This window comes from Paraburkholderia sp. HD33-4 (assembly GCF_021390635.1).
Lineage (GTDB): Bacteria > Pseudomonadota > Gammaproteobacteria > Burkholderiales > Burkholderiaceae > Paraburkholderia.
Map to the genome: position 1 here is coordinate 1,831,764 of NZ_JAJEJS010000001.1, position 56,684 is coordinate 1,888,447.

The 56,684-nt window shown below is 66.2% G+C and carries 51 protein-coding genes (2 of these 51 cut by a window edge); 32 read left to right on the forward strand and 19 right to left on the reverse strand.

Annotated features, from left to right (window positions below; genetic code table 11):
• From L0U84_RS08080 to L0U84_RS08095, 4 genes are all read left to right on the forward strand, one after another.
• On the forward strand, window positions 1-423 hold the 3' end of the coding sequence (locus L0U84_RS08080; protein ID WP_233849136.1) for an acyl-CoA dehydrogenase family protein. It extends 774 nt beyond the left edge of the window; the window shows 423 of its 1,197 coding nt (coding positions 775-1,197); its start codon lies off the left edge, out of view; it ends in the stop codon at window positions 421-423.
• 33 nt (window positions 424-456) lie between these two features.
• Complete coding sequence (locus L0U84_RS08085) at window positions 457-1,062, forward strand: SAM-dependent methyltransferase (protein ID WP_233849137.1); 606 nt, start codon at window positions 457-459, stop codon at window positions 1,060-1,062.
• Window positions 1,059-1,724, forward strand: coding sequence for a glycosyltransferase (locus L0U84_RS08090; RefSeq protein WP_233849138.1), 666 nt, complete (start codon window positions 1,059-1,061; stop codon window positions 1,722-1,724). The genes L0U84_RS08085 and L0U84_RS08090 overlap by 4 nt, the downstream gene beginning before the upstream one ends.
• A gap of 96 nt (window positions 1,725-1,820) precedes the next feature.
• The gene (locus L0U84_RS08095; protein ID WP_233849139.1) at window positions 1,821-2,315 is read left to right on the forward strand and encodes a DUF421 domain-containing protein; all 495 of its coding nucleotides are present in this window, start codon (window positions 1,821-1,823) and stop codon (window positions 2,313-2,315) included.
• 76 nt (window positions 2,316-2,391) lie between these two features.
• Here L0U84_RS08095 and L0U84_RS08100 read toward each other — a convergent pair whose 3' ends face one another.
• Window positions 2,392-3,795, reverse strand: coding sequence for an MFS transporter (locus L0U84_RS08100; RefSeq protein WP_233851973.1), 1,404 nt, complete (start codon window positions 3,793-3,795; stop codon window positions 2,392-2,394).
• Window positions 3,796-4,026: 231 nt separating this feature from the next.
• On the opposite strand from L0U84_RS08100, the gene L0U84_RS08105 reads away from it, so the two are divergent.
• The 5 genes from L0U84_RS08105 (at window position 4,027) to L0U84_RS08125 (ending at window position 12,049) form a co-directional block, all read left to right on the forward strand.
• Window positions 4,027-4,170: a hypothetical protein gene (locus L0U84_RS08105; RefSeq protein WP_168991635.1), complete on the forward strand. Its 144-nt coding sequence runs from the start codon at window positions 4,027-4,029 to the stop codon at window positions 4,168-4,170.
• Window positions 4,171-4,590: 420 nt separating this feature from the next.
• Window positions 4,591-7,296, forward strand: a complete 2,706-nt coding sequence (gene mprF, locus L0U84_RS08110) for a bifunctional lysylphosphatidylglycerol flippase/synthetase MprF (protein WP_267939529.1) — start codon at window positions 4,591-4,593, stop codon at window positions 7,294-7,296.
• The gene (locus L0U84_RS08115; RefSeq protein WP_233849140.1) at window positions 7,293-8,558 is read left to right on the forward strand and encodes a virulence factor family protein; all 1,266 of its coding nucleotides are present in this window, start codon (window positions 7,293-7,295) and stop codon (window positions 8,556-8,558) included. Before mprF ends, L0U84_RS08115 begins: the two co-directional genes overlap by 4 nt.
• Before the next feature lie 477 nt (window positions 8,559-9,035).
• On the forward strand, window positions 9,036-10,607 hold the full coding sequence (gene ilvA / locus L0U84_RS08120) for a threonine ammonia-lyase, biosynthetic (protein ID WP_233849141.1): 1,572 nt from the start codon (window positions 9,036-9,038) through the stop codon (window positions 10,605-10,607).
• Between the two features lie 254 nt (window positions 10,608-10,861).
• Window positions 10,862-12,049: a 4-hydroxybenzoate 3-monooxygenase gene (locus L0U84_RS08125; RefSeq protein WP_233849142.1), complete on the forward strand. Its 1,188-nt coding sequence runs from the start codon at window positions 10,862-10,864 to the stop codon at window positions 12,047-12,049.
• A gap of 23 nt (window positions 12,050-12,072) precedes the next feature.
• Here the strand turns inward: L0U84_RS08125 and L0U84_RS08130 are convergent, their stop codons facing one another.
• Entirely contained in the window at window positions 12,073-12,963 is an 891-nt protein-coding gene (locus tag L0U84_RS08130) for a helix-turn-helix domain-containing protein (RefSeq protein ID WP_233849144.1), read from the reverse strand.
• Window positions 12,964-13,142: 179 nt separating this feature from the next.
• Here L0U84_RS08130 and L0U84_RS08135 point away from each other — a divergent pair, with 179 nt between their 5' ends.
• From L0U84_RS08135 to L0U84_RS08155, 5 genes are all read left to right on the forward strand, one after another.
• Entirely contained in the window at window positions 13,143-14,024 is an 882-nt protein-coding gene (locus L0U84_RS08135; protein WP_442794028.1) for an SDR family NAD(P)-dependent oxidoreductase, read from the forward strand.
• Between the two features lie 10 nt (window positions 14,025-14,034).
• Window positions 14,035-15,822 carry an FAD-dependent oxidoreductase gene (locus L0U84_RS08140; protein WP_233849148.1) on the forward strand — a complete coding sequence of 596 codons (1,788 nt, stop codon included), beginning with the start codon at window positions 14,035-14,037 and terminating at the stop codon, window positions 15,820-15,822.
• Window positions 15,819-16,157: an NIPSNAP family protein gene (locus tag L0U84_RS08145; RefSeq protein ID WP_018417780.1), complete on the forward strand. Its 339-nt coding sequence runs from the start codon at window positions 15,819-15,821 to the stop codon at window positions 16,155-16,157. Before L0U84_RS08140 ends, L0U84_RS08145 begins: the two co-directional genes overlap by 4 nt.
• A gap of 25 nt (window positions 16,158-16,182) precedes the next feature.
• The gene (locus tag L0U84_RS08150; RefSeq protein ID WP_233849150.1) at window positions 16,183-16,947 is read left to right on the forward strand and encodes an SDR family NAD(P)-dependent oxidoreductase; all 765 of its coding nucleotides are present in this window, start codon (window positions 16,183-16,185) and stop codon (window positions 16,945-16,947) included.
• A 149-nt stretch (window positions 16,948-17,096) separates the two neighbouring features.
• On the forward strand, window positions 17,097-18,479 hold the full coding sequence (locus L0U84_RS08155) for an MFS transporter (RefSeq protein WP_233849152.1): 1,383 nt from the start codon (window positions 17,097-17,099) through the stop codon (window positions 18,477-18,479).
• Between the two features lie 57 nt (window positions 18,480-18,536).
• Here the strand turns inward: L0U84_RS08155 and L0U84_RS08160 are convergent, their stop codons facing one another.
• From L0U84_RS08160 to kduI, 5 genes are all read right to left on the reverse strand, one after another.
• On the reverse strand, window positions 18,537-18,785 hold the full coding sequence (locus L0U84_RS08160; protein WP_233849154.1) for a hypothetical protein: 249 nt from the start codon (window positions 18,783-18,785) through the stop codon (window positions 18,537-18,539).
• 76 nt (window positions 18,786-18,861) lie between these two features.
• Window positions 18,862-19,239, reverse strand: coding sequence for a hypothetical protein (locus L0U84_RS08165; protein WP_233849155.1), 378 nt, complete (start codon window positions 19,237-19,239; stop codon window positions 18,862-18,864).
• A 699-nt stretch (window positions 19,240-19,938) separates the two neighbouring features.
• Window positions 19,939-20,817, reverse strand: a complete 879-nt coding sequence (kdgR, locus tag L0U84_RS08170; protein ID WP_233851977.1) for a DNA-binding transcriptional regulator KdgR — start codon at window positions 20,815-20,817, stop codon at window positions 19,939-19,941.
• A gap of 161 nt (window positions 20,818-20,978) precedes the next feature.
• Window positions 20,979-21,749, reverse strand: a complete 771-nt coding sequence (gene kduD / locus L0U84_RS08175; RefSeq protein WP_233849156.1) for a 2-dehydro-3-deoxy-D-gluconate 5-dehydrogenase KduD — start codon at window positions 21,747-21,749, stop codon at window positions 20,979-20,981.
• A 6-nt stretch (window positions 21,750-21,755) separates the two neighbouring features.
• Window positions 21,756-22,592 carry a 5-dehydro-4-deoxy-D-glucuronate isomerase gene (gene kduI, locus L0U84_RS08180; protein WP_233849157.1) on the reverse strand — a complete coding sequence of 279 codons (837 nt, stop codon included), beginning with the start codon at window positions 22,590-22,592 and terminating at the stop codon, window positions 21,756-21,758.
• Between the two features lie 294 nt (window positions 22,593-22,886).
• Between kduI and kdgT the strand changes: the two genes are divergently transcribed.
• The gene (gene kdgT, locus L0U84_RS08185; protein WP_233849158.1) at window positions 22,887-23,909 is read left to right on the forward strand and encodes a 2-keto-3-deoxygluconate transporter; all 1,023 of its coding nucleotides are present in this window, start codon (window positions 22,887-22,889) and stop codon (window positions 23,907-23,909) included.
• A 31-nt stretch (window positions 23,910-23,940) separates the two neighbouring features.
• Here the strand turns inward: kdgT and L0U84_RS08190 are convergent, their stop codons facing one another.
• Complete coding sequence (locus L0U84_RS08190) at window positions 23,941-24,561, reverse strand: GNAT family N-acetyltransferase (protein ID WP_233849159.1); 621 nt, start codon at window positions 24,559-24,561, stop codon at window positions 23,941-23,943.
• A 121-nt stretch (window positions 24,562-24,682) separates the two neighbouring features.
• On the reverse strand, window positions 24,683-26,128 hold the full coding sequence (locus L0U84_RS08195; RefSeq protein ID WP_233849160.1) for an NAD-dependent succinate-semialdehyde dehydrogenase: 1,446 nt from the start codon (window positions 26,126-26,128) through the stop codon (window positions 24,683-24,685).
• A gap of 294 nt (window positions 26,129-26,422) precedes the next feature.
• On the opposite strand from L0U84_RS08195, the gene L0U84_RS08200 reads away from it, so the two are divergent.
• The 5 genes from L0U84_RS08200 (at window position 26,423) to L0U84_RS08220 (ending at window position 31,306) form a co-directional block, all read left to right on the forward strand.
• Complete coding sequence (locus L0U84_RS08200; protein ID WP_007181784.1) at window positions 26,423-26,626, forward strand: cold-shock protein; 204 nt, start codon at window positions 26,423-26,425, stop codon at window positions 26,624-26,626.
• Window positions 26,627-26,662: 36 nt separating this feature from the next.
• Complete coding sequence (locus tag L0U84_RS08205; protein WP_233849161.1) at window positions 26,663-27,073, forward strand: hypothetical protein; 411 nt, start codon at window positions 26,663-26,665, stop codon at window positions 27,071-27,073.
• Between the two features lie 411 nt (window positions 27,074-27,484).
• Window positions 27,485-28,906 carry a hopanoid biosynthesis associated radical SAM protein HpnJ gene (gene hpnJ / locus L0U84_RS08210; protein ID WP_233849163.1) on the forward strand — a complete coding sequence of 474 codons (1,422 nt, stop codon included), beginning with the start codon at window positions 27,485-27,487 and terminating at the stop codon, window positions 28,904-28,906.
• Entirely contained in the window at window positions 28,903-30,063 is a 1,161-nt protein-coding gene (hpnI, locus tag L0U84_RS08215; protein ID WP_233849165.1) for a bacteriohopanetetrol glucosamine biosynthesis glycosyltransferase HpnI, read from the forward strand. Before hpnJ ends, hpnI (L0U84_RS08215) begins: the two co-directional genes overlap by 4 nt.
• Window positions 30,064-30,244: 181 nt before the next feature.
• A complete protein-coding gene (locus tag L0U84_RS08220; protein WP_233849166.1) occupies window positions 30,245-31,306 on the forward strand; it encodes a lysylphosphatidylglycerol synthase domain-containing protein in 1,062 nt (353 codons plus the stop codon).
• A gap of 135 nt (window positions 31,307-31,441) precedes the next feature.
• On the opposite strand, the gene L0U84_RS08225 is transcribed toward L0U84_RS08220, so the two are convergent.
• Window positions 31,442-32,845, reverse strand: coding sequence for an ATP-binding protein (locus L0U84_RS08225; RefSeq protein ID WP_233849167.1), 1,404 nt, complete (start codon window positions 32,843-32,845; stop codon window positions 31,442-31,444).
• Window positions 32,842-33,501: a response regulator gene (locus tag L0U84_RS08230; RefSeq protein WP_233849168.1), complete on the reverse strand. Its 660-nt coding sequence runs from the start codon at window positions 33,499-33,501 to the stop codon at window positions 32,842-32,844. Before L0U84_RS08230 ends, L0U84_RS08225 begins: the two co-directional genes overlap by 4 nt.
• Window positions 33,502-33,885: 384 nt before the next feature.
• On the opposite strand from L0U84_RS08230, the gene L0U84_RS08235 reads away from it, so the two are divergent.
• The 3 genes from L0U84_RS08235 to hpnK are packed head-to-tail and all read left to right on the forward strand — an operon-like array spanning window position 33,886 to window position 36,351.
• The gene (locus L0U84_RS08235; RefSeq protein ID WP_233849169.1) at window positions 33,886-34,236 is read left to right on the forward strand and encodes a hypothetical protein; all 351 of its coding nucleotides are present in this window, start codon (window positions 33,886-33,888) and stop codon (window positions 34,234-34,236) included.
• A gap of 19 nt (window positions 34,237-34,255) precedes the next feature.
• The gene (gene hpnI / locus L0U84_RS08240) at window positions 34,256-35,521 is read left to right on the forward strand and encodes a bacteriohopanetetrol glucosamine biosynthesis glycosyltransferase HpnI (protein ID WP_233849170.1); all 1,266 of its coding nucleotides are present in this window, start codon (window positions 34,256-34,258) and stop codon (window positions 35,519-35,521) included.
• An 11-nt stretch (window positions 35,522-35,532) separates the two neighbouring features.
• Window positions 35,533-36,351: a hopanoid biosynthesis-associated protein HpnK gene (gene hpnK, locus L0U84_RS08245; protein ID WP_233849171.1), complete on the forward strand. Its 819-nt coding sequence runs from the start codon at window positions 35,533-35,535 to the stop codon at window positions 36,349-36,351.
• A 38-nt stretch (window positions 36,352-36,389) separates the two neighbouring features.
• Here hpnK and L0U84_RS08250 read toward each other — a convergent pair whose 3' ends face one another.
• From L0U84_RS08250 to L0U84_RS08260, 3 genes are read right to left on the reverse strand one after another with little or no spacing between them, the layout of a single operon-like run.
• The gene (locus L0U84_RS08250; RefSeq protein WP_233849172.1) at window positions 36,390-39,449 is read right to left on the reverse strand and encodes an efflux RND transporter permease subunit; all 3,060 of its coding nucleotides are present in this window, start codon (window positions 39,447-39,449) and stop codon (window positions 36,390-36,392) included.
• A complete protein-coding gene (locus tag L0U84_RS08255; protein ID WP_233849173.1) occupies window positions 39,446-40,576 on the reverse strand; it encodes an efflux RND transporter periplasmic adaptor subunit in 1,131 nt (376 codons plus the stop codon). Before L0U84_RS08255 ends, L0U84_RS08250 begins: the two co-directional genes overlap by 4 nt.
• Window positions 40,566-41,978: a TolC family protein gene (locus tag L0U84_RS08260; protein WP_233849174.1), complete on the reverse strand. Its 1,413-nt coding sequence runs from the start codon at window positions 41,976-41,978 to the stop codon at window positions 40,566-40,568. Before L0U84_RS08260 ends, L0U84_RS08255 begins: the two co-directional genes overlap by 11 nt.
• Before the next feature lie 219 nt (window positions 41,979-42,197).
• On the opposite strand from L0U84_RS08260, the gene L0U84_RS08265 reads away from it, so the two are divergent.
• The 3 genes from L0U84_RS08265 (at window position 42,198) to L0U84_RS08275 (ending at window position 45,227) form a co-directional block, all read left to right on the forward strand.
• Window positions 42,198-42,860 carry a response regulator gene (locus L0U84_RS08265; protein ID WP_018417800.1) on the forward strand — a complete coding sequence of 221 codons (663 nt, stop codon included), beginning with the start codon at window positions 42,198-42,200 and terminating at the stop codon, window positions 42,858-42,860.
• Window positions 42,857-44,221, forward strand: a complete 1,365-nt coding sequence (locus L0U84_RS08270) for a sensor histidine kinase (RefSeq protein ID WP_233849175.1) — start codon at window positions 42,857-42,859, stop codon at window positions 44,219-44,221. The genes L0U84_RS08265 and L0U84_RS08270 overlap by 4 nt, the downstream gene beginning before the upstream one ends.
• A 91-nt stretch (window positions 44,222-44,312) precedes the next feature.
• A complete protein-coding gene (locus L0U84_RS08275; protein ID WP_233849176.1) occupies window positions 44,313-45,227 on the forward strand; it encodes a ProQ/FinO family protein in 915 nt (304 codons plus the stop codon).
• Window positions 45,228-45,256: 29 nt separating this feature from the next.
• Here the strand turns inward: L0U84_RS08275 and L0U84_RS08280 are convergent, their stop codons facing one another.
• Complete coding sequence (locus L0U84_RS08280) at window positions 45,257-46,606, reverse strand: TAXI family TRAP transporter solute-binding subunit (RefSeq protein WP_233849177.1); 1,350 nt, start codon at window positions 46,604-46,606, stop codon at window positions 45,257-45,259.
• A 209-nt stretch (window positions 46,607-46,815) separates the two neighbouring features.
• Between L0U84_RS08280 and L0U84_RS08285 the strand changes: the two genes are divergently transcribed.
• The 3 genes from L0U84_RS08285 to L0U84_RS08295 all read left to right on the forward strand — a co-directional run bounded on the left by L0U84_RS08285 (window position 46,816) and on the right by L0U84_RS08295 (window position 48,718).
• Window positions 46,816-47,286, forward strand: a complete 471-nt coding sequence (locus tag L0U84_RS08285) for a DUF2946 domain-containing protein (protein WP_233849178.1) — start codon at window positions 46,816-46,818, stop codon at window positions 47,284-47,286.
• Between the two features lie 108 nt (window positions 47,287-47,394).
• On the forward strand, window positions 47,395-48,327 hold the full coding sequence (locus tag L0U84_RS08290) for a hypothetical protein (RefSeq protein ID WP_233849179.1): 933 nt from the start codon (window positions 47,395-47,397) through the stop codon (window positions 48,325-48,327).
• Between the two features lie 19 nt (window positions 48,328-48,346).
• Window positions 48,347-48,718 (forward strand): copper resistance CopC family protein, encoded by a 372-nt coding sequence (locus L0U84_RS08295; protein ID WP_233849180.1) that lies wholly within the window; start codon window positions 48,347-48,349, stop codon window positions 48,716-48,718.
• A gap of 117 nt (window positions 48,719-48,835) precedes the next feature.
• Here L0U84_RS08295 and L0U84_RS08300 read toward each other — a convergent pair whose 3' ends face one another.
• Both L0U84_RS08300 and L0U84_RS08305 read right to left on the reverse strand, forming a co-directional pair.
• Window positions 48,836-49,723: a LysR family transcriptional regulator gene (locus tag L0U84_RS08300; protein ID WP_129962490.1), complete on the reverse strand. Its 888-nt coding sequence runs from the start codon at window positions 49,721-49,723 to the stop codon at window positions 48,836-48,838.
• 129 nt (window positions 49,724-49,852) lie between these two features.
• Entirely contained in the window at window positions 49,853-50,737 is an 885-nt protein-coding gene (locus L0U84_RS08305) for a LysR family transcriptional regulator (RefSeq protein WP_233849181.1), read from the reverse strand.
• Between the two features lie 150 nt (window positions 50,738-50,887).
• Here L0U84_RS08305 and L0U84_RS08310 point away from each other — a divergent pair, with 150 nt between their 5' ends.
• Window positions 50,888-51,661 carry a sulfite exporter TauE/SafE family protein gene (locus L0U84_RS08310; protein WP_233849182.1) on the forward strand — a complete coding sequence of 258 codons (774 nt, stop codon included), beginning with the start codon at window positions 50,888-50,890 and terminating at the stop codon, window positions 51,659-51,661.
• Window positions 51,662-51,870: 209 nt separating this feature from the next.
• Here L0U84_RS08310 and L0U84_RS08315 read toward each other — a convergent pair whose 3' ends face one another.
• Window positions 51,871-53,262, reverse strand: coding sequence for an MFS transporter (locus tag L0U84_RS08315; RefSeq protein ID WP_233849183.1), 1,392 nt, complete (start codon window positions 53,260-53,262; stop codon window positions 51,871-51,873).
• Window positions 53,263-53,635: 373 nt separating this feature from the next.
• On the opposite strand from L0U84_RS08315, the gene L0U84_RS08320 reads away from it, so the two are divergent.
• Window positions 53,636-54,382: a glucose 1-dehydrogenase gene (locus L0U84_RS08320; protein ID WP_233849184.1), complete on the forward strand. Its 747-nt coding sequence runs from the start codon at window positions 53,636-53,638 to the stop codon at window positions 54,380-54,382.
• Between the two features lie 45 nt (window positions 54,383-54,427).
• Here the strand turns inward: L0U84_RS08320 and L0U84_RS08325 are convergent, their stop codons facing one another.
• The gene (locus L0U84_RS08325) at window positions 54,428-55,327 is read right to left on the reverse strand and encodes a LysR substrate-binding domain-containing protein (protein WP_233849185.1); all 900 of its coding nucleotides are present in this window, start codon (window positions 55,325-55,327) and stop codon (window positions 54,428-54,430) included.
• A 118-nt stretch (window positions 55,328-55,445) separates the two neighbouring features.
• On the opposite strand from L0U84_RS08325, the gene L0U84_RS08330 reads away from it, so the two are divergent.
• Window positions 55,446-56,684, forward strand: partial view of a 2-aminoethylphosphonate--pyruvate transaminase gene (locus L0U84_RS08330; protein WP_233849186.1) — the 5' portion only. Its footprint extends 15 nt past the window's final position; the window shows 1,239 of its 1,254 coding nt (coding positions 1-1,239); the start codon lies at window positions 55,446-55,448; its stop codon lies beyond the right edge, outside the window.

Below are 56,684 nucleotides of genomic sequence, written 5' to 3' on the forward strand. Positions count from 1 at the left end.
CAGATCGGCCGCACGCTGCGCGACGCGTGCGCCAGGCGCGCGGATGCGCATCGGCTGGCTCATCTCGGTGCGACCGATGTCGCCTTGCAGTCGGCCGCCGCGGTACTGCGCGAAACCGCTGCGTGGATCGACGCGCAGCCGTCTGCCGATGCGCAAACGCGCGTGTTGCGCGCGCGTCTGACGGTCGAAGAGTCCGCGAGCGCCGTGATCGATCACGCGACGCGCGCGCTTGGCGCGGGCCCGTTGTGCCGCGATGCGCGCTTTGCGCGGGCGCTCGCCGATCTGCCGGTGTTTCTGCGGCAAAGTCACGCGGAACGCGATCTTGCCACGCTCGGCGAACGGCTCGTCGCGTGCGTCGACCCGAGCGCCGTGCTTGCATCGCATCACGCGTCTTCGCTAACGCTGACGCCGTGGACGCTATGACGCTTTCTCCCCAGCCTTCGGAGGATCGCTGAGATGAGCTCGACGATGTTGTACTTCGATGACCTTTACCGGCACAGCGACGATCCATGGCGCTTGCGCGAAGGCTGGTACGAACGCCGCAAGCGTTCGTTGACGCTCGCGCTGCTGCCGCGGCCGCGCTATTGCAACGCGTTCGAACCGGGCTGCGCGAACGGCGAGTTGACAGTCGCGCTCGCGACGCGCTGCGACGCGCTGCTCGCCGCCGATCTGCATGCGCGCGCCGTCGAGCTCGCGAGCGAACGCGTGGCGGGCGCATCGAACGTGCGCGTCGAACAGCGCAGGGTGCCGCGCGAATGGCCGACGGAGCGCGGGCCGTTCGATCTGATCGTGATCAGCGAGTTCGCGTACTACCTCGACGCGGCCGAACTCGAAACGCTGGCCGCGCGCATCGCCGGGTCGCTGACGACGGACGGCACGCTGCTCGCCTGTCATTGGCGCCGCCCGTTCGCCGAAGCGAGCGAATCGGCCGATCATGCGCACGCGCTATTCGATGCGCGCTGTGGTCTCGCGCGTCTCGCGCATCACGACGAAGCCGACCTGCTGATCGACGTGTGGTCGCGCGACGCCCGTTCGGTCGCGCAGCGTGAGGGGCTTCTATGATCGGCGTGATCGTTCCGGCGCATAACGAAGAGGCGTTGATCGCGCGGTGCCTCGCGGCCTTGCTCGAAGCGTCGCGACACGAAGCGCTCGCCGGCGAGGAGGTGCGGATCGTCGTCGCGCTCGATGCATGCAGCGATTTCAGCGGCGCGATCGCGCGCGCTTACGGCGTGCAGACGCTCACGCTGAAGGCGCGCAACGTCGGGATCGCGCGGGCGCTCGGCGCGTCGCTGCTGCTCGCGCACGGTGCGCGCTGGCTCGCGTTTACCGATGCCGACAGCCGCGTGTCGCCGGATTGGCTGGCCGCGCAACTGGCGCTCGACGCCGATGCGGTGTGCGGCTCGATCGCCGTCGAGGATTGGAGCGCGCATCCGCACGGCGTGCGCGAACATTTTCGCAAGACCTATGTCGACGCCGACGGACATCGTCATGTGCACGGCGCGAATCTCGGCGTCTCCGCAAACGCCTATCGGCGCGCGGGCGGCTTTCCGCCGCTCAGGTGCAGCGAGGACGTCGCGCTCGTCGATCGTCTGATCGCGATTGGCGCGCGCATCGCGTGGAGTGCCGCGCCGCGCGTGACCACGAGCGCGCGCACCGCGGCCCGCGCGCGCGGCGGCTTCGGCGACACGCTGATGTCGTGGGCGACGGATGGCGCGCTGGCCTGATCGCCGGCGTTGTGTCGCGAGTCGCGGGCTCGTCTCGCTCGCAACTATCCGGACGCCAGAGCATTGCTACGGCAACACGCTGCGAGGAGGACGAACATGATGGACGCGTTTTTCGTTCTATTCGGCCAGGGCAGGGAACTCGACCCGTTGCAGATGGGGATGCGCTCGATCGCCGTGTTCGTGATCGCGCTCGCGCTGATCCGCGTATCGGGGCGACGTTCGTTCGGACAGCGCTCGCCGTTCGATTCGGTCGTGGTGATTCTGCTCGGTGCGACGCTGAGCCGCGCGATCGTCGGTGCTTCGCCGTTTATCGCGACCGTGGTCGCGTCGTTCGCGATCGTCGCGTGTCACCGGATGCTCGCGTGGGCGTTCATACGCTCGCGCCGCTTCGAGCTGCTGGTGGGCGGCACCGAGCGCGAGTTGTTCAGCGACGGCAAGTTCCACGCGAACGAAATGCACGCGGCGCTCGTCACGCGCACAGACATCGAGGAAAGCGTGCGGCAGAAAACCGGTTCGAGCTCGATGGACAATGTGGCGGCCGCGATTCTCGAACGCAATGGCGAAGTGAGCGTGATTCGCAAGCGCGCGTGAGCGTCTGACGCGGTGAAGGGTGGGGCGGCTGCGGGGGGATGCTCGAGCTGGGCTCAGTCCAGCTCATCCCGCCTCCTCAACCGCGCCCGCCTCGCGAAATCTCCGCGCCCGCGCCGCGCGGCAAACGCAGTGTGACCGGAATCGACGCGAACGAGCACAGCCCGACCACGAGAAACGCGGGCCAGAAATCCGACCACGTGATGCTCGGATGCCCGTGCAGCGCGCGCGAAATCTGCAGCACGATCCCGCCGACCGTCACGCCGAGACCGAGCGACATCTGCTGCACGACGCTGCCGAGGCTCGTCGCCCGGCCGACGTCGCGGCTCGCGATCTCCGCATAGGTCAGCGAATTGAGGCTCGTGAACTGCAACGCGGGGAAGAAGCCGCCGAGCAGCACGACGACCCAGATGATCCACGTCGGCGTGTGCGGGAAAAACAGCCCGCACGCGGCGATCGAAATGCCCGATAGCGCGGCGTTGAACACGAGCACCTGGCGAAAGCCGAAGCGGCGCAGCACCCTGGACGCGATCGTGCGCATGAACATGCCGCCGAACGCGGACGCACAGGTGATCAGCCCCGATTGGAACGCGCTCATGCCGTGACCTTCCTGCAGCAGCAGCGGCAGCAGGAACGGCAACGCGCCGAGACCGATGCGAAACAGCGACCCGCCAAGCACGCTCGCCTGGAAGGTCGGCACCTTGAGAAAGCGCAGATCGAGCAGCGGCAGCGCGACGCGCTGCGCGTACACGACGTAGATCGCGAGCAGCATCGCGCCGAGCGCGCACATGCCGAACGCGTCGGTATTCGAAATCAGTTCACCGCCGACCAGCGACAAACCGAGCAGCAGCAATACCGCGCCCGCCGCCGACAACAGGAAGCCGATCCAGTCGAGCGGCCCCGGGTCGGGCTCGCGCGTATTGGCGATATAACGATTGGTCAGATAGATGCCGAGAATGCCGATCGGCACGTTGATGAAGAAGATCAGCCGCCAGTGCAGATACGTGGTGATGAAGCCGCCGAGCAGCGGACCGGCGGCGGGGCCGAGCATCGCGGGCACGCTCAGGTAGTTCATCGCGCGGATGAAGTCGGCTTTCTCCACCACGCGAAAGATGATGATCCGCCCGACCGGCACCATCATCGCGCCGCCGACCCCCTGAATGAAGCGCGCAACCGTAAAGGTAGCGAGGGAGTTGGACGCGGCGCACAACAGCGAGCCCGCAATGAAGATGGCGATGGCCGTGCGGAACACCGTGCGAGCGCCGAACTTGTCGGCGAGCCAGCCGCATACCGGGATGAACACGCCGAGCCCGAGCACGTAACTCGTCACCGCGATCTTCAGCGTGACCGGATCGCGAGCGAAATCGCGTGCCATGGCCGGCAGCGCTGTGACGATCACGTTGGCATCGACGCTTTCCATGAACATCGCGCACGCGACGATCAGGGGCGCAATCAGAGCTTTCTGAGTCTGGGCGACGGTCATGACGGCGAGGCTGCGGCGAAGCGTCGCAGGCAAAGGGGTCATTATTGCACCTGTACGGTGCGGATTGTTAATACCTGCGCGACCGTTGCTGCCCTTTTAAGAATTTTCTGTATCCGATACGCGACGGTGGCGCGGCCACACCGCCAAAAAATATTAATTTTTGTTGCGCTGCGCCATGAGATGACTATAATCGGGTTATTGCTTAGGTATAAACCCTAATGAGGAGCCAACATGAACACCGCATCGAATGCCGTCCGTTCCATCCCCGCCGCCAACACGTTTTTCGGCAAGCTGCGCGCGCTGGCGCTGCATGCGCTGAACCTGCATCTGCAGAACTGCGCCGTGATCGCCGAAGCGTATCGTCGCCCGAACTAAGCGCGGCAGATCTTGCCGCTGGGCGGCGCAAGCCCCGGCTGCCGTTTCGATGCCCGCTCGAGTAGCGGGCATCGTGCTTTCTGGGCCCGTGAGGCGCGCGTGGGCTGCGTCGCGGCGGCGGCGCCTGGCGCATATGCGTCGCGCGCATCGACAGTGTGCCGATCAGCAGCGCCGTCAAGGCCCGCGCCCCCAGACAGACCTTCGCCGGCTGGCATTCTGGTCCGCCATCGCCATTTCCCTTCCGGTCCGGCACCTCACGCCGCGCGTGCTGCGCAGGCGATGCCGATGGCCGCGCCTCGCCTCTGCCCCTGATTACGGCACCCCCAGCCGCGATCTTGATGCCTCGCATCGCGCGAAGAAGTATTACAATCGCGCGCTTTTGACGCGCGCCGCGCAAGTGAACTGACAGCAAAATTGCTAATGGTGTCAACCTTTTGCACGTTTTGCCGTTATCTCTTTGTAATCGCCGCCACAGGCGATCCCGCGCGTGACGGCCCGTCGCCGCGACCGCTCCTCGCAAGGCCCGCATTGACCATTTTTCACCGACTTCAACACAGCTTCGAGCGCCCCCGCGCGCTGCTCGGCCGTGCATCGAAAGCGCTTTGCAGCAGGGGGCTTCTGTCGCCCCTGCTCGCGCTCGTCATTTGCGGGCTGCTGCTGGTCGTGCTGCAGCATTTGTCCGAGGCAGTGAATTACCGTTCGGTGATCCGCGAACTGCGCGGGCTGTCGGCGCGCGAGTGGATCGGTGCGCTCGGCGCGACTGCGCTCAGCTACGTCGCGCTGGTCGGGCGCGACGCGGTCGGCCTGCGCTATCTCGGCGCGAAGGTGCCGCGCGCGGCGCTTTGGGTCGGCGCGACTGCCGGTTCGGCGCTCGGCAATGCGACCGGTTTCGGCGCGCTGACGGGTGGGGCGGTGCGCGCGCGGGTGTACGGCGTCGCCAACATCACGCCCGCGCAGATCGGCCGCATGACGGTGTTCACCAGCGTGTCGCTCGCGCTCGCCCTCGTGTTGATGACCGCGCTCGGCATGGTCTGCATGGCCGCTCAGCTCGCGCCGATGCTGCATCTGTCGCCGGTCGCGCTGCGCTGGAGCGGCGCTGCGCTGCTCATCGCGCTGGCGCTCGCGGCCGCCGCGTGCCGCCGCGAAACCCGGCCTGTCCGCACGCGCTGGCAGTGGCTCTCATTCGATATCCCCGCGCGCCGCGATCTGCTCGCGCAGGTCGCGCTGGCGGTGCTCGACGTAGTCGCCGCGGGCCTCGCGCTGTGGGCCTTGCTGCCGCACGCGAACGTGAGCTTTGTCGGTTTCATCACCGTCTACGCGGCCGCGATGCTGCTCGGCCTGATTGGCCATACGCCTGGCGGCGTCGGCGTGTTCGAGGCGGCGATGGTATTCACGCTGAGCGGCAGCGTGCCGATGCATCAGATGGTCGCCGCGCTGCTCGCCTATCGCGCGATCTATTTCGGCGTGCCGCTGGTGGTCTCCGCGGCGCTGCTCGCGGGCTTCGAGGGGCGCGCGCTGAAGGACCGACTGTCGATGCTGCAGGCGGAGCGTGTGTCGGAACTCGCGCCGCTGTTTCTGAGCCTCGTTACCTTCGTGGTCGGCGGCATGCTGGTGATTTCGAGCGCGACGCCGGCGTTCTGGCAGCGCATTCATATACTGCGCGACCTGGTGCCGCTGTGGGTGCTCGAAAGCTCGCAGATGCTGTGCAGCGTGCTCGGCGTGCTGCTGCTGTTCGTCGCGCGCGGGCTGCTGCGGCGGCTCGATGCGGCGTGGTGGATGACGCTCGCGCTCGCGTTGCTGAGCCTCGCGCTGTCGCTGACCAAGGGTCTTGCGTTCGTCGAAGCCGGTGTGCTCGGCATGCTGATCGTGCTGCTGCTCGCGACGCGCAAGCGCTTCAACCGTCATTCGTCGCTGTTCGCCGAGCGTTTTACGGCCGGCTGGCTCGTATCGATCGCGATGGTGCTGATGCTCGCGACGTGGGTCATGCTGTTCGCTTTCCGTGACGTGCCGTACACGCGCGACCTGTGGTGGCAATTCGCGTTCGACGAGCGCGCGCCGCGTGCGCTGCGCGCGACGCTTGCCGCGAGCGTGTTCGCCGCGACCTTCTCGTTCTGGCAATTGCTGCGTCCGGCGCCGGGCCGCTTCGTGAAGCCGGCGCCCGAAGATCTGCACGACGCCGCGCGGATCGTGCGCGCCCAGGAGCGCAGCGATGCCGGTCTCGCGTTGATGGGCGACAAGAGCTTCCTGTTTTCGGAATCGCGCGAGGCGTTCCTGATGTACGCGAAATACGGCCGCACGTGGGCCGCGTTGCACGATCCGGTGGGGCCGCGCGAAGAGTGGGCGGGCCTCATCAAAAAGTTCGTCGCGCTCGCGCATGCGCACGGCGGTCGCGCCGCGTTCTACCAGGTACGCGCGAATGCGTTGCCGCTGTATCTCGACGCTGGCCTCACGTTGATGAAGCTCGGCGAGGAAGCGCACGTCGTGCTCGACGACTTCGATCTGAAGGGCTCGCACCGCGCGCATCTGCGCTATGCGCTCAAGCGCGGCGAGCGCGACGGCTACAGCGTCGAAGTGATCGATCAGGCGCAGGTGCCGGCGTCGCTCGAAACGCTGCGCGGCATTTCCGACGGCTGGCTCGACAGCCGCGACGCGCGCGAGAAGAGCTTCTCGGTCGCGGCTTTCCATGACGAATACCTTGCCGCGCAGTCCGTGATGCTGGTGCGCCAGAACGGCGAGCCCGTCGCGTTCGTGACTTTCATGACGACCGATATGAATACCGAGGCGACCGTCGGCGTCATGCGCCACGTCGAAAGCGCCTCGCCGTACGCGATGGAATATCTGTTCACGCAACTCGCGCTGCATCTTAAGCAGGCGGGCTTCCGCTCGCTCAGTCTCGGCATTGCGCCGCTCTCCGGCGTGCAACCGACCCCGCTCGCGTCGCGCTGGCATCGGCTGGCCGGCATCGTGTGGCGCTTCGGCGGCCGCTTCTATAACTTCCGCGGACTGCGTGCTTTCAAGAGCAAGTTCCAGCCGCACTGGGAGCCGCGCTATCTCGCGGCATCCGGTTCGGGCGTGTTCTTCACGCTCGCGGACCTGTCGCTGCTGGCAGGAGGCCGGCGTTCATGACATTGCATCCGTTGTTCCGGCTCGCCGTCGCGGCGAGCGTTCTGAGCTGCGGCGCGCTCGCGCACGCGGCCACCACCACCGTGCCGGGCGGCCGCTATGGCGACGTGCGCGTAACCGAGCCCGAGGGGCCGCTGCGCGGCTTCGTCGTGCTGTATTCGCAGGCAAGCGGCTGGAGCGCGGCCGATCAGCAGAGCGCCGATGCGCTCGCCAAAGCGGGCGCGATGACGGTCGGCGTCGATACCGCGCGCTACGCTGCCAACCTGGCCGCGAAAAAGGAAACCTGTCATCAGCTGGTGAGCGATGCCGAGGCGCTGAGCCATCAGCTCGAACGGCAATCGCAATCGAGCCGCTACTTCGCGCCGATCGTCGCGGGTACGGGGCAGGGTGCGACGCTCGCGATGCACGTGCTCGAGCAGGCGCCGTCCAATACGGTGGCGGGCGCGGTGTCGGTCGACGCCGATCACACGCTCGATGCGCGCTTCGAGCCGTGTCGGCCCGACCCGACCGTGATACGCGACAAGGTGCCGGGCTTCGTCGAAAAGGCGAGCACGGGGGATGCAGATCGCGCCCGTCTTGTTGCATTGTTGACGCCGCATCTGCAGCCGGTCTCGACCAGCGCCGACGACGTGTCCGACCTGCCGCTGATCGAGTTGCCGGCCGCGCATCCGAACGGCCTGATGGCGATCGTGATTTCCGGCGATGGCGGCTGGCGCGATCTCGACAAGACGATCGCGCTGGCGCTGCAGAAAGATGGCGTGTCGGTGATCGGCTGGGACAGCCTGCGTTATTTCTGGAGCGAGAAGCCGCCCGCGCAAACGAGCCACGATCTCGCGCGCGTGATGCAAACCTACAGTGAGCGCTGGCACGCGCAGCACGTCGCGTTGATCGGCTATTCGTTCGGCGCCGACGTGATGCCGTTCGCGTATAACCGGCTGCCGCAGGCGCAGCGCGATAAGGTGTCGCTGATTTCGCTGCTCGGCTTCGCGCCCGACGCCGATTTCCAGATCCGCGTCGGTGGCTGGCTCGGCATGCCCGCGAGCGACAAGGCGCTGAACGTGCGGCCCGAGTTGACGCATGTTCCGCCGTCGATCGTCCAATGCTTCTATGGCGCGAGCGAAACCGACACGCTGTGTCCGGCGCTCGACAAGACCGGTGTCGAAGTCATCCGCACCTCCGGCGATCATCACTTCGGCCGCGATTACAACGCGCTTGAGCAGCGCATTCTCACGGCATTCAAAAAGCAGAGCGGCGTGCGCGATTGATCGCGGCGTCGGTCGTATCGGCGGGGCGCGCTGGCTGGCGCGCCCCGTTTTTTTTCGGATCGTTCGCGCCGGAATACCGCAATTGATTCGCCATTTGGCATCAGCAGCGGTTAGGAAGGCTGACCAATATCCGCGCGGCAGTGCTCGACGCGCGACCGGGTGGTAACACCCGTGGCCGCGCGGAACGACTCGCGCTCCGCGGGGATTGACAAAGCCTGCCAAGTCGACGAAGATCGCCGACATGAACTGCCTCGACATCCGTATTGCGCTGATTATTAGCATCATTCATCGAATGGTGGGTTAGCGCGCGTCGACTTGCAGTGACACATAACCCGCCAAACGAGGCGGGTTTTTTTATGTCCGCTTTCAGGTTCATTCTCTACCTGCCTCCTGGCGAACATGTTGCGATGGCCATCGTTTGATGTCGATCGCCGTTGCTTCGTTGTTGCATCCAATGTTGCCACCCAGGAGCTTGCCGTGCTGTTAAACGAACTCGAACAGGCCGTCGCAGCGGCCGGGCGCGTCGCGCCGTCTCACGACTACCTGAAAAAGACCCTGACCGCGCGCGTCTACGACGTGGCGCGCGAGACCGAACTCGAACGCGCGCCGAACCTGTCGGCGCGCTTGCGCAATCCGGTCTATCTGAAGCGCGAGGACAACCAGCCGGTGTTCTCGTTCAAGCTGCGCGGCGCGTACAACAAGATGGCGCATATTCCCGCCGAGGCGCTCGGGCGCGGTGTGATCACCGCGTCGGCGGGTAACCATGCGCAGGGCGTGGCGTTGTCGGCGGCACGCATGGGCGTGAAGGCGATCATCGTCGTGCCGGTGACCACGCCGCAGCTCAAGGTCGACGCGATCCGCACGCACGGCGGGCCGACCGTCGAGGTCGTGCAGTTCGGCGAATCGTATAGCGATGCCTATGGTCACGCGGTCAAGCTGCAGGAAGAGCGCGGCCTGAGCTTCGTGCATCCGTTCGACGATCCGTACGTGATCGCGGGCCAGGGCACGGTAGCCATGGAAATCCTCAGCCAGCACCAGGGTCCGATTCACGCGATCTTCGTGCCGATCGGTGGCGGCGGTCTCGCGGCCGGTGTCGCCGCGTACGTGAAATCGGTGCGCCCGGAAATCAAGGTGATCGGCGTGCAGACCGACGATTCGTGCGCAATGGCGGCATCGTTGAAAGCGGGCGAGCGCGTGACGCTGAACGAAGTGGGCCTCTTCTCCGACGGCACCGCCGTCAAACTCGTCGGCGAAGAAACCTTCCGTCTGTGCAGCGAATATCTCGACGAAGTGCTGCTCGTGAACACCGACGCGCTGTGCGCCGCGATCAAGGACGTGTTCCAGGACACGCGCAGCGTGCTCGAACCGGCGGGCTCGCTCGCGGTGGCGGGTGCGAAGCAGTACGCCGAACGGGAAGGCATCGAGAACCAGACGCTGATCGCGATCACGTCGGGCGCGAACATGAACTTCGACCGCATGCGCTTCGTCGCCGAACGCGCCGAAGTGGGGGAAGCGCGCGAAGCGGTCTTCGCGGTGACGATCCCCGAGGAACGCGGCAGTTTCAAGCGCTTCTGCGAGCTGGTCGGCACGCGCAGCGTCACCGAATTCAACTACCGGATCGCCGACGCGAACTCGGCGCATATCTTCGTCGGCGTGCAGATCCGCAATCGCAGCGAATCGGCGCAGATCGCCGGCGCTTTCGAAGCGCACGGCTTCGCGACCGTCGACCTGACCTTCGACGAACTGTCGAAGCAGCACATCCGCTACATGGTCGGCGGCCGCTCGCCGCTCGCGCAAGATGAACGTCTGTTCCGCTTCGAGTTTCCCGAGCGTCCGGGCGCGCTGATGAAATTCCTGTCGTCGATGGCGCCGAACTGGAACATCAGCCTGTTCCACTATCGCAACCAGGGCGCGGACTACAGCTCGATTCTGGTCGGCATTCAGGTGCCCGAGAGCGATCACGCTGCGTTCGAGCGCTTCATCGAAACGCTCGGCTACCCGTGCTGGGAAGAGACGAAAAATCCTGTCTACCGGCTTTTTCTTGGCTAGTTAGACCTCGGTCAGCGGATCGGGGTTTACCTGAGGGAGGACCACGCCGCCAAAACGAGCCGGACGTCGTCCAAATCGCCGGTAAGCACCGCCAGCATTGCGTTTTCGGCCGACGCAACCGCACTGCACCCGCTCCCGCCCACTACCTTTTATCGCGTAGCGCGATACGGCCTATCCGCCATATCGCGTTGCGGGATAGCTGTCGCGATCGTCAAACTGAGCGCAAATCTCATCACCGCATTCAGGAGACATACATGCGCACCCAAGTCGGCATCATCGGTGCAGGGCCCGCTGGCCTGCTTCTTTCCCATCTGCTTCATCTGCGTGGTATCGACTCGGTCGTGCTCGAAACGCGCACGCGCGACCAGATCGAATCGACGATTCGCGCCGGCGTGCTCGAGCAGGGCACGATGGACCTGCTGACGCAGACCGGTCTCGGCGAACGCATGAAAGCCGAAGGCGCGCTGCATCATGGTTTCGAACTCGCGTTCGAAGGCAAGCGCCGCCGCATCGATCTGACGGGCCTCACCGGTCACGCGATCACGGTCTACGCCCAGCACGAAGTGATCAAGGATCTCGTCGCGGCGCGCGTCGCCGCGAGCGCCGAGTTGCGTTTCGGCGTATCGGATACGTCGGTGCACGGCATCGATACCGACAAGCCGTCGATCCGCTATCGCCACGAAGGAGCGGACCACGAACTGCAATGCGACTTCGTGATCGGCTGCGACGGCTCGCAAGGCGTGTCGCGTCAGGCGATTCCGCAGGCGCTGCGCAAGGACTTCGAGCGCGTCTATCCGTTTGGCTGGTTCGGCATTCTGTGCGAAGGCCCGCCGTCGTCGGACGAACTGATCTACGCACGCCACGAGCGCGGCTTTGCGCTGATCAGCACGCGCTCGCCGAACGTGCAGCGCATGTATTTCCAGTGCGATCCGAAGGACTCGGTCGAGAACTGGTCCGACGATCGCATCTGGGCCGAGCTGCATGCGCGCGCCGATTCGGACGAAGGTCACAAGATCGTCGACGGCAAGATCTTCCAGAAGAATATCGTCGGCATGCGCAGCTTCGTGTCGACCACGATGCAGCACGGCCGCCTGTTCCTCGCTGGCGACGCCGCGCATATCGTGCCGCCGACCGGCGCGAAGGGCATGAACCTCGCGGTCGCCGACGTGAACGTGCTCAGCAAGGCGCTCGACGCGTTCTACAAGGAAAACCGCACCGATCTGCTCGACCGGTACAGCGAAACCGCACTCAAGCGCATCTGGCGCGCCGAGCACTTCTCGTACTGGATGACCAGCATGCTGCATCGTATCGAAGGCGCTTCGGCGTTCGAACAGCAGCTGCAGGTTGCCGAGCTCGAGTACGTGACGACGTCGCGCACGGCTGCAACGGTGCTGGCGGAGAACTACGTCGGTGTGGCCGGCGCGCAGATGCAAGGTCTGTAAATCACGCGAGACAATCGGGACCGCTAATTGATCGACAGGTCCCGATGCGCGGCCGCCTGGAAGTCCTTGGGCGTGACGCCGGTCTGCTTGCGGAAATAGCGGCTGAAATAAGCCGCATCTTCGAAACCGAGCGCATGCGCGATCTGTTTGATGCTCGAACCCGAGTACACCAGATCGCGCTGCGCCTCGCGTATCAACTGGTCGTTGACGAGCGACAACGGCGAATGGCCAAGCTCCTCACGACAGATGCGGCCCAGTTGCGCCGCGGTCACCCCTAGTTTTTCCGCGTAAAAATCGATTGGATGATGCTCGCGCACGTGCGCGGCGATCAGTTCGCGTAGCCGTTTGATCTGCGCGGCGCGCCGGTCATTGACGGAAGCGCCGGTGCTCGACGCGGCATCGGTCAGACGCGCGACCTGCACAAAAAGTGCAATCATCAACGACATGCCCGCGGCGATATGGCCGCGTGCGCTGCCGCGAAATTCCTGCTCCAGCAACCCGAACAGCGGCATCAACGTGCGCTCGCCTATGGCGGCCCGCACGGGAATCAGCGCGGGGCGCTGCAGCACCGGCACGAGGCCCGGCGACACCGCTTTCGAAATCGACTCCAGTGCGCGTTGCGCGGCGGTAATCACGAGCCCGTCGATTTCCGGCGAAAACACGAAACCATGCACCGTTTGCGCCGGAATCAGGATCAGGCATGGCGCCTCGATCGTGAGCTTTTCGCTTTCGATCAGCACGTGGCCCGAACCGCTGCGGATATAGAGGATCTGCAGCAACGCATCGTGGCGGTGCGCGGAGATATGCCAGTCGTTAGGACGGCTGCGCTCGGCGATCCATTCGAAATTGAACGCGTCGTACCACGGCGGCCGCGCGGACTCTCCATACAGATCGTAGTTAGGGATATTCCTCATGCGGTTTTGTCTCCTATGTTCGAATTGTCCTGCGATGCGCTGCCTTTGTCCAATTTCGTCGCGAACCGCGTGGCTATACTTTTTTCCATCGGAGGCGCGGTCGAATGACGCAGTTGGGTGAAGACAGCCAACCTGAGTTCGCCGCGATCGTGAACATGGAGATTGGGATGACTAAGCAAATGAATCATCAGGAAGATCGACGCGACATAAACGGAAACTCGCGACACTGGCTCGGGCTCGAAGGCAGCATCTGTGTCGTGAGCGGCGCGGCGGGCGGCATCGGCAGTGCGATTGCTCAGGTGTTGGGCGCTGCTGGCGCACGCGTGGCTCTGCTCGATCGCGATGAGCAGAAGTGCCGTGACGTCGCGCGAGCGCTGAATGCAAGCGGTGTCGAAGCGCTGGCGCTCGGCTGCGATATCGGCGACATCGATAGCGTGCGCGGCGCGGTGTCGGAGGTCGAAGCGCGCCTGGGCGTCGCCGATGTGCTCGTGAACAACGCGGGCCTGTTGCGACCGGGCGGCATCGAAGAGATTGGACTCGATGCGTGGAACGCGATGCTGCGCGTGAACCTGACCGGCTACATGCTGTGCTCGCAGCAATTCGGTCAGGGCATGTTGAAGCGCGGCGCTGGCGCGATCGTGCATGTCGCGTCGGTGGCCGCGCATCATCCGCAGACCTATAGCGGCGCCTACAGCGCGGGCAAGGCCGGCGTCACGATGCTGTCCAAGCAGATCGCGGCGGAGTGGGGCCCGCGCGGCATCCGCAGCAATACCGTGTGCCCAGGCATGATCCGCACGCCGCTGTCGGCGGCGTTCTACGAGCACGGCGATATCGAACGCCGGCGCAGCGCGATGACGGCGAGCCGGCGGATCGGCGAGCCGAACGATATCGCCGATGTCGTCGCGTTTCTCGCGAGCGAACGCGCCGCGTATGTGAACGGCACCGAAGTCGTCGTCGATGGCGGCCTCGAAAGCATGCTGATGGACCTCGTGCCGCGTCCCGGCTTCGAAGCCAACCAGGCCACGCAGGCCGCCGAAGCGGGCCGTCAGGTCCGCGCGTAAGGAGACCATCATGACCAACGCAACACGCGGCGCGGCGCTCACCTGCGACGTGCTCGTCATCGGTTCGGGCGCGGGCGGGCTGTCGACCGCGATCACCGCGCGCAAGCACGGCCTCGATGTCGTCGTGATCGAAAAGGAGCCGTTCTTCGGCGGCACGACCGCATTCTCGGGCGGCGTGCTGTGGATTCCGGGCAACCGTCACGCCAGCAGCAACGGCGTCAGCGATACGCGCGAAGCGGCACTGACCTACATGCGCAACGAAACCGGCGCGTGCTTCGATGCCGCCGCCGTCGACGCGTTTCTCGACACTGGCCCGGAGATGCTCGACTTCTTCGAGCGCGAGACCACCGTCAAATTCGTCCCGACGCTGTATCCCGACTATCACCCGGATGTGAAAGGAGGTGTCGACATCGGCCGCTCGGTCGTCGCCGCGCCGTTCGATGCGCGCGCGCTGGGCAAGGACATCACGAGGCTGCGGCCGCCGCTGAAGACGATCACGTTCATCGGCATGATGTTCAACTCGTCGAACGCGGATCTGAAGCATTTCTTCAACGCGACGCGCTCGCTCACGTCCGCGCTGTACGTCGCGAAGCGGCTCGCGAGCCATCTGAAGGATCTTGCGCTATACCGGCGCGGCGTGCAGATCACGAGCGGTAACGCGCTCGCCGCGCGGCTCGCGAAGTCCGCGCTCGATCTCGGCATTCCGATCCATACGAACACGGCCGCGCGTGAGCTGAGCGTGACGAACGGCAGCGTGACCGGTGCGCTCGTCGCGGGACCGGAAGGCGAGATGCGCATCGTCGCACGACGCGGCGTCGTGCTCGCATGCGGTGGCTTTTCGCATGACGTTGCGCGGATCGCACGCGCGTATCCGCATGTGCGGCGCGGCGGCGAACACGTGTCGCCGGTGCCGCGCGGCAATACCGGCGACGGCGTCGGCATGGCCGAACGTCTCGGCGCGCAGGTGGCGATCCGTTATCCGCAGCCCGCCGCCTGGATGCCGGTGTCGCGCGTGCCGATGAGCGACGGCAGCGTCGGCGTGTTTCCGCATCTGGTGGATCGCTACAAGCCCGGCGTGATCGGCGTGACGCGCGCGGGCAAGCGCTTCACCAACGAAGCGAATTCGTATCACGACGTGGGGGCCGCGATGATCGAAGCCTGCGCGAACGAACGCGAGACCGCGATGTGGCTGATCTGCGATCACGCGACGATCCGCAAATACGGGCTCGGTTATGCGAAGCCGGCGCCCGTGCCGCTCGGCCCGCTTCTGCGCAACGGCTATCTGCAGAAGGGCCGCACGCTCGCTGAACTCGCGCGCAACGCGGGTCTCGACGGCGCGGCGCTCGAAGCGACCGTGAAGCGCTACAACGCCGACGCGGTGCGTGGCGAAGATCGCGAGTTCGGCCGCGGCACGACGTCGTTCAACCGCTATCTGGCGGACCCGGAACACAAGCCGAACCCGTGCGTCGCGCCGATCGGCGACGGTCCGTACTACGCGCTGAAGGTCGTGATGGGCGATCTCGGCACCTTCGACGGCATCACGACGAACGTCACCGGCGAAGTGCTCGACGCGAAAGGCACGCCGATCGCGGGGCTGTTCGCGGTCGGCAACGATCGCGCGAGCGTGATGGGCGGCAACTATCCGGGTGCGGGCATCACGCTCGGGCCGATCATGACGTTCGGCTATCTCACCGGTCGTCATCTCGCGGGCGTGAGCGTGAAGCGCGCAAATACCGCAACCAACCCGAATCACGCGGACACCCGCGCATCCGAAACCGTATTGAGGACCGGCACATGAGCCAGGGCAAACCTTTCGTCGATCATCGCATCTACACGATCCGTCCGCGCGGCATGGCGGAGTTCATCGACGTCTTCGACCGGCTCGCGATGCCGATTCAGCTCAAGTATCTGGGCGCGCCCGTCGGCTTTTATATGAGCGATATCGGCGCGCTGAACCAGGTCGTGCATCTGTGGGGCTACGAGAGCATCGGCGACTACGATCAGCGCCGCACCGCGCGCGATGCCGATCCCGAGTGGCCCGCGTATCTGCAGGCGTCGGCGCATCTGATCGTCGCGCAGGAGAGCCGCATCATCAGGCGCGTCGACTTCAGGACGCTGACGATGCTGCGCTAGCCGCGGATTCGACGAGGAGACGGGCATGAACGAACGGATAGCACGCGTTGCCATCGTGACCGGTGGCGCAAATGGTATCGGCTGGGCTTGCGCGCAACGTTTCGCGCGCGACGGCTACCACGTGGTCATCGCCGATCTGAACGCGCGACGGGCGCGCGAACGCGCGCACGAACTCGGTGCCGCGCACCTGGGCATCGGCGCGGACGTTGCCGTCGAAGCCGACGTGCGCGCGTTGATCGACGCATGCGTCGAACGCTATGGAAGGCTCGACGTGCTGGTCAACAACGCAGGCAATGGCGATCAGCCGTACCCGAGCATCGAGCAGAACGTCGAGGCGTTCGACCGGCTGCTCGGCATTCACCTGCGCGGCACGTTCGTCGGGTGTCGGGAAGCCGGCCGCGTGATGCTTGCGAAGCGCAGCGGCGCAATCGTCAACCTCGGCTCGATTGCGGGGCTTGCGGGCATTCCGGCGCGCAATGCATACGGCGCGGCCAAGGCCGGGATCGTCGCGATGACGCGTTCACTCGCCTGCGAATGGGCGCGCGACGGCATTCGCGTGAACGCGGTCGCCCCCGGCTACGTCGCGACCGAGCTCGTCGAAACGCTCGAACGCAACGGCCAGATGAACGTGCGTTCGATCGAGAAGCGCACCCCGATGGGGCGCCTTGCGCGGCCCGAAGAAATCGCCAACGCGATCGGCTTTCTCGCGTCGGACGCGGCCAGCTATATCACCGGCACGGTGCTGAGCGTCGATGGCGGCTGGCACGCCTACGGCGCGGCAGGCGACTAAGCATGCATCGCTTCGCGCTGGGAGACGGCCAAAAACGCGGCCGCAAGCACGGCCGCACGACCGTGCGTTGAATCGCAATTCGAACAATAAGAAAACACCTCGTCATTTCAAGGAGACATCGCAATGAACCAGCTGACAGGAGCACGCACATGAGCCGCTCCGAACGCAATGTAGACGTGCAGGCTTTTATCGACGGCGAGCGCTTCTCGCCGTTTCAGTGGACGATTCTGGTGCTGTGCTTTCTGGTCGTCGCGGCCGATGGTTTCGACACCGCCGCGGTCGGCTTCATCGCGCCGTCGCTCGTGCAGCAGTGGGGCATCGCGCGCAGCGCGCTCGGCCCGGTGATGAGCGCGGCGCTGGTGGGACTCGGCATCGGCGCGCTCGCGGCCGGCCCCTGCGCGGACCGGGTCGGACGCAAGACGGTGCTGGTGCTGTCGGTGTTCTTCTTCGGGTTGTGGAGCCTCGCGTCGGCCCGCGCGAGCTCGATCGAATCGCTGACCCTGCTGCGCTTTTTCACCGGCCTCGGTCTCGGCGCGGCGATGCCCAACGCGGTCACGCTGATGTCCGAGTACGCACCCGCGAGGATTCGCGCGGTGGCGGTCAATGCGATGTTCTGCGGCTTTTCAGGCGGGCTCGCGATCGGCGGCCTTGCGTCAGCGTGGCTGATTCCGCACTTCGGCTGGCCGAGCGTGCTGGTCGCGGGCGGCGCCGGTCCGCTCGTGCTGAGCGTGCTGCTGATCCTGCTGCTGCCGGAATCGGCGCAATTCCTCGCGGTGCGCAAGCGGGCCGACCAACGGATCGCGCGAATCCTGCAACGCATCGCGCCTCGCGAGCGCTTCGACGGATGCCGTTTCGTCGCGCTCGACGCGCGCCGCGAGACGGGCGACGCACGCTCGCAATGGGCGCTCGCGATCATCCTGTCGGCGCGCTACCGCTTCGGCACACTGATGCTGTGGCTCGCCTATTTCATGGGACTGCTGATTTATTATCTGCTGACCAACTGGCTGCCTACGCTGTTCAAGGACACCGGCTTTTCCGGCGAGAAGGCCGCGTTGATGACCTCGCTGTTTCCGCTCGGCGGCATCCTCGGCAATCTGTGTGTCGGCTGGGTGATGGATCGTTTCGCCGGGCATCGCGTGATCGCGCTCACCTATGTTCTGGTCGGTGCGCTCGTGTTGCTGGTGGGGCGGGGCGTGGGCCACCAGGTCTGGCTCGGCACGCTGATCTTTCTGACCGGCACGGTCGCGACCAGTGCGGTCACGTCGATGTCGGCGCTGGCGGCGAGCTTTTACCCGACCCGGGCGCGCGCGACCGGCGTGGCGTGGATGCTGGGAATCGGCCGTGTTGGCGGCGTGGCGGGCGCGCTCGTCGGTGCGGCGTTGATGGGGCTTGGCTGGCAGTTCGGCTCGGTGTTCAGCCTGCTCGCGGTGCCGGCCGTGATCGCGGCGGGCGGGGTGGTGCTGATGATGCGGCGCGTGCCGCTCGATCACACATCCGCCGATGAAAACGTCGGCGCCATAGCGATCGAATGAGCGATCGAATGAGCGCGGTGTCGGGCGTGCCGCTACGCCCGAAATGCGCGCGAGCGCTCAGGACGTGCGCAGCAACGCCATTTCGTTGTGCAGCAGCGCGAGCAATTCGTCGTCGGTTGGCCGCGTGCCCCAGTGGCGCGCGCCGGCCACCGACGCGATCGCCATCCACGAATGCGGTGGAAACCATTCGCGCACGAGCGTGCCGTCCTGGCGCAGGCACAGCTGGCCGGTCAGCTCGCTGTATTCGGCGCAGATGTACGTGCCGTCGATCTGCGCCGTTACTCGTCTCGGCTCATTGCGTAGCATGTCGTCGCTCCTGATAAAGGGGGTGGCGAGAATGCAAGCGCGACACGGTGGCGCGATGAACGCCACCTGCTGTCCATCAGTCGTCGTGCCCGCGGTCGTCATGATGATGACCGTGCCAGCCGTTGTCGTGCCAATCGCCGTGCGGGCCGCGTGCATCACGCCATTCATCGTGATGACGTTCCCAATCGCGACGGTCCCAATAGCGACGACCGTCGTAATAGCGCTCGCCGTACCAGCCCGGCGCGATGACGACCGCGGGTGGCGGAGGCGCATACACGGGCGCGGGCTGCACATAGACGGGCGGCGGAGCCTCGACCACGGCCGGCGCGACCGCGAAGCCCGGCACGCCGATGTTCACGCCGACATCGACGTGCGCGAAAGCGGCCGTCGATGCGACGATCGCGAGACCGGCGACGACGCTCGACGATACCCAGCGGTTGCGTGAAAGACTCATGATTATTCTCTGTGTGGATGTCTGTGATGGAGGGGCGAGCCGGACGCGCACCTACTGCGCGTGATGGCCCGATCAATAGCGTTCGTAGTAGTGGTCGTGATGCGGATGATCGTCGGGGACCACGATGCAACCGCTCAACGCGCCGCCGAGCGTGGCGGCAAGAATGACCAATGCGAGGATTTTTTTCATGATGTTGCTCCCTGAATTCCGTGATGCCGGCGCCTGTCGTGCGACGCATTTCATGTGAACCGCTTTCGTTTGAACCGAACTCTACTGAGCGGCGCGATTTCCGGTGTGTTTGTGTGTAACAGGACGTGTCGATTCGGGCTCGCGTCCATGCGGCCTGGCGAGTGCGATAAACAAATAGGGCAGGCGCCGCGGGTTAGGGGGCGAATGGCGGGGCGATCGTCAGGTGTGCGGGCAAACCCTTGAAGGCGCTATGAAAAAAACGGCATTCGAAGGCAGACGATGCAGGGATATGAGGCCACGCTTCGGCGCCTCGATTGCTGAAAAAAGAAGCGAATCGAATTTTGGCTTATGTATCCGGCGCGGATACATTCGGTTGCAGACTGGGGAAGAGGCGCGGTAGTGCGCGCGTGCGAGCGTGATGGTAAGACGCCACATCGGTAGCGTCATCAGCTTGTCTTAAGCTTCGGTGGGGTAGGTAACGACGCATTGCGCGCGCAGCGCGTGCACGACTTACTGCGCGGCCGCCGGCTCCGGGGCGGTCGCTTCGCGATAGCCGAGCCGCGTGGAAATCGCGAGTCCGGCCTCCTTGAGCAGCGCAACGTAATGCTGCTTGGTGTCCGCACCGCAGCGCATCGTCGGAAACGAAATCGACAGACCGGCGATCGCGCGGCCGAAGCGGTCGAACACGGGCACCGCGATGCATCGCAGGCCTTCTTCCTGTTCCTCGTTGTCCTCGCCGTAGCCCTGCTCGCGTACGTGCGGCAGGATGCTCAGCACCGCTTCGGCGCAGGTCAGCGTTTTTTGCGTCGATTTGCGGAATTCGATGTGCGACAGCACGTCACGCGCGTCGGCCGGGTCCATCCACGCGAGCAGCACCTTGCCGATCGCCGTGCTGTGCAGCGGATTGCGCCGGCCGATCCGCGACTGCATGCGCAGCCCGTAATCGGCGTCGATCTTGTGGATGTAGATGATCGCGTCGTCGTCAAACGCGCCCAGGTGTACCGCTTCGCGCGTCATCTGGCCGATGCGGCGCATGTCGATGTCGGCCTCGCGCACCAGATCGACGCTTTCGAGCGCTTTCGCGCCGAGCTCGAACAGACGGATCGTCAGCCGATAGCGCTCGGTTTCGACTTCCTGGGTCACGTAGCCGAGCGCCTTCAGTGTTTGAATCACACGATGCACGGTCGTCTTCGACATGCCGAGCCGCTGCGACAGCTCGCTGATGCCGATCTGTCCGGTGTCGCCGATCGCGCCGAGAATCGCGAACACGCGCCCGATCGACGACGCCGATTCGCCTCGCTCACCGCCGTCCGCATCGAGCGGCGCTGCGTCGGCGGGTTCCTTGCGAGCTTTGCCGCGCGCCCTATCGAGCGTCTTGTCCTGCGCCATGTTCCTGGGTGTTCCCGTTGCCGCCATGTCCGTGATTTCCTGTCTGTGCCAAGCCGCGCCGCTACCTCTTTGAGCCGATGCTCACCGGCGCGAGAGCATAGCGCGTCGCGCTCGCTCGTGGCGAGCTTGTGCCGCTCCTCGTGCCGGTCCTCGTGCCGGTCCTAGCGCGCGAGCCAGCCGCCATCCACCGCCAGTGTATGCCCGTGCACGTAGTCCGATGCCGATGAGGCGAGAAAAACCACAGGCCCCGCGAGATCGTCGGGCACGCCCCAGCGGCCGGCCGGAATGCGGCCGAGGATCTCTTCGTTGCGCTGCGCGTCGTCGCGCAGCGCGGCGGTGTTCGCGGTCGCCATATAGCCGGGCGCGATCGCGTTCACGTTGATACGCCGCGCCGCCCATTCGTTGGCGAGCAGTCGCGTGAGACCGAGCACGCCGCTTTTCGACGCGGTGTACGACGCCACGCGAATGCCGCCCTGGAACGACAGCATCGACGCGACGTTGATGATCTTGCCGCCGCTTTGCTGCCGCACGAACTGACGCGCCGCGGCCTGTGACAGGAAGAACAGGCTCTTCAGGTTCACGTCCATGACCGCGTCCCAGTCGTCTTCGCCGAACTCGAGCGCGTCTTCGCGACGGATGATGCCCGCGTTGTTGACCAGCACGTCGATGCGGCCGAACGCTTCGACCGCCGCGCGCACGATGTCGTCGACCGATGCGCTCGACGCGAGATCGGCGCGCACGTCGGCGAAGCGGCGTCCGAGCGCCTCGACGCGCGCGGCGGTCGTGCCGGCGTCCGCCCGACTGACGCCGACGATGTCGCAGCCGGCCGCGGCGAGCGCGACCGCCATGCCGGCGCCGAGTCCGGTGTTGCTGCCGGTCACGATGGCGACCTTGCCGGTCAGATCGAAAGTGTTCACTGTGCTCAGGCTCATGGTCGCTCAGCGCAGCTCGCGGACCGCGAGATGGTCCATGTCGCCGAACACCTGGTTCTCCCCGACCATGCCCCAGATGAACGTGTACGCGCGCGTGCCGACGCCCGAATGAATCGACCAGCTCGGCGAGATCACCGCCTGCTCGTTACGCACGACGATATGCCGCGTTTCGTGCGGCTCGCCCATCATGTGAAAGACGGCGGCGTCGTCGGCGACGTTGAAGTAGAAATACACCTCCATGCGGCGCTCGTGCGTGTGGCAGGGCATCGTGTTCCACAGGCTGCCGGGTTCGAGCTTCGTCATGCCCATCGACAGCTGGCAGGTCGGCAGCACGTCGGGCACGATGAACTTGTAGATGGTGCGGCGGTTGCTCGTGGCCGGATAGCCGAGCGTTTCGGGCGAGGCCTGGTCGAGCGAGATCGTGCGGGTCGGATAGGTCGTGTGCGCGGGGGCGCAGTTCAGATAGAACTTCGCCGGCTGGCTGGCGTCGACGCTGCCGAACGCGACCGCCTGCGCACCCTTGCCGATATAGATCGCCTCTTCGCGGCGCACCGTGTAACGCGTGCCGTCGACGCCGACCCAGCCGTCGCCGCCAATATTGATCGCGCCGAGTTCGCGCCGCTCGAGCAGATAGTTGACGCCGATCGCACGGCCGAGCGAGCCCGGCACCTCGACCGCGCGCTCGACCGGCCACACCCCACCGACAATGATCCGGTCGATATGGCTATACGTGAGCTTCAACGCATCGCGCTCGAAGATCTGCTCGACCAGAAATTCGCGGCGCAAGCCGGTGGTGTCGAGCGTCTTCGCGTATTCGCTGTTGATGGCCTGTCTCACGTCCATTGATCGTTCTCCTGTCGGTATGCGGGGCGCGGCGCCGCGCTGCCTTGTGTCCGAGACTGTAACGCAGAATCACGATTTCGGAACACTGGTCCGAAAAATTTGCGACGCGCGATCGCGGCCGGCAACGCGTAGCGCGAACGAGCGGGTAAACGATAGTCAGCTTTTAGAAATAAAACGGAACGACGTTCCTTTCACGATGCTATATTGCGCCGGACAGGGAGAGCCCGGCGTAGAACGGGACACCAACGCGGGTCATTGGCCCGTCAACGGGACGTCACCGTCCATGGAGGAGGCATGAAGATCAAGAAGGCCATCGACCGCATTCCCGGCGGTCTGATGCTGGTGCCGTTGCTGCTCGGCGCCTGTGTGCATACGTTCGCGCCGGGCGCGGGCAAATACTTCGGCTCGTTCACCAACGGCCTGATTACCGGCACCGTGCCGATCCTCGCGGTGTGGTTCTTCTGCATGGGCGCGACGATCGATCTGCGGGCAACCGGCACCGTGCTGCGCAAGTCGGGCACGCTGCTCGCCACCAAGATGCTGGTCGCGTGGATCGTCACGCTGATCGCCGCGCGCTTCATTCCGATCGACGGCATCAAGACCGGGCTGTTCGCGGGTCTGTCGCTGCTCGCGATCACCACGTCGATGGACATGACCAACGGCGGTCTCTACGCGGCCGTGATGCAACAGTACGGCACGAAGGAAGAGGCGGGCGCGTTCGTGCTGATGTCGGTCGAATCGGGGCCGCTGATCAGCATGATCATTCTGGGCGCGACGGGTGTCGCGTTCTTCGAGCCGCGGCTGTTCGCCGGCGCGGTGCTGCCGTTTCTGATCGGCTTTGCGCTCGGCAACTTCGATAGCGAGCTGCGCGAGCTGTTCGGCCGCTGCGTGCATCCGCTGATTCCGTTTTTCGGCTTTGCGCTTGGCAACGGCATCGATCTGAACGTGATCGTCACGAGCGGACTGCCGGGCATCGTGCTGGGGCTTGGCGTGATCGTCGTGACCGGTATCCCGCTGATCCTTGCCGATCGCTGGATCGCCGGCGGCAATGGCGCGGCGGGGCTCGCGGCGTCGTCGACGGCGGGGGCCGCGGTCGCGAATCCGGCGATCATCGCCGACATGATTCCGAGCTTCAAACCGCTGGTGCCGGCCGCGACCGCGATGGTCGCCACCGCCTGCCTCGTGACCGCGATTCTGGTGCCGATCCTCACGGCGCTGTGGGTGCGCCGGCATCAGGCGCGCGACGTTCTGCACGAGGAGTTCGCGGCGGCGACGCAACCGGCGCCGCTCAATGAGCAGCGCGATGCGCATGTTTGAATGAGTCGGTAGCGGGACGCTGGCGCGCCGCTCAGCGCGCCAGCTTCGTTTCGAGCATCGCTTTCACCGCCGGCCATTCGTCGTCGATGATGCTAAAGCGCACCGAGTTGCGCTTGCGCCCATCGGGCATGATCCGCTCGTGCCGCACGATGCCTTCCTGCTGCGCGCCGATGCGCAGGATCGCCGCGCGCGATTTGTCGTTGAGCTCGTCGGTCGTGAATTGCACGCGCACGCAGCCCATCACGTCGAACGCGTGGCGCAGCAGCAGATACTTCGCCTCGGTATTCACGACCGAGCGCTGCGCCGAGGCGGCGAGCCACGTATGGCCGATTTCGAGCTTGCGGTTCGCACGATCGATTTTCCAGAACCGCGTGCTGCCGACGATCCGGCCAGCGCCGTGATTCCCATCATCCGCGTCGCGCCGCACGATCACGAACGGCATCACCTTGCCGGCCGCGCGGCCGGCCAGCGCGGTGGCGATATAGGCATCGATCGTCGCCGGGCCCGGCACGACGGTGAGCTTCATGTTCCACAACTGCCCGTCGGCGGCGGCGTCGACGAGCGCCTGCGCGTGGTTCTCACGCAGCGGCCGCAACTCGACGAACGTGCCGCTCAGCGTGGGTTGCATCGATTCGGTTGAAATCTCGTTCATGGCAATAAAAAAGGTCCGCGAGCGGAAGACTCGCGGACCTGGCAAATGGGTTGACCCGCGCTCTGGAACGACGCGAGCGGCAAACTCGCGGCGCGGCTCCAGCAGCGCGTGACTAGCGTGATTAAACCGACATCACCGTGACCGCCTTGGTGACGAGGTAGGCTTCCATCGCCTCCGGACCGCCTTCCGAGCCGTAGCCGGAATCCTTGACGCCGCCGAACGGCATTTCCGGCGTCGGTGTGGCGGGCTGGTTGATCCACAGCATGCCGACTTCCATGCGCTGCGACAGCAGATGCACGTTGGCGAACGACTTCGTATACGCGTAGCCGGCGAGGCCGAACGGCAGACGGTTCGCTTCGGCGATCGCTTCTTCGAGCTTGTCGAAGCCGCGGATCGCGGCGACCGGGCCGAACGGCTCGTTGTTGAACACGTCGGCTTCGAGCGGCACGTCGGTCAGCACGGTGGCCGCGAAGAAGTTGCCTTCGGTACCGACGCGCTCGCCGCCCGTCGCGACCGTTGCGCCGGTCTTGCGGGCGTCTTCCACGACCTTGGCCATCGCGCTCAGACGGCGCGCGTTGGCGAGCGGCCCGAGCGTCGTGCCTTCGGCGAGACCGTCGCCGAGCTTCAGGCTTTCAGCGTGCTTCACGAGCGCCGTGGCGAATTCTTCGCGGATGCTGTTGTGCACGAGGAAACGCGTCGGCGAGATGCAGACCTGACCCGCGTTGCGGAACTTCGCGGCGCCGGCTGCCTTGACCGCGAGCGCGACGTCGGCGTCTTCCGCGACGATCACCGGGGCGTGGCCGCCGAGTTCCATGGTGGCGCGCTTCATGTGAGACCCGGCCAGCGCGGCGAGCTGCTTGCCGACCGGCGTCGAGCCGGTGAACGTGACCTTGCGGATCACCGGATGCGGGATCAGGTAGCTCGAGATCTCAGCCGGATCGCCGAACACGAGGCCAACCGTGCCGGCCGGCACGCCGGCTTCGACGAAGGCCTGCAGCAGGGCCGCCGGCGACGCCGGGGTTTCTTCCGGCGCCTTGACGAGGAACGAGCAGCCGCAGGCGAGCGCCGCCGACAGCTTGCGCACCACCTGGTTGACTGGGAAGTTCCACGGCGTGAACGCCGCGACCGGGCCGATCGGCTCCTTCAGCACCTGCGACTGCGCGGCGAGGTTGCGCGACGGCACGATGCGGCCGTACACGCGGCGGCCTTCGTCCGCGAACCATTCGATGATGTCCGCGGCCGCCAGCACTTCGACGCGCGCCTCGGCGAACGGCTTGCCCTGTTCCTGCGTCATCAGGCGGGCGATGTCGGCGGCACGCTCGCGCACGAGGGCACCAGCCTTGCGCATGATGGTGGCGCGCTCGTGAGCCGGCACCTTGCGCCAGGCTTCGAAGCCGCGCTGCGCGGCTTCGAGCGCGCGGTCCAGATCGGCGATGCCGGCATGCGCGACCTTGCCGATCGCCTGGCCGGTCGCGGGGTTGATCACGTCGAGGGTCTTGCCGCTGACGGCGTCGCACCATTCGCCGTTGATCAGAAGACGGGTATCGGTATAGCTCGAGATGGCCATGCTGGGTTCCTGTGAGAGGGAAAACAACTGGCCGCGCGGCGCGTGCGGCACGAGGCGACACACCTGCGCGGCCATGAATGAAATTGCCGATACTATTTATCTTATCTGATTGGGGGAAATCGCACCGGGTGCAGGCCGCAAGCGCCCGGTCGCGGCATGCGGCTTGCTGGGGCTTGGCACCGGAGCGACTTTGCGGGTCGCACGGGCGCGCCGCGTCCGCGCTACACTAAAAGCCCGCGGAACGCAGCGCTTCATCCATCAACGGCTGCTACAGCGAATCACGAGGACATCGACATGCCAACCGGAACAGTGAAATGGTTCAACGACGCGAAGGGCTTCGGCTTCATCACCCCCGATGACGGCGGCGAAGATCTGTTCGCCCATTTTTCGGAGATTCGATCCGAAGGTTTCAAGTCGTTGCAGGAAAACCAGAAAGTCAGCTTCGAAATCAAGCAGGGGCCGAAAGGCAAACAGGCGGCCGACATCAAGCCCGTGTGACGCCTGCAGGGCGGCTCATCCGCATGCGAGGTATCTATGGATAAGGACGCCGCCTATGCGGAGATCGAGCGCAATGGCGGCGCCGCCTATGCGAAAAATTTCGCCGCGCGCTATCCCGACGAACCGCTGACGCCGTTCTGTCATCGCTATCTGTTCGAACAGACTCAGCGCGATGAAGCGGAGCACGAGGCGGCCGCGGCCACGCGCGACGACGAGCGCGGTTTCGCGCTGAGGTCGCTCGCGCGCATGGAGGCGTCCTCGCATATCGCGCAGGCGGCGGCGAGCGCGTCGCGCGACGCGGCTACGGCCGCCCACATCTCGTCGCGCGCGGCGCGCCGCTCGGCCTTCTGGACCATGATCGCCGCGCTCGCGTCTGCGCTCGGAGTAGTGGTAAACGCGGCCCTCAATCTCGGCTGGCTCGAATGGGCGAGACATATCGCGCAATAAGCGCGCGCAATAAGCGGCGCGAAAGGCTGAGCGTGTGTGAAACGCGCGTGAAAGGTGGCGTGAGAAGAAGGTGTCCGCGGGGCTTCCGCGGAGCGCGCCGGCACGTCGCGCGAGAACCTGTCTATTTACCACACCGATACGACATCAATGCGACACGACTATACGACTGGGTCGATCGCAATAAATCGTTCCATAAGAGCATGCCGTTCGCGGCCTGAACGCAGTATTATTCTTCAGGTTTCCTTCAGCTTTGCTCCGTACTATTTGCGCCACTGCCCGTGGCCTTTCCGGACCGCGGCCGCCGCTACGTGCATGTCGAGCGCAGGCTTTCTCGATCTGCATTCGGGCAATGGAACAGATAGATTCCCGACTGAAAACCGAAAGCGCCTATAAAGGCTTGCTGGAGCATCCATGAAAACCCTGTTCTTGCAGGCGCCGTCGTACGACGGCTTCGATGGTGGCGCGGGTTCGCGCTATCAGGCCAAGCGTGAAGTTCGCTCGTTCTGGTATCCGACGTGGCTCGCACAACCCGCCTCACTCGTTCCCGATAGCCGCGTGCTCGACGCCACGGCAGACGGGCTGTCCGTCGAAGCCGCGCTCGACATCGCCACGCAATACGAGCTGGTGGTGATTCACACCAGCACGCCATCCTTCCCGACCGACGCGCTGTTCGCCCAGGACCTCAAGAAGCGCAAGCCGTCGCTGCTGATCGGCATGGTCGGCGCGAAGGTCGCGGTCGATCCGCACAATTCTCTGACCGCGACCGAGGCGATCGACTTCGTCTGTCGCGAGGAATTCGATTACACCTGCAAGGAAATCGCCGAAGGCAAGCCGTTCGCGCAGATCCTGGGCTTGAGCTATCGCGCGCCCGACGGCTCGATCGAGCACAACGAAGCGCGCCCGATCCTCGAGAACATGGACGAACTGCCATTCGTCGCACCGATCTACAAGCGCGATCTGACGATCAAGAACTACTTCAACGGCTACCTGAAGCATCCGTACGTCTCGCTGTACACCGGCCGCGGCTGCCGCTCGAAGTGCACGTTCTGCCTGTGGCCGCAAACGGTCGGCGGCCATCGCTATCGGGTGCGTTCGGTCGAGAACGTGCTCGAGGAAGTCAAGTGGATCCGCGACAACATGCCTGAAGTCAAGGAGATCATGTTCGACGACGACACGTTCACCGACTTCAAGCCGCGCGCCGAAGAAATCGCGCGAGGCATGGGCAAGCTGGGCGTCACGTGGTCGTGCAACGCGAAGGCCAACGTGCCTTACTCGACGCTGAAGATCATGAAGGACAACGGCCTGCGCCTGCTGCTGGTCGGCTACGAATCCGGCGACGACCAGATCCTGCTGAACGTCAAGAAGGGCCTGCGCACGGACATCGCGCGGCGCTTCGCGCAGGACTGCCGCACGCTCGGCATCAAGGTGCATGGCACCTTCATTCTTGGCCTGCCGGGCGAGACGCCGGAAACGATCCAGAAGACCATCGAGTACGCGAAGGAAATCAATCCGCTCACCATCCAGGTGTCGCTCGCCGCGCCGTACCCGGGCACCACGCTCTATAACCAGGCGGTCGAAAACGGCTGGCTCGCGGAGAACAAGGTGATCAATCTCGTCAGCAAGGAAGGCGTGCAGCTGGCGGCGATCGGCTATCCGCATCTGTCGCGTGACGAGATGTACCACCAGCTCGAAAACTTCTATAAGCGCTTCTATTTCCGGCCGTCGAAGATCTGGGAGATTCTGCGCGAAATGCTGACGAGCTGGGACATGATGAAACGGCGCCTGCGCGAAGGCGTCGAATTTTTCCGCTTCCTGCGCGCGCACGAGGCGTGAGCGCCGCGCACCTCGTCGCCGTCACGCTCGCTTATGCGTGCGCGGCGGCGGCCGTTGTCGGCATCGGCTACACCGTGCTCGCGAGCGCGCTGATCGGGCGCTTCTTCGCGGGGGCGGTGGCCGAACCCTCCAGCTTTCCCTCCATTACGGTTATCAAGCCGTTGCATGGCAACGAGTGGGCGTTGCTCGACAATCTGTCGAGCTTCTGCGCACAAGACTATCCAGGGCCCGTGCAATTCGTGTTCGGCGTGCACGACTCCGCCGACCCCGCGCTGCGAACCGTCGACGAGCTGCGGCGTCTGCATCCGCAGGCGGACATCACCGTGGTCGCCGATGCGCGTCTGTACGGCCCGAACCGCAAGATCAGCAACATCCTCAACATGCTGCCGCAGGCGCGCCACGACGTGCTCGTGTTCGCCGACAGCGACGTATGGGTCGGTCCCGACTATCTGCGCAACGTGATCGGCGAGTTGGAGAAGCCGGGTGTCGGGCTCGTCACCTGCGCGTATCGCGGGCAGCCCGATCCGGGCTTCTGGCCGCGGCTGTCGGCGATCGCGACCAACTACCAGTTCCTGCCGGGCGTCGTCACCGGTCTCGCGCTCGGGCTCGCGCGGCCGTGCTTCGGCCAGACCATCGCGATGCGGCGCGACACCTATGAGCGGATCGGCGGCTTCAAGCCGTTCGTGCAGCATCTGGCCGAGGATTACGAGATCGGCGCGGCGGTGCGCGCGGTGGGCGAGCAGGTCGCGATTCCGCCGTTCGCGATCGCGCATGCGTGTGTCGAAGCGAGCGCGGCGCAACTCGTGACGCACGAGCTGCGCTGGAGCCGCACGATTCGCCGCATCGATCCGCTCGGACACTTCGGCACGGCGCTCGTGCATCCGTTGCCGTTCGCGCTGCTCGCGCTCGCTTGCTCGGGCGGCGCGCCGTGGGCGTGGGGGCTCGCGGCAGCGGCGCTGCTCGCGCGTCTCGGGTTGAAGTGGCGCGCGGATCGCGCGCTGCGCCAGCGCTGCCGCGATCTGTGGCTGCTGCCGTTATGGGATATCGTATCGTTTGCGATTTTCGTCGCGAGCTTCCGCTCGTCGCGGGTGATCTGGCGGGGCTTCAGCTTCAAGGTCGACGGCGATGGGCTGCTGTCGGCGGCGCAGGACGAATGACGAACGAACGGCGGATTGGGCAGGCAATGATCGAAGAAGTATTGAGCGGGCGTAATGGGAGCGCCCTGGAGACGCACGGCGGCACCCCGGTGGCCCGGGCGGCGGTGCGCACGGCGACGCATGCCGTGGCACGCCGAGTGCGGCGCATCACGAATACCAGGGTCGTATGCGAGGTGCCCGCATGATGAAGCATCTGGGCCGCGCGGCTGCGCTCGCCGGCTTGCTCATCTCGTTGTGGCTCGTGTGGCGCGAGGATCCGCGCGCGGTGCTGAGCGCCTTGCGCGTGGCCGGCGGGGGCCTCGTGCTGGCCGCGTTCGCGCACGTGCTGCCCATGATCGCCAACGCCTGCGACTGGCGCTCGCTGATTCGCGGCGCGAACCGCCCCAGCTTCGGCAGGATGATGCATCTGGTGTGGGTGCGCGAATCGGTCAACTGCATGCTGCCGGTCGCGCGGATCGGCGGTGAACTCGTGTCGTTCCGCATGTTCAAGCGCTGGGGCGTCAGGTCGTCGACGGCGGTGGCCAGCACCATCGTCGACATGCAGCTGACCGTGATCAGCCAACTGATGTTCACGATGGTTGGCATTGGTTTTCTGTTCGCCAATGCGCAATCGGGCGCGCTGCGCCTCGCCGGGCAGCTCGCGTGGGGCGTGGTCGCCTTGACGCCGGTGCTGCTGCTGTTCGGGCTCATGCAACATGCGAATCCATTCGAGCGCATCACGCGCGTGGCGAACCGTGTGACGAGCGGCAAGCTCACCGCACTGGTCGGCCAGTCCGCGCAGATCGATCAGTCGATCAAGGTGATCTGGCGCCGCCGCGCGGTCGTGCTGCGCTATCTGTTCTTCTGGCAGCCGCTGCAATGCGTGCTGACCTCGCTCGAAATCTGGCTAGCACTGTATTTCCTCGGCGCGCGCGTGACGCTCGTCGAGGCGGTCGTGATCGAATCGCTGATCCAGGCGGTCAGCAGCGCCGCGTTCTTCGTGCCGGGCGGTCTTGGCGTGCAGGAGGGCGCCTTCGTGCTGATCGGCGGCGCGCTGGGGCTCGACCCCGCCACCTGTCTCGCGCTCGCGGCCGCGCGGCGCATTCGCGATCTGCTGATGTTCGTGCCGGGCCTGATCGCGTGGCAGCTTTTCGAGGCGTCCGGCAGCGCGCGGCCCCATGCCACGCCGCACGGCGTGCGCGCCGGACTGGCCGAGCAGCGTTCGGGCGTAGCTCACGCGAACCGGCGCGGCGAGCGGCGCTGAGCGTTCGGGGCAGGTGGTTTCCCACTCGCCGCTTCCCGCTCGCCGCTTCCCGCTCGCTCTTTCCACGGAAGAATTCCCAAAGCGCGACGCGTCTTCGACGCGCTCGCCGCACGCCTTTAGCGTCTCCACGCGCCTTCAGCGCGTCGCACGATAAGCCGGAAACGACACCCGCACCGCAAGCCCCTGGTTGCCGATCCCGGCGCCCAGTTGCAGACTCGCGCCGAAATGCTCGGCGATCCGCGCCACGATCGACAAACCCAGCCCGCTGCCGGTCGCCTGATTGCCGGTCGCGCGGAAAAAGCGGCTCGTGAGCCGCGCGAGGTCGTCCGGCGCGACACCGGGGCCGTCGTCGCGCACGGTCAACTGCACACGCTCGTCGTCGTGGCGCACCGCGACTTCGATATTGCCGCCCGTGCGTCCGTACTTGATCGCGTTGTCGAGCAGGTTGTCGAACAGGATGCCGATCAGCACCGGCTCCGCATCGATTTCGGCGAGCATGTCGCCGACCAGCATCACGTTGATGTGCTTCTGCTGCGCATTGCGCCGGTTCGCGAGCAGCGCATCTTTCGCGATCGCCGCCGGCCTCAGCGGCTCGGTGGGCAGCTTCTCCTGCACGTCGAGCCGCGCGAGCAGCAGCAACTGCTCGGCGAGCCGCGCGCTGCGATCGACGCCTTGCACCACGCGCTCCATCGCGAGCCGCTGCAGCGCGACGTCGGGTTCGGCGAGCGCGACCTGCGCCTGTACCTTGATCGCGGCGAGCGGCGTCTTCAGTTCGTGCGCGGCATCGGCGGTGAAGGCGCGCTCGAGTTCGAGCGCATGGTGCAGCCGCGCGAGCACCTGGTTGATCGCATCGACGAGGGGGCGCACCTCGAGCGGCGCGCGGCCGATGTCGACCGGCTCCAGGCGGTTGATGTCGCGCGAGCGGATTGCGGCCGACAGCACCTTCAGCGGCGCGAGACTCCAGCCGATGCTGAACCACACGAGCAGCGCGAGCACCGGCAGCGCGATTAGCGTGGGCCGCGCGATGCGGCTCGCGACACCGCTCACCAGGTCGCTGCGGGTGTTGGCCGGCTCGAACACGCGCACGCTGTGACCGAGCGGGGTTTCGCGCAACGTGAACGAGTGATAGAGCTGGCCGCCGAGCGTGACGTCCTGCGTGCCGCTCGCGGGCGGCAGCGGCAAATCCCACACGCCCAGCGCGTGCAGTTGCGGGCTGCCCGCCAGGATGACGCCGTTGGCCGCGCGTACCTGGAAGAGGGCGTCGCGCGGCAGCGCGTCGTCGTCGTCGAGGTCGCTCGCGCCGGGCTCGCCGCCTTTCTCTTCTTCGCGCACGTCGATGCGCGCATTGGCGAGCGTCATCAGATTGGTCGAATCGAGCAGCGCGAGCATCTGCGCGAGCTCGGCGAGACGCGCGATTTCCCATTCGGCGACTTCGTGGGTCGCCTGCCGGTAGCTCGACATGAGCGCGCTGCCCCATACGATCACGATGCTCGCGAGCACGAGCAGCACGAGGCGCCGCCGAATCGACGGGCCGATCATTCTTTCTCCATCACATAGCCGATGTTGCGAACGGTCTTGATCAGGCTTGGGCCGAGCTTCTTGCGCAGGTTCGACACGTGCACCTCGATCGCATTGCTTTCGATTTCTTCCTGCCAGCCGTAGAGGCTTTCTTCGAGCCGCGAGCGCGACTGGGGAATGCCGAGATTCGTCAACAGTTGCATCAGAATCGCCCATTCGCGCGAGGTAAGCGGCACCCGCGCGTCGTCGATATGCACCGTTTGCGCGGCCGGATTCACTGTCAGATTCTGGTAACGAATCAGATTGATACTGCGACCTTGTGCGCGCCGCAACAGCGCGCGGCACCGCGCGACCAGCTCGGTGAGATCGAACGGCTTGCCGAGATAATCGTCGGCGCCGGCTTCGAGACCACCGACCCGATCGACGACGGTGCCTTTCGCGGTCAACACCAGCACCGGCACGTCATTGCCGGCGTCGCGCACGCGTTTTAGCAGCTCCGTGCCGCTCACGCGCGGCAGGCCGAGGTCGAGTACCACCAATGCATATTGAGTCGTGTCGAGCGCAAGGCTGGCCTTGTGGCCGTCGCGTGCCCAGTCGACCGTGAAGCCGGCCTGACGCAGGCCCGCTTCGACACCGCAGCCGATGAGCTCGTCGTCTTCTACGAGGAGTAAGCGCATGAGGCATTTCTTCCATTGTGGGGTTTTATTGCATAACGTCCTGCAGTTTTATGCAAGCGACATTGATGCAAATCTACGAACAATCTGCCGCGTTCCGAAGTGTAACCACGCCGTTCGTTAGCCGCTTTATGCCATGCGTCTGCTTAAGGTTTCCTTCAGCTTGAATCGATACCATCGACGCGCTATAAAATGGTCGTCGCAGATCGTGATGCGTGTGCGAGTCCATGTTGCCGTCAGACCTTCGCAACCTGATCGTAAGGACTTCGATGGACTGACGCGCGAGGCATTCTTTATGCTGGTCGATGGCGTCAATGGACGGTATCGACGAGTCCCGCCCATTTCCCAGCATCCGGTCAGGCCGCAAGGCCGCGCACGAGTCAGGTTATGAAGCGAGTCACCATCGACATGCTACGAGCCCATTTGCTGGTCGCGTCTCTGACGGCGGCAGGCACTGAAGCGCTGCTGTGCACCGCGCTGCCGGTACTGCCGGTCTCTGACGCATTTTTCACCGCAGTATCGTTCAGGCTATTCGCGCTCGCGCTGATTATCGGCGGTTTGGTGATCGCGCGCGAATTTGCCGGGGTTGCGGTCGAGGGTGCGGTGCGGCGAGACTACGCGATTCGCGCTGCTGGCGGCGCATGGCCTGCCGTGATCGCGGCGAACTGTCCGCGCCGGTGGCTCGTCGTGCTCCATCTGCGCCTCACGGGCCAACCGTTCGTGCTGGCCGGGCACTGACGGACACGGACGGCACACAATGGCGGCGCACGCGTTGATTGCATTCCAGTGGCTCCTGTTAGCCGGTTGCATTAGCGCTTCGATCTACACGGTAGCCGCCGCGCTCGCCATGCCGTTTTTCACGGCGCGGCATAAATCGAACCATCACGGCGGCAGGGCCGTCAATCGCGCGCTCGGCCGTTCGCTGCTGGATTCGCTCAATCTCCCAGCCGAGCCGTTCGCGCAGGTCGGTGTCAGCGTGCTCAAACCGCTGTGCGGGGCCGAGCCGCGCCTCTACGAAAATCTGCGAACCTTCTGCGAGCAGCGGCATCAGCATTTTCAGCTGGTGCTGGGCGTGTCGTCGCCGCACGATCCCGCCATCGCGGTGGTGCGCCGTTTGCAGGCCGCCTATCCAAAGTGCGACATCGAGCTCGCCATCGACACGCGCGTGCACGGCAGCAATCTGAAAGTCAGCAACCTGATCAACATGGCCACGCGCGCGCGCCACGACGTGATCGTGATCGCCGACAGCGACATCGCGGTCGACTCCGACTATCTCGACAGCGTCGCCGCGCCGCTCGCGGACCCGCACGTCGGCGTGGTCACGTGCCTGTACGTCGCGCGCGGCGTCGGCGGCTTCTGGCCGCGCGTCGGTGCGCTGTTCATCAACGAGTGGTTCGCGCCCTCGGTGCGGGTCGCCCATGCAATGGGCTCGCGGCGCTTCGGTTTCGGCGCGACGCTCGCGTTGCGGCGCGCGACGCTCGAGCGCATCGGCGGCTTCGAAGCGCTGAAAAACTGCCTCGCCGACGACTACTGGCTCGCCGAGCACGTGCGCGCGCTCGGTCTGCAAACGGTGCTGTCGCGCGTGATGGTCGCCACCGACGTGATCGAGCCGACCTTCGCGGCACTGTGGCAGCGCGAAACGCGCTGGCTGCGCACGATCCGCTCGGTCAATCCGCCGGGTTTCGTGTCGCTGCTGATCACGTTCCCCACACCGTGGCTGTTGACGAGCGCGTGGCTGACCGTGTCGCTCGCGACGTGTGCTCATGCGCCGGTCGCGGCGGTGGTCGCGAGCGCGTCGGCCACCGCGCTCTGTATCGGCGCACGCCTGCTGCTGCATCTGCGCGCGGCGCGCCGCGCGCGCACGTTCTGGCGCGATCTGCCGCTCGTGCCGTTGCGCGATACGTTGCTCGCGCTTCAGTGGCTCGTCAGCGCGTTCGGTTCGCACGTCGTGTGGCGCGGCGAGCGGATGCAGCTCGGCACGCCGCCCGCCGAGCGCGGCGGTCGGCTGGACAGCCTCACGTGATGGAGAGCGCGATGGCGGCCCAGCCGCGCGGACTGATCATCACGGCCGACGATTTCGGCCTGCATCAGCGCGTCAATTTCGCGGTAGAGCGCGCGCATCGCAACGGGGTGCTGCGCGCCGCGAGCCTGATGGTCGGCGCGCCGGCCGCCAAAGACGCGGTCGCGCGCGCGCGCACGCTGCCGGATCTGCGCGTGGGCCTGCATCTGGTGCTGGCCGACGGCGCCGCGCTGGCGCCCCGCGAGCAGGTGGCCGCGCTGCTCGACGAGAATGGCCGCTTCGGCAGCAACATGGTGTGCGACGGCGTGCGTTTCTTCTTTCTGCCGCACGTGCGCCGTCAGCTTGCGCTCGAAATTCGCACGCAGTTCGAAGCCTTCGCCGCGACCGGCCTCACGCTCGACCACGTGAACACGCACAAGCATTTTCATCTGCATCCGACCGTGCTCGGCCTGATCCTCGACATCGGCCGCGACTACGGCATGAAGGCGATGCGTCTGCCGTTCGAAGCGAATGCGCCGCTGTGGCTGCGGCCGTGGATCTCGCACGTAAAGACGCGGCTCGGGCGCGCGGGGATCGCGCACAACGACTACGTGGTCGGCATCGCGGCGAGCGGGCGCATGGACGAGGCGACCTGGCTCGCCGCGCTCGCCAATCTGCCGCACGGCGTCGGCGAAATCTACTGTCATCCGGCGCTGGCCGGCGACACGCTGAGCGACGGTATGCACGATTACCGGCATGCCGACGAGCTGCAGGCGCTGCTGTCGCCAAGAGTGGCCGCCGCGATCCGCGCGCTCGACGCGCGGATCGGTGGGTTCGCCGATGTGCTGGCGTAGCGCGATGCTTCGCGAAACGCGCAAGGCTTAGGCCGCGCTCACACCGGCCGTTTTTTCATCAACAGCTTCAGCAACGCCGGCAGCAGCAACAGCACGAGCGGCAACTGCACGATCAGCCCCGAAATGATCGCGATCGCGAGCGGTTGCTGCATCGCCGAGCCTTGCCCCAGCGCGAACGCGAGCGGCAACAGCGCGAGGATCGCGGCGATCGTCGTCATCGCGATCGGCCGCAGACGGTTGCGGCCCGCGGCCTGCAACGCGTCGTCGAAGGGCATCTCGTCATCGCGCACCAACGCCTGCAATTCCGACACATAGAAGATCGCGACTTCCGTCACGATGCCGATGATCATCGTCATACCCATCATCGCGGAGATGTTCAGCTCGATGCCGGTGATCCACAGGCCGATGAACACCGCGCCGGCCGCGAGCAGCGGCATTGCCAGCACCGCGAGCGCGACGCGCAGGCGTTCGTACAGGAACAGCAGCAGGCCGAAGACGAGCGCGATCGCCGCGCCGAATACGGTCAACAGGCCCTTGAACGCGATCTGCTGCTGCTGGTACAGACCGCCGAGCTCGTAATAGACGCCCGAGGGCAGCAGGTTCGCGTCGCCGAGTGCCTTCTGCACGTCGGCGATCGTCGAGCCGAGATCTCGGCCGTCGATACGCGCGGTGACCGCGACCATGCGCTTCAGATTCGAACGGCTGATCTCGGGCTGACCGGTGACGCTCACACGATCGGCAACGCGCTTCAGTGCGAACAGGTGGCCGTCCGGCGCGCGAATCTGTAACTGACCGAGTTGCGTATCGGTCATCTGGCGCGCGCCGTTCACGCGCACGCGCACACCGACCGTTTTCGGGCCGCTCTGGAACTGCGTCGCGACATTGCCTTCGAGCATGTCGGTGACGGCCTGCGCGATCGCTTGCGGGTCCATGCCTTCGGCCGCGGCAGCGGCGGGCAGGATGTGCAGCTCGATGGCGTCGCCGGCGGGGTTGATGCCGTCGTTGACGTCGACGATGCCCTGAATCTGGCCGATGCGCGCGGCGACCTTGCGCGCGGTCGTCTCGAGCGTGTGCGGATCGTCGGAGAAGATCTTGATCTGCACCGGCTGCGGCACCGCGGTCAGATCGCCGATCAGGTCTTCCATCAGCTGCGCGAGCTCGATGCTGACGCCCGGCACCTGGGTTTCGACCTGCGAGCGGATTTCCTCCATCACGGTGTCGATCGGTTCGCGCTTGCCGGACTTCAGCCGCACGAAGAAGTCTCCCTTGTTCGGTTCGTTCAGATCGCCGCCGAGGCCCGCGCCGGTGCGGCGCGAATAGGTCGCGACGTTCGGATTCGCGCGCACGATCTGCTCGATCTGCTTCATCAGCCGGTCCGTTTCGGTGATCGAGGTGCCCGGCTGCGTGTGATAGTCGAGCACGAAGCCGCCTTCGTCCATGCTCGGCATGAAGCCGCTGCCGACGCGCGTGAACGCGAACGCCGCGACGACGATCAACGGCACGACACCCAGCAGCACGAGCGGCGGCCTTGCGATCACGCGCCCGACCGTCTGCGCATAGCGCTTGTTCAGCCACGCGGCGAAACGCGTCTCCTCGTGCTCCTCGGCGTCCTCGGGCTTCAGCCAGTGGTCGCACAGGATCGGCACCGCGAGCCACGTGACGAGGAACGAAATGAACAGCGCGCTCGCCATCGTCAGCGACAGCGCCTTGAAAAACGCCCCGGTCACGCCCGACAGAAACGCGAGCGGCACGAAGATGATCAGCGTCGCCGCCGACGAACCGGCGAGCGGCCGCGTGAATTCGAGCGCCGCGGCCATCACGCGGCCGTGGAACGCACGCGCGCCGGCTTCGCGCATGCGCCGCACGATGTGTTCGATCATCACGATCGCGTCGTCGATGACGAGGCCGACCGCGGCCGCCATACCGCCCAGCGTCATGATGTTGAAGCCCATGCCGAACACGTCGAGCAGCAGGATCGTCGCGGCCATCACGACCGGCACCAGCGCGACCGCGATCGCGGTGATCTTCCAGTTGCGCAGGAAGAAGAACAGCGTCATTGCCGCGAGCACGACGCCGATCATGATCGCGTCGCGCACGCTGGTGGCCGACGCGATCACGAGTTCGCTCTGGTCGTACCAGTTCGACAGATGCACGCCCGCTGGCATCTGCGGCTCGAATGCGGCGATTTTCGCGCGGATCGCGCGCGCCATCGCGACGCTGTTCGCGCCGGGCTGCTGGTACACGTTCAGCAGCACGGCATCCTGACCGTCGGCGGTGACGCGCATCCATTGCGGCACCACGCCCCGGTTCACCGTCGCGACGTCGCCCAGACGGATCTGCGCGCCGTTCGCATTGCCGTTGGCGGACACGACGACGTTGCGCAGTTCGTCGAGCTGCGTGATCGTCGAGTTGGTGACCACCAGGTAGAGCTTGTCGTGGTCCTCGATGCGGCCGTTCGCCATCAGCACATTGCTCGCGCCGATCGCCTTCGATACGTCGGCGAGCGACAGCTTGTACGCGGCGAGGCGGGCGGGATCGACCGCCACTTCGAACTCGTCCTGCGCGCCGCCGGTCACCTCGACGCGCGCGACCCCTTCCACCGACGACAGCAGCGGCCGCATCTGGAACTGCGCGAGATCGCGCAACGCGGCGAGCGGCTGTTGCTTCGACGTGAGGCTGTACGCGAGCACCGGAAACACGGTCGGGTCCATGCGCCGCACCTGCATCGTCGTGCCGGGCGGCAGCGTCGCGAGAATTTCGCTGATCGCCGATTGCGCCTGCAACGTCGCCTGCGCCATGTCGGTGCCCCAGTCGAAGTTCAGCGAGATCTCCGCGGCGCCGCGACTGGTCGTCGAGTCGACGTCGCGCACGTTCGGTACGCGGCGCAGCGCTTCCTCAACCGGCATCGTGACGAGCGTCGTCATCTGCTCGGCGGGGCGGTCGCCCGCGTCGAGCGACACGACCGCGCGCGGAAACGCTACGTTCGGAAACAGCGAGATCGGCAGACGGAACGCGCTCAGCGCGCCGGCAATCGCGAGCAACGCGATGACGAACAGCAGCGAGCGGCGATGCGTCTGCATCCATTGACCGAAGTTCATCGCGCGCCATCCCCGCCGGCGCGTACCGCCATGCCGTCTTTCAGCTCATAGTTGCCGCTCGTCACGACGCCGAGCATCGGGTCGAGCGCACCGTCGACGCCGTAGCGATCACCGTTTTCGACCGCGATGCTCACCGCGACGCGGTGTGCCTTGTTTTGCGGCGTGATCTGGAACACGTAGGCTTGCTGGCCATCCCGCAGCACGGCCGCGCGCGGCACGATCCAGTGCATGCCGGTGCGGGTGGCGACGTCGCCGGAAACGCGCGTGCCGGGGATGAACGGCGTTTGCGCAAGCGGTACCGTCGCGCCGATGTTGACCAGTTGCGATTGCGGATCGATCGCGGCACCGACGAGCACCACGCGGCCTTCGACCGACGTCTGCGCGAGCGCCGTGGACAGGCCGTGCAGCGTGACGACGTCGCCGGGATGGATCGAGGCGGCGTCGGTGGGCTCGACGCCGAGCGTTACGTTTGCGCGCGCGTCGCGGCCGCTGCCGCTGCCGCTCGCGAGTTGCAGAATCGCCGCACCGGCCTGCACCTGGTCGCCTTGCGCCGCGGACAGCTGCAGCACCACGCCGTCGAACGGCGCGGTCACGACCTTGCTGCCGCTCGCGGCGCCGGTCTGATTCTGCGCGGCGAGCGCGTCGCGCGCATCGTCGACGGCCTTGCTCGCGCTGGCGAGCTGCGATTGCGTCGCGAGACCCTTGTCGTACAGCGACCGGGTACGCGCGAGTTCGCCTTGCGCGAGCGTCAGCGCGCTGCGCGCCTGGGTTGCGGCAAGCACCGCGGCAGGATCGGCCTGCACGACGAAGAGCGGCGTGCCGCGTTTGACGGTCTCGCCCGCCTGCACGCGCATCTGCGCGATCCGCGCGACATAGGGCAGGTTGATCGTCGTCAGGCTCGACGCGCTCGCCGCGACGATTCCGAAGCCGCGGACCGGCTGCGCGATCGCGGCGCGCTGCACGCGCACGGTCTGCACCGCGACCGACGGTTGCGCTTCGCTGGCGGCCTTGTCGTCCGCATGAGCCGGGTGGGCCGCTGCATACAGCAGGACCGCGCAAACGAGCGGCGCGGCAACGGCCGCAATGCGCGGCCACGGCTGCCGCGATGAAAACGGGCTATTTCGCATGAGTGTCGATGAAAGTCTGAGCGGAAGAGAAAGCGTCGGGAATCGCGCTGCCGAGCAGCGCCTGCAAGCCGACGCGTTGTTCGTCGAGCGCTTCGCGCAGCGTCGCGACGTCGATGCGTTTCGCGAGCGCGGCGCTTTGCGCGTCGGTGTAGGCGCCGAGCACGAGGTTGTGCTCGGCGTAGGCCGCCGCGGCGTCGTGCGCGGCGCGCTCGACGCCGGGCAGCGCGGCTTCGGTCTGCTGAAGTTGGCGCGCGAGAATCGCGCTGTCTTCGCGCAGCCGGGCGACGTCCGCATACGCCTGGTTCAGGCGGATCTGGTACTCGTCGCGAAGCCGCTGACGGGTCGCTTTTTCGATCGCGACATTGCCCTGATTGCGGTTGAAGATCGGCAGACTCAGGTTGATCTGAAAACCGCTCGTGTAGATGTTCGACGTGTCGCGTGCCCGCACGAAGCCGACCGACAGACTCGGGAACTGGCTCAGAATCGCCGCGCGGTACTTCTGCTCCTGCGCTTCGTAGCCGGCCTGCAACGCGATCAGGTCGGGGCGGCGGCGGGCGAGCCCGGCGAGCGCTGAGTCGAGCGTGGCGTCGGAGAGCGGCGCGACGTCGTGGTTGCTGTCCGGTTGCAGTTGGACTTGCACGTCCGGCGCGAGGCCCAGCAACGCATTCAGATCGTGATGGGTTTGCGCGGCCGCGCGCTCGGCATCGGTGTACTGCTTGCGCGCGTCGCTGTAGGCGAGCAGCGCGGCGGTGAGCGTATCGTCGGTCAGATTGCCGTCCGCGCGCGCCGCGGCCATGCGCTCGTAGCGCGTGCGCGCGAGATCGCGTTGCTGTTGCAACAGCGGCAGCGTGCGCTGCTGGAACCAGGTTTTGACGAACAGCTGCCGCGCTTGCGCGACGACCTGCCACTCCTGCCAGAGCAGACCGAGATTGGTCTTCGCGAGCGTCGCGTCGGCGGACTGTTTGTTCGCGCTGCGCAGCACGATCGCCATCACGTCGATGCTGAGGCCATAATTGAACGCGCGCGTGGTGCCTGTCGCGCCCGGATAGTCGCTCGATATGCTCACTTGCGGATCGGGCAGCAGACCCGCTGAATAAGCCTGCGCGCCCGCGATGCCAAGATCGTCGCGGGCCAGCTTCAGATCGGGGTTGTTGGCCACCGCGAGCATCGCGACTTCATCGATGTCGAGCCCGTCGGCGGGATCGAAACGATGCGCGGCCAGTTCGGGCAGCGGCATGCTCGCGGGATCGATGCGGATCCGTTCGAGCGAGCGCGCGGAGGTCGAGGTGTCCTGCGGCGCGAGCGGCTCGCGGTGATAGATCGCACAGCCGCTCATCAGCAGCACGCACAACGGCATCAGCGCGCGCCGACGCAGCGCCGCCACGGGATGGAAAACAGGCAAAATCCGGCTCCTGCGAATCATGGGAAGGGGCGAGCGGCTCGCGAACGAGCCTCGCAAAAGGAACCGATTTTCCGCAGCGCGCGCTTAAGACAGGCTTAACGTCGAATCGCGCGACACGAGCCGCGCGAAATCGGCGCGTCATCACGAGCCCGTAAGGGTTCGTTAAGCTGCCGCGGCCGATAATGCGGCGGCCAAAACCGCACAAGGAGAGGAGAGGCCATGCGCCTGCTACTGGTCGAAGACGACGACATGATCGCGGAATCGGTGTTGGGCGCGATGCGCCGCGCCGGCTACGCGATCGACTGGGCCGAGGACGGCCGCGCGGCGGAGCTGTCGCTCGATAACGGCGTGTACGACCTCGTGCTGCTCGACCTCGGCCTGCCGAAAAAGGACGGCATCGACGTGCTGAACGCGTATCGCCGCAACGGCGGCGCCGCGCCGGTGATCATCCTGACCGCGCGCGACGCGGTCGACGAACGCATCCGCGGTCTCGACGCCGGCGCCGACGACTACCTGATCAAGCCGTTCGATCTCGACGAACTGGCCGCGCGCATTCGCGCGCTGCTGCGCCGGCGCACCGGCCAGAAGCAGCCGGTCTACAGTCACGGCGAACTGACGCTCGACCCGGCCGCGCACGAAGTCACCAAGGACGGCGTGCCGCTGCCGCTGGTGCCGCGCGAATTCGCGTTGCTGCAGGCGCTGATCGAGGAACCGACCCGCGTGTTCACGAAGGCCGAGCTCGAAGAAAAGCTGTACGGCTGGGGCGAGGAAGTCGGCAGCAACACGATCGAAGTGCATGTGCACAGTCTGCGGCGCAAGATCGGCGCGGATCAGGTCGTGACCGTGCGCGGGGTCGGCTACCGGCTGAAGAGGTGCGGATGACGTCGATTCGCCGCTGGCTGCTCGGCTGGCTGATTTTCGGCATGGCGGCGGCGTCGATGGTCGCGGCTTTCGCAATCTTCCATACCGCCCGGCGCGAGGCGAGCGAGCTGTTCGACTACGAACTGCGCACCGTCGCGCTGTCGCTGCCGTCGGCGCTGAGCGGCGCGGGCATCCGCGAGCGTCGTCCCCCCGACCTCGGCGCTCTCGCCGACGACCGCATCGTCATCGAGATCTGGGACACGAGCGGTGCGCCCATCTATCACTCGGCGCAGGCACCGGTGTTCGAGCGTCTGTCGCCTGGCTTCCACACGGTGCCGCGCGGCGAGTATCACTGGCGCATCTTCGGCGTCGCGCAGACGGACCGCTACGTGCAGGTCGCGCAACCGGTCTCGGTGCGCGAAGACCTCGCGTTGCATCTGGCGCTGCATACGCTGTGGCCGCTCGGCGTGTTGCTGCCGGTGACGATCGTGCTGGTGCTGCTGGTGGTCGCGCGCGGGCTCGCGCCGATCGGCGGGCTGTCGCGCGCGCTCGCGACGCGTTCGATCGACTCGCTCGAACCGCTGCGGCTCGACGGCCAGGTGCCGGTCGAAATCCGGCCGCTCGTCGAGGCGTTGAACGATCTGCTGCAGCGCTTGCATACGGCATCGCAGGCGCAGCGCACCTTCATCGCCGACGCCGCGCACGAGTTGCGCTCGCCGCTCGCGGCGCTGAAGTTGCAACTGCAGTCGGCGTCGCGCGACGGATCGCTCAGGGGCGAAGGGCAGACGCTCGAACGCGTCGAGCATCGGGTGAACCGGATCATCCACCTCGTGCAGCAGTTGCTGATGCTCGCGCGCGAAGACGCGCAGCCGGTCACGTCGACGGTGCCGGTCAGCCTGCGCCGCATCGGCGAGCAGGCGGTCAGCGATTGTTCCGTGCTAGCGGAGTTGCGCGAGATCGATCTCGGCCTCGAATGCGAACACGCGCGCACGCCGAACGACACCTATACGGTGCTCGCCGAGCCGCACAGCATCAGCGTGCTGTTAGGGAACCTGATCAATAACGCAATCCGTCATACGCCGCGCGGCGGCCGTGTCGACGTGGTGCTGCGGCGCACGGGCGAGCAGCTTGGCTTCGAGGTCGTCGATAGCGGCTCGGGGATTCCGGAGGCGGAGCTCGAACGCGTGTTCGACCGTTTCTATCGCGGCGAGGAGTCGAAGGGCGAGGGCAGCGGGCTTGGTCTGGCGATCGTCGCGCGGATCGCCGAGCGCCATCAGCTCGGGCTGTCGCTGCGCAACAATGTCGGTGCGCCCGGATTGCGGGTGTCGGTCACGGGGCTGCGCGCGCCCGCTGCCGACGCGCCCGTCACGGCCGCGAATTGACGATCGTCACTCCGGCTTCGGGTTGTCACAAGCATGTGTGCGCACGCTGCTACAATCTCGTCTTTACAGATCGACAGATTGGTTGTGCACTATGGGTTTCGAACAACTCGCTGAACTGAAGAAGCAACTGGCCGCGGCGCGCGCCGCCGCCGAGTCCGCCGGCAAGCCCGATCGCAAATCGGCCGCACGCCCCGCTTCGAAGTCCCCCGGCAAGCCCGCTTCAAATCCCGGGGCACATCCTGGCTCATCCGCCGAGCGTGGTGCCAATCCCGGCACGAAGCAGGGTGGCCGCCCCGGCGCGAAACCGGCGGCGAAGGCCGGCGGTCGGCCGGACGGCAAGCCGGGCACGCGGCCCGGCCGCCCGCAGGCACGCCACGCCGCACCTACGGGCGCCGCGCCCGCGAAGCCGGCGGCGGACGCCAAGCCGGTGGACCCGGTGGTGCGCTCGATCGGTCGTCTGCAAAAGCGTTTCCCTGTCGCTTTCCCGAAGAATCCGGCCCCGAAGCTGCCGCTGAAGATCGGCATTTTCGAAGACCTCGTCGTGCATGCGAAGGAACTGTCGCTGAGCGAAGCCGAACTGCGCGACGCGATCAAGACATGGTGCCGTGGCGGGCGCTACTGGAAGAGCCTCGTCGAAGGCGCGGCGCGCGTCGATCTGGCTGGCGTCGAAGCCGGCAAGGTCACGGCGCAGGAAGCGGCCGGCGCGCAGCGTCTGCTCGCGCATCGCGCGGCGAAGGGTGCGCAGAAGGCCGCCGAAGCGGCGCCGGGCGCGAATGCGCCGACCGATGCCGGTGCACCGGCCGAAGGCGCGTCCGCTGACAGGCCGCAGGCCGAAGCAGCGGCACCGGTAGCCGCGCAACAGCCGGTCCAGCAAGCGGATGCCGCCGCTGCGTCGGCGCAGGCCGAAGCGGCGAATGCCGCCGGGAGCGCGGACACCGACGCGCAAACCAGCGCGCAAGGCGAACCGCAAGCCGCCGCTCCTGCCTCCACTCCCTCCCAGGCCTGAACCCCAGGCACAGCCCGTCGCGGCCTCGCTCACGAGGCCATGACGGGCGGCGCAGCCGTCAGCCGGCTGCGCACGAATCCCACATGCTCGCGCAGCACATAAAACGCATCCGCGTACGCAAGCGGCATGCGCAGGTGGCTCAGCGCCGCCTCGATCTCGTCCAGTTGTCCCAGTAGCTGGATGCGCTCCTGATCGGTTGCGCCGGCGAGCGCGTGCCGCTCGATCGCGATCAGCGAACCGTAATAACGATAGATCCGCGAGCGCACCCGCCAGCTGTACAGCGCCGGAATCACCCGCATGGCAGGCAACAGCAGCACCGCGACCGGCAACAGCAGGACGAGCGTGCGATCGGCGATGCTCGCGATCCAGAACGGCAGCGTCCGGTACAGAAAGCCCTTACCGGTCCGGTAATAGCGCTGCGCGTCCTCGCTGATCGGGTATTCGTGCTCGACCGGCGTCGGGAACTGGCCGGCGCGCTGCAACAGGCCCGCGGCGCCGTGCACTTCCTGCGCCGCCTCGATCAACAGATCCGAAATCGCCGGATGCAGCGTGGTGCGCGCGACGAGTTCGACCGTCGGACTGATCAGGTGGACGGTCTCGGGCGGAACCCGCCGCTTCAGATCGAGCACGCCGGGCGGCAGGTCGATCTGGTCGAGAAACGGAAACACGCGCGTATAGGCGCTCGCTTCGTCGAAATTCATCACCGAGATGCCGGGCACGCGCAAGAGCCGCAGCATCAGGCCGCGCGTGGCCGAGTCGCCGCTCAGGATGGCCGCGTCGACCTCCCCGGCGACCAGCTGGGTGGCGGCCTGCAGGCCGTCGGTAGGCACCAGCGTCGTGGCGCCGCCGGGCTCGATGTCGTTCGCCGCCAGCAGTTGCAGCGCGAGCAGCCGCGTGCCGCTGCCTTCGCGGCCGACCGCGATCCGCTTGCCTTCGAGCTGCGCGAGCTGCGTGAGCTCCGCGCCGCGATAGAACACGATGATCGGCACATAGAACAGGCTGCCGAGCGACATCAGCGACGACGTATCCAGCCCTTGGGCCACTCCCCCTTGCACGAACGCGATATCGACGTGCTGCTTCGGGTCCAGCAGCCGCTGCAGGTTCTGCACGGAACCATCGGATTCGAGCACGTTCAGGCGGATGCCGTTGCGCGCGAGGATCTTGCGGTACTGGTTCGCGGTGATGGCGAACGAGCTGTCGGGTGGGCCGGCGCTGATCGTGATCGTGCGCGGCGGCGCCGGATTCGCGATCCAGACGATCAGCACGATCGCGAACGCGATCAGCAGCGCCGTGATGAAGTAGGGCAGCAGGTGCTCGCGCCATTCGGCGTGCGAGGGTTCGGCGAGAAAGTGCGGAGGACGCGGACGCTGCGCTTTCATGAAGACTCCGTGCCTGAAGCCGGGATCATGCATTGTCGCCTGTGCGGGGCGGCTTTGCCGTTGGCGGTTCGCTCTATCGACCGGGCGCGCGGCGGCTCATGGGCGCCTGCCGTCCGCGGCCGGAGAATCAACACGTACATGGCATAATTTGCCGCAAATCGCGGTCTCACAGTAGTGGACTACAAAACTCGTGGCGTGGCACTGGGTTCATGTTGAATCGTTGGCATCGGAAGATCGGTAGTTGGCTGGGATTGCTCGCGATCCTGCTGACGACGCTCGCGCCCACTATCTCGCAGACCCTCGCCGCCCATTATCACGCCGACGCGATGACGGGCGAGCATTGCCGGATGGCGTCGATGGACGACATGGCGTCGATGCCGGGCATGCGGATGCAGGACGACACGCCCGAGGCGACCCAGGCCGCCGCCAATCCGCGCGACGACTCCGACGACACCGCCACTCAGGGCAGCAATGCCGGCGATAAGCACGCTCAGAGGTCCGGCGATGCCTGCGGCTATTGCAGCCTGCTCGCGCATCTGCCGGTGCTGCCCGGCGTCGGCATGCTGTTCGTCGCCGCGGTCCGCGCGCGCCAGCATACGGCCGCGACGCGCTTTGAAAGCGTGCGCCGCGTCGAGCCGCTGACCTTCGCGCAGCCACGCGCTCCGCCTTCCGCCTGCTGATCCGAATCATTTACGACGCGATGCGCCAATCCGCATCGCGCCGGCTCGCGCGCGTCCGTTCGACGGCGCGCGCCGGCCTCGTCATAACCGATCAGACAGGATGCACTCATGCACACACCAGCAACGCGCGCCGGCCGTGCGCCGCGCGCGGCGCCGCTCGTCGCGGCCGCCACCTATGTCGCCTACACCGCTTACGCCGCGTGCGGCGTCGTAGGCCTCATCGCCGCGCCGTCCATCGCTCAGGCGCACGCGATCGCGGGCGACCGCGTGTTCCCCTCGACGCTCGCCGTCGACGACCCCGGGGTTGGCGACGAAGCCAACTTCGAGTACGGCCATCAGCGCGTGCCGGGCGACGCCGGCGACCAGAGCATCAACACGTTCAGCTTCGAGTACGACAAGCTGATCACGCCGCGTCTGGCGGTATCGATCGACGGCGGGTACGTGCTGCAGAACAACCCGCGCGCGGCCGGCTTCGACAACTTCGGCGTCGGCCTCAAGTACCTGCTGTACGTGAACGAGCCGCACGAGCTGATGACGTCGATCGGCGTCAATGCGGAGTTCGGCGGCACCGGCAGCCGCGCGATCGCCGACAACTTCTCGACGATCTCGCCGACCGTCTACATCGGCAAGGGCATGGGCGATCTGCCTGACTCGCTCGCGTATCTGCGCCCGGTCGCGATCACGGCCGAGGCGGCCCCCGCGCTCACCACCGGCGCCGGTCAGCCGAACGCGTTCAACTACGGCTTCACCGTGCAGTACAGCCTGCCGTATCTGCAGCAGCACGTGCACGACGCGGGTCTGCCGCAGCCGTTCGCGAACCTGATCCCGCTCGTCGAGATACCGCTGTCGCGCAGCCAGGGGCAGACGACCGGCACGGTCAATCCGGGCTTCATCTGGATCAATCGCTATGGACAGTTCGGCGTCGAGGCGCAGATTCCGATCAACCGCGCGAGCGGCTCGCACGTCGGCATTCTGGTTCAGGCGCATCTGTTCTTCGACGACATCGCGCCGACCACGCTCGGCAAGCCACTGTTCCAGTAACTCGCGCAGGAGATTGACGATGAACGACACCTTCAAACATCACGCGATGCGCGCGGCGGCACTCATCGCCGGCGTGACGCTCGCGAGCGCGGCCTTCGCGCATGTGTTTCCGCAGAAGCAGGAGCCGGGCGCGGGCGCATCGGTGGCCGCGCCCGCGCAGGTCAAGCTGACTTTCGACGGGCCGCTCGAGCCGGCGTTCAGTTCGCTGACGGTCACCGATGCGAGCGGCAAGCAGGTCGGCACGCAGAAGTCCTCGGTCGATGCGCAGCAGCCCGCGGTGATGACGGTGCCGCTGCCGACGCTCGCGGCCGGGCACTACACCGTGCATTGGGTCGCGGTGGCGTCGGATGGGCATCGAACGCATGGGGACTATGGGTTCGACGTGAAGTAGGGCGGTACGATGCGCCGCGTCGCGGGTCCGTTCACGGATCGATGACGCGGCGTGCCGCCGCGCTCGGCCACGCGGCGCTCGGGCGACCCCGCTCGGGCGACCCCGCTCGGGCGACCCTCAGGCGCGCTTGAACAACTGTCGCGCGAGCGAGCACATCAGCATCGTCGCGGGCGATTCGTCCTGCAGGCGCCGGCTCATGATGATCGGCGACGCGGCGCTTGCCGACGGAATCGGCCGGTACGCGACGCCATGCGCGCGCAAGCCTTCGACGCTCTCCGGCACGAGACACACGCCGACCTGCGCGGCGACCAGACCCAGCGCGGTCTGCAGCTCCCGCACTTCATGGATCGCTTTCGGCTCCAGCGCCTGATCGTGCATCGCGGAGATCTGCTGGTCCGCGTAGCTCGGCCGCGGCGTGCTCGGGTAGACGATCAGCGTTTCCTCGGCGAGCGCGGCGAGCGTCAGCGGCTTCTTCTGCCGCGCGAGCGGATGGTCCTGCGGCAACGCGGCGATCATCCGTTCCTCGACCAGCACTTCGCGCGCGAGCTGCGCATCGTCGAAGCGCAGCCGGCCGAAGCCGACGTCGATGCGCCCGCCCTTGAGCGCGGCCAACTGCTCGATCGTGAACATCTCGATCAGCGACAGCTCGATATGCGGCGCGGCCTCGCGAAACGAGCGGATCACCGCGGGCAGCGCGCCATACAGCGTCGACGGCACGAAGCCGATCACGATGCGCTCCGCGAGTTGTGCGAGCCGCCGCGTGAGCGGCGCGAGCTCGTCGGCTTCATCGATCAGACGTTTCGCCTGGGTGTAGAAAATCCGGCCGGCTTCGGTGAGCCGCAACGGCCGCGAGCCGCGCTCGAACAGCGGCAGGCCGACGTCTTCCTCGATCTGCTGGATCTGCCGCGACAGCGGCGGCTGCGTCATATGCAGACGATTGGCCGCCCGCGTGATGTTCATCTCCTCGGCGACCGCGATGAAGTAGCGAAGTTGGCGAAATTCCATGCATGCCTCTGAGGTGTGATGCGTCGGCGATCGGTGTTGCGCTGGACTGCTGCGCGCCGAGTGTCCGTAGAGTGTTCGTGCTCGCGTCGCGGCGCTGCGCGAGGGCAACGAATGATAGCAACAGCGCCGTCAAATTCCGGCCAGATGGCGCACCAGTGCCTTCTCCGCGCGCGGCAGCGCATTCAGCTCGCGCATGCAGACGAGCAGACGCCGCGTCGCCCACGGATCGCTGAGCTCGATCGTGCGCAAACCCGGCGTGCCGCGATAGCGCTTCGCCGCGGTGGCCGGCACGATGCCGATGCCCGCGCCCTGTTCGACCATGCGGCAGACGCCGTCGAAGGTGCGCACGTTCGCGCGGAAGCTGAGCGCCCGGCCGGCCAGCAGTGCGCGCTCGCCGAGATAGGTTTGCAGCGCGCTGTCCGCGGCGAGGCCGATGAATTCGCGGTGCGTCACGTCCGCGAGCGCGACACGCCGGCGCGCTCCGAGCGGATCGTCGCGGCTCGTGACGAGCACGAGTTTGTCGATCGCGAACGGCAGCGTCTGCAGTGCGCCATGCTCGAGCGCATCGGAGACGATGCCGACATCCGCCGCGCCGCTCAACACTGCCTTGACGGTCTCGCTGCTTTGGCGCTCCTTCAGATCGATCTGCACGTTCGGGTGATCGCGCAGAAACGCGCCGATCGCCGACGGCAGGAACTCGGTGAGCGCCGCTGTGTTGGTCCATAGACGGATGCAGGCCTTGCGGCCCTGCTGAAGCTCGCCGAGCTCACCCTGCATCCGGTCGATCTGGCCGAGCACGAGCCGCGCGTGATGCGCGAGCGTGTCGCCGGTCGGCGTGGTTTCGACGCCGCGCCGCCCGCGTTCGACGAGCGGCATGCCGAGCGCTTCCTCCATGCCGCGCAGCCGCGCGCTCGCAGACGGCAGCGACATGTTCGCGCGCGCGGCGCCGTGCGTGATGCTGCCGGTGTCGAGAATATGCAGAAATAGCCGCAGATCGATGAGGTCGAAGCGCATCGGGGTTCGGTATCGCGGTATCGGGTCGGGTCAGATTGATCGGACATCGTGCCTTAGGCTACCCCTAAGTCACGCTACGTATCTTACGCATTGTGAAGGCCGGGGCGGCGCAGCAAAATCGCCGGCATCGCTTCAATGGATGCCGTGCCGATGACTGCTTCGTTTGTCCTACCGTTATCCGCGCCGTTGCTTGCGCGCATTGGCGTGGTCGGCGCGACCTTCGTCGTGGCCGGCTTCGTCAAGGGCGTGACCGGCATGGGGCTGCCGACCGTCGCGATGGCCGTGCTCGGCACGCTGATGCTGCCCGCCGAGGCGGCCGCGCTGCTGCTGTTGCCGTCGTTCGTCACCAACGTGTGGCAGCTGTTCGCGGGACCGGGCGTGCGCGCGCTCGTCCAACGCTTGTGGCCGATGCTGGCGGGCATCGTAGGCGGCACGCTCGTTGCGGCACCGTTCATTGCAGGGGGCGGCGGCGTGTGGGCGGTCGCGGGTCTCGGCGCCGCGCTGACGCTGTATGCGGCGGCCGGCCTGCGCGCGTGGCGTCTGCCGGTGCCCGCACGGCACGAGCGCTGGCTGGCGGCGGCGATCGGCGCGGTGACCGGCGTCGTCACGGGCGGCACCGGCGTGTTCGTGGTGCCGGCGGTACCTTATCTGCAGGGGCTCGAATTGAAAAAGGAGGAACTGGTCCAGGCACTCGGGCTGTCGTTCACGGTATCGACGATCGCGCTCGCCATCGGCCTGGCCAGTGCGCATGCGTTCGCGCTCGATGATGCACGCGAGTCGCTCGCGGCCGTGCTGCCCGCGCTCGCCGGCATGTGGCTCGGTCAGCGCGTGCGCGGGCGGATCGGTGCGGCGAGTTTTCGTCGCTGGTTCTTCATCTGTCTGCTCGGCCTCGGCCTGGAATTAATGACGCGTGCATTCGTTTAATAGACGTCGGGGGCAGCGGATAGCGGAGGAGGGACATCGTGTGGCCAATTATTCTCGATACGCTCGGCGCGCTCGCGGTGCTCGCGAGCGTGGCCGCGCACATCGCGCTGCTGCGCAAGCAGTGAAGGGTCAACGCTCCTGATGTGGAGCGCTTGATCGTCGCGTCTGCCCGGAGCAAGCGTGCTGCGCGGCAACGCGGCGCCTCGACGTCAGACTCGCGTTTCCTGCGCCGAATTCGGCGCGCCGACGTGCTCAGGTGTCCGGTCATCATCGTCGCCGCCGCGCTTGCAGCCGCGCTTGCAGCCGCGCGCATCGTCATCGATCTCGATGCGCTTCACGTCGCCGAGCAGGAACGTGTAGCACAGCACCGCGATGATCGCGAACAGGCTGATGAGCCCGAGCGCCCAGCCGAACGACCCGGTCGCGCGCACGATGAAGCCGATCGCGATCGGCGTCACGATGCCCGACAGATTGCCCGCGAAATTGACCGCGCCGCCGGTGATGCCGACCATGCCTTCCGGCGCGATGTCCGCGACGAGCGACCACGATGCCGACGCGACGCCTTGCGCGAAGAACGCGAACGACATGATCGCGATCACGATCCAGTTGGTGTCGGTCAGTACCGCGAGCGTCATCGTCGGCACCAGCAGCAGGCCGGTCATGATCGGCGTCTTGCGCGCGGTCGCGACCGACGCGCCGCGCCGCAGCAACCAGTCCGACAACACCCCGCCCGCGACCACGCCGATCGACGCCGCGACGAACGGCACCGCGCTCGCGCTGCCGGCCTTCAGCATCGTCATGTGACGCTCGGTGATCAGGTAGGTCGGAAACCACGTCAGAAAGAAATACAACGACGACAGCGACGCGAACTTGCCCGCGCAGATCGCGATGATCTGCCGGTTGCGGAACAGCACGCCGAGCTTGCGCCAGGGGAACGCGCGATGCCGCTGCGTCGCGCTCTTGCGGTCGATCAGCGCGCCGCCGCTGCGAAGATGTTCAAGCTCGGCCGCATTGACCCGCTTGCTGTGCTCGGGGTCGCGATACAGCGCGTACCAGATCAGCGCCCATGCAATGCCGAGCGCGCCGGTCAAGAAGAAAATCTCGCGCCATCCGAAGCGATGCGCGATCCAGAACAGGAACGGCGTCAACGCCGCCATGCCGACGTATTGCCCGACCAGATAGACGCTCGTCGCGAAGCCGCGCTCGCGCTGCGCGAACCAGATCGACACCACGCGATTGTTGACCGGAAAGGTTGGCGCTTCCGCGATGCCCACGCCCAGGCGCAAACCGAACAGCGTCGCGAAACGTCCGGCGAAACCCTGTGCGAACGTGAACGCGGACCAGATGAAAATCGCGCACGCGTACATCACGCGCGAACCGAAACGATCGACCACCCAGCCGCCCGGAATGTTCGCCATCACGTAAGTCCACGAGTACGCGGAGAAGATGAAACCGAGTTCGACCGGGCCGAGGCCGAACTCGGTTTTCATCAGCGGCGCGGCAACCGCGAGATTCGCGCGATCCAGATAGTTGACGACGGTGCCGACGAACACCAGCAACAGCATCCAGTAACGCACGCGGGTGGGGCGCAAAGCGGACATGACAGGCTCTCGTTCAGTAGACGGTGAGATATCGCGTGATAGCGCGTGAGGGATGACCGTCTTTTGTTCTATGTATGAAACGACGATTTATGGGTGGGACGATTATAGGAGGATGGGGAGCGGGCTCAAAGTGGAATCGATTTTTGTAAGTCGTGCGTAATCTGGTTCGCCGAGCTGGCTCGGCGAGGTCCAGGGCAAATCGATTGTTCGTTACATCCGGCGATTCAATTCGTTTAGAGCCGCTTTATCCCGTACTGCCAGATGCCTAAATTAACGACCAGTGACAGCGCCACTGCAGTTCCAGCTTCTAGCGGCGTGGACCGCGCGACTCCTCGCGAGGCACGCTGGCGCGAACCATTGAAAGGACACGATGATGAGCAAGCTCACAGGCAAGGTAGCGGTTGTAACGGGTGCATCGAAAGGCATCGGTGCGGCGATTGCGAAGGCATTGGCAGCGCAAGGCGCGTCGGTCGTGGTGAACTATGCGTCGAGCCGCGCGGGCGCCGACAAGGTGGTCGCCGAGATCACCGCGGCGGGCGGCAAGGCGGTCGCGGTGGGTGGCGACGTGTCGAAGGCGGCGGACGCGAAGGGCGTCATCGATTCGGCGATCGAGACGTACGGCCGGCTCGACGTTCTCGTCAACAACTCGGGCGTCTATGAGTTCGCGGCGCTCGAAGAGATCACCGAGGCCCATTTCCATAAGCACTTCGATGTGAACGTGCTCGGGCTGCTGCTCGTCACGCAGGAGGCGGCGAAGCATCTGGGCGAAGGCGGCAGCATCGTCAACGTGAGCTCGGTCGTGACCCGCATCACGCCGGCCACTACGGCGGTCTACACGGCGACCAAGGGCGCGGTCGATGCGATCACCGGCGTGCTCGCGAAGGAGCTCGGTCCGCGCAAGATCCGCGTGAATTCGGTGAATCCGGGCATGGTCGAGACCGAGGGCACCCACACCGCAGGCGTGATCGGCTCGGACTTCGAAACGTGGGCGGTCAGCACGACGCCGCTCGGCCGCATCGGTCAACCCGACGATATCGCCGATATCGTCGCCTTCCTCGCGTCGGACGACGCGCGCTGGCTGACCGGCGAGAGCCTGATCGCGAGCGGCGGCTCGCGTTGAGTCTGACGGGGTTGCCAACGTTTCTGGCAACCCGCTGAACGCGTGCTACGCGCGTCGAACCTCGCCGATCGAGACCTCTGTTTCCGCTCCCGGCAACTCGACCGCAAAAAACGCGTCGAGCAGATTCGAACCCGGCCGCTCGGCGAGCCGCGTCAGAGATTCGATCATCTGCACGCGGCAATCGACGAGCGGCACCATCCGGATACGCCGCGACTCCCTGAACTCCGCGCGCGCAATCACGCCGACGCCGATTCCCTGCGCGACCGCTTCCTCCAGCGCCTCGCGGCCATCCACGTACATGACCGGCTCGACCTGCAACGACTCGCGCACGAGCTCGTTTTCCAGCAGTTGCTGGGTGACCGAGTGCGGCTCGCGGAAGATCATCGGCTGTTCGACGAGCTCTGCGTAACTGAGCCGGCGTTTCTTCGCGGCCGGGTAGCTGGTCGGCACCATCGCGGCCAGCGGATCGCGCCGCAACACCCGCGACTGCAAGCGGCTGTGCACCTGCGGCGCGGCCGTGATCGCCGCGTCGACCGCGCTCGACAGCACGCGCTGCATGCACTCGGCCGCATTGGCGATCGACAGCGTGACGACGATGCCCGGATGCCGCTCGCGAAACGCGCCGATCAGCGCGACGGCCAGATCGGGCGCATCGGCCGCGAGCGATAGCGAACCCGACTCCAGTCCGCCCGCCGATTCGAGCAACTGGCGCGCCTCGCGCTCGCAGCTGAGCATATGCCGCGTCACGCTGAACAGGCGCAGGCCGAGCTCGGTCGTCTCCACGCCGCGCGGCCCGCGCTCGAACAGCTTGACGCCGTAATCCTGTTCGAGCCGCCGCACGTGATCCGACACCGCCGGCTGCGTCAGCGACAACGCCTGCGCCGCTTTCGAAAACCCGCCATGCTCGGCGACCGCATGGAACGCCCGCAATTGCGCGTATTGCACGTGAGCCTCGTTATTCAATAAGTTTTTACGATATCTACATCGATTATATCGATTTTACCGATGGACAACGTTTCTGTACTGTGTCGGGTATCGACATAGCAATCTCGGAGTTCCTGACATGGAAAGCGCGATCGGCGGCTCGGCGGCGGCATTGACCGTTGCGGCCGCGGCAACCTCGGTCACCGGTTGCACGCCCCCCTGCGCCGCGCCGGCTGGCGGCGAGCCTTACCTGCTGACGCCGGGCCCGCTCACCACGGCGCTGTCGACGAAACAGGCGATGCTGCGCGACTGGGGCTCGTGGGACGGCGACTTCCGCGCGATGACCGCCGAGTTGCGCGCGAGCCTGCTGGAAATCGCTGGCGACACCGCTGGCGACTACGACTGCGTGCCGCTGCAGGGCAGCGGCAGCTACTGCGTCGAAGCGATGCTCGGCAGCCTGATTCCGCGCGACGGCCACGCGCTCGTGCTCGCCAACGGCGCGTACGGCAAGCGCGCGGCGACCACGCTCGGCTATCTCGGCCGCGCCTGCACGCTGCTCGACAAGGGCGACTACCTGCCGCCGCGCGGCATCGAAGTCGAGCGCATGCTCGCCGCCGATCCGTCGATCACGCACGTCGTCGCGATTCATTGCGAAACCAGCTCGGGCATCCTCAATCCGCTCGACGAAATCGCCGCCGCAGTCGCGAAGCACGGTCGCAAGCTGCTGATCGATTCGATGAGCGCCTTCGGCGCGTTGCCGCTCGACGTGCGGCAGATCGAGTGCGAGGCGTTCGTGTCGTCGGCGAACAAGTGCATCGAGGGCGTACCCGGTTTTGGCTTCGTGATCGCGCGCAAGAGCGCGCTCGCCGAATCGAAGGGCCGCAGTCATTCGCTCGCGCTCGATCTCTACGATCAATGGGACGTGATGAATCGCACGGGCCAGTGGCGCTTCACGCCGCCCACGCATACGGTCGCCGCGTTCCTCGAGGCGCTGCGTCTGTTCAAGCTCGAAGGCGGGCAGCCCGCACGGCTCGCACGCTATGCGAACAATCGCGACGTGCTGGTGGCAGGCATGCACGAGCTCGGCTTCGAGCCGCTGCTGAGCGCGCACTGGCGCTCGCCGATCATCGTGACGTTTTTCTCGCCGGCGCATCCGTCGTTCGAGTTCACGCGTTTCTACGAGCTGATGAAGGAGCAGGGCTTCATCATCTATCCGGGCAAGCTGACGGTGGTCGACAGTTTCCGCATCGGCTGCATCGGTCAGGTCGACGAGCACGTGATGCGGCGCGTCGTCGAGGCCTGCGCACAAGCGCTGCGCACGCTGGGCGTCACGCACGCGGCGCCGCCGCCCGCCGCGCTCGACGAACGCAAGGCCCTC

Coding starts and splice junctions, on each gene's coding strand:
- L0U84_RS08085 (WP_233849137.1), top strand. CDS start 457: ATGAGCTCGACGATGTTGTACTTCGATGACCTTTACCGGCACAGCGAC.
- L0U84_RS08090 (WP_233849138.1), top strand. CDS start 1,059: ATGATCGGCGTGATCGTTCCGGCGCATAACGAAGAGGCGTTGATCGCG.
- L0U84_RS08095 (WP_233849139.1), top strand. CDS start 1,821: ATGATGGACGCGTTTTTCGTTCTATTCGGCCAGGGCAGGGAACTCGAC.
- L0U84_RS08100 (WP_233851973.1), bottom strand. CDS start 3,795: ATGACCGTCGCCCAGACTCAGAAAGCTCTGATTGCGCCCCTGATCGTC.
- L0U84_RS08105 (WP_168991635.1), top strand. CDS start 4,027: ATGAACACCGCATCGAATGCCGTCCGTTCCATCCCCGCCGCCAACACG.
- mprF (WP_267939529.1), top strand. CDS start 4,591: ATGGTGTCAACCTTTTGCACGTTTTGCCGTTATCTCTTTGTAATCGCC.
- L0U84_RS08115 (WP_233849140.1), top strand. CDS start 7,293: ATGACATTGCATCCGTTGTTCCGGCTCGCCGTCGCGGCGAGCGTTCTG.
- L0U84_RS08125 (WP_233849142.1), top strand. CDS start 10,862: ATGCGCACCCAAGTCGGCATCATCGGTGCAGGGCCCGCTGGCCTGCTT.
- L0U84_RS08130 (WP_233849144.1), bottom strand. CDS start 12,963: ATGAGGAATATCCCTAACTACGATCTGTATGGAGAGTCCGCGCGGCCG.
- L0U84_RS08135 (WP_442794028.1), top strand. CDS start 13,143: ATGAATCATCAGGAAGATCGACGCGACATAAACGGAAACTCGCGACAC.
- L0U84_RS08140 (WP_233849148.1), top strand. CDS start 14,035: ATGACCAACGCAACACGCGGCGCGGCGCTCACCTGCGACGTGCTCGTC.
- L0U84_RS08145 (WP_018417780.1), top strand. CDS start 15,819: ATGAGCCAGGGCAAACCTTTCGTCGATCATCGCATCTACACGATCCGT.
- L0U84_RS08150 (WP_233849150.1), top strand. CDS start 16,183: ATGAACGAACGGATAGCACGCGTTGCCATCGTGACCGGTGGCGCAAAT.
- L0U84_RS08155 (WP_233849152.1), top strand. CDS start 17,097: ATGAGCCGCTCCGAACGCAATGTAGACGTGCAGGCTTTTATCGACGGC.
- L0U84_RS08160 (WP_233849154.1), bottom strand. CDS start 18,785: ATGCTACGCAATGAGCCGAGACGAGTAACGGCGCAGATCGACGGCACG.
- L0U84_RS08165 (WP_233849155.1), bottom strand. CDS start 19,239: ATGAGTCTTTCACGCAACCGCTGGGTATCGTCGAGCGTCGTCGCCGGT.
- kdgR (WP_233851977.1), bottom strand. CDS start 20,817: ATGGCGCAGGACAAGACGCTCGATAGGGCGCGCGGCAAAGCTCGCAAG.
- kduD (WP_233849156.1), bottom strand. CDS start 21,749: ATGAGCCTGAGCACAGTGAACACTTTCGATCTGACCGGCAAGGTCGCC.
- kduI (WP_233849157.1), bottom strand. CDS start 22,592: ATGGACGTGAGACAGGCCATCAACAGCGAATACGCGAAGACGCTCGAC.
- kdgT (WP_233849158.1), top strand. CDS start 22,887: ATGAAGATCAAGAAGGCCATCGACCGCATTCCCGGCGGTCTGATGCTG.
- L0U84_RS08190 (WP_233849159.1), bottom strand. CDS start 24,561: ATGAACGAGATTTCAACCGAATCGATGCAACCCACGCTGAGCGGCACG.
- L0U84_RS08195 (WP_233849160.1), bottom strand. CDS start 26,128: ATGGCCATCTCGAGCTATACCGATACCCGTCTTCTGATCAACGGCGAA.
- L0U84_RS08200 (WP_007181784.1), top strand. CDS start 26,423: ATGCCAACCGGAACAGTGAAATGGTTCAACGACGCGAAGGGCTTCGGC.
- L0U84_RS08205 (WP_233849161.1), top strand. CDS start 26,663: ATGGATAAGGACGCCGCCTATGCGGAGATCGAGCGCAATGGCGGCGCC.
- hpnJ (WP_233849163.1), top strand. CDS start 27,485: ATGAAAACCCTGTTCTTGCAGGCGCCGTCGTACGACGGCTTCGATGGT.
- L0U84_RS08220 (WP_233849166.1), top strand. CDS start 30,245: ATGATGAAGCATCTGGGCCGCGCGGCTGCGCTCGCCGGCTTGCTCATC.
- L0U84_RS08225 (WP_233849167.1), bottom strand. CDS start 32,845: ATGATCGGCCCGTCGATTCGGCGGCGCCTCGTGCTGCTCGTGCTCGCG.
- L0U84_RS08230 (WP_233849168.1), bottom strand. CDS start 33,501: ATGCGCTTACTCCTCGTAGAAGACGACGAGCTCATCGGCTGCGGTGTC.
- L0U84_RS08235 (WP_233849169.1), top strand. CDS start 33,886: ATGAAGCGAGTCACCATCGACATGCTACGAGCCCATTTGCTGGTCGCG.
- hpnI (WP_233849170.1), top strand. CDS start 34,256: ATGGCGGCGCACGCGTTGATTGCATTCCAGTGGCTCCTGTTAGCCGGT.
- hpnK (WP_233849171.1), top strand. CDS start 35,533: ATGGCGGCCCAGCCGCGCGGACTGATCATCACGGCCGACGATTTCGGC.
- L0U84_RS08250 (WP_233849172.1), bottom strand. CDS start 39,449: ATGAACTTCGGTCAATGGATGCAGACGCATCGCCGCTCGCTGCTGTTC.
- L0U84_RS08255 (WP_233849173.1), bottom strand. CDS start 40,576: ATGCGAAATAGCCCGTTTTCATCGCGGCAGCCGTGGCCGCGCATTGCG.
- L0U84_RS08265 (WP_018417800.1), top strand. CDS start 42,198: ATGCGCCTGCTACTGGTCGAAGACGACGACATGATCGCGGAATCGGTG.
- L0U84_RS08270 (WP_233849175.1), top strand. CDS start 42,857: ATGACGTCGATTCGCCGCTGGCTGCTCGGCTGGCTGATTTTCGGCATG.
- L0U84_RS08275 (WP_233849176.1), top strand. CDS start 44,313: ATGGGTTTCGAACAACTCGCTGAACTGAAGAAGCAACTGGCCGCGGCG.
- L0U84_RS08280 (WP_233849177.1), bottom strand. CDS start 46,606: ATGAAAGCGCAGCGTCCGCGTCCTCCGCACTTTCTCGCCGAACCCTCG.
- L0U84_RS08285 (WP_233849178.1), top strand. CDS start 46,816: ATGTTGAATCGTTGGCATCGGAAGATCGGTAGTTGGCTGGGATTGCTC.
- L0U84_RS08290 (WP_233849179.1), top strand. CDS start 47,395: ATGCACACACCAGCAACGCGCGCCGGCCGTGCGCCGCGCGCGGCGCCG.
- L0U84_RS08295 (WP_233849180.1), top strand. CDS start 48,347: ATGAACGACACCTTCAAACATCACGCGATGCGCGCGGCGGCACTCATC.
- L0U84_RS08300 (WP_129962490.1), bottom strand. CDS start 49,723: ATGGAATTTCGCCAACTTCGCTACTTCATCGCGGTCGCCGAGGAGATG.
- L0U84_RS08305 (WP_233849181.1), bottom strand. CDS start 50,737: ATGCGCTTCGACCTCATCGATCTGCGGCTATTTCTGCATATTCTCGAC.
- L0U84_RS08310 (WP_233849182.1), top strand. CDS start 50,888: ATGACTGCTTCGTTTGTCCTACCGTTATCCGCGCCGTTGCTTGCGCGC.
- L0U84_RS08315 (WP_233849183.1), bottom strand. CDS start 53,262: ATGTCCGCTTTGCGCCCCACCCGCGTGCGTTACTGGATGCTGTTGCTG.
- L0U84_RS08320 (WP_233849184.1), top strand. CDS start 53,636: ATGAGCAAGCTCACAGGCAAGGTAGCGGTTGTAACGGGTGCATCGAAA.